This is a genomic window from Candidatus Binataceae bacterium (assembly GCA_035508495.1).
GTDB lineage: Bacteria > Desulfobacterota > Binatia > Binatales > Binataceae > JASHPB01.
In genome coordinates, this window is sequence record DATJMX010000063.1 from 1 (window position 1) to 56469 (window position 56469).

At 62.1% G+C, this 56469-nt stretch carries 57 protein-coding genes (1 of these 57 only partly in view); 25 read left to right on the forward strand and 32 right to left on the reverse strand.

Going from position 1 to position 56469, the window contains the following annotated elements; genetic code table 11:
- Positions 1–222: hypothetical protein (locus tag VMA09_18915; protein ID HUA35690.1), on the forward strand; the 222-nt coding region annotated here is incomplete at its 5' end.
- Here VMA09_18915 and VMA09_18920 read toward each other — a convergent pair.
- The gene (locus tag VMA09_18920) at positions 180–2951 is read right to left on the reverse strand and encodes a vitamin B12-dependent ribonucleotide reductase (protein HUA35691.1); all 2772 of its coding nucleotides are present in this window, start codon (positions 2949–2951) and stop codon (positions 180–182) included. The genes VMA09_18915 and VMA09_18920 overlap by 43 nt on opposite strands.
- A gap of 377 nt (positions 2952–3328) precedes the next feature.
- Between VMA09_18920 and VMA09_18925 the strand changes: the two genes are divergently transcribed.
- From VMA09_18925 to VMA09_18945, 5 genes are all read left to right on the forward strand, one after another.
- Entirely contained in the window at positions 3329–3775 is a 447-nt protein-coding gene (locus tag VMA09_18925; protein HUA35692.1) for a DUF721 domain-containing protein, read from the forward strand.
- A 180-nt stretch (positions 3776–3955) separates the two neighbouring features.
- Entirely contained in the window at positions 3956–4354 is a 399-nt protein-coding gene (locus tag VMA09_18930; protein ID HUA35693.1) for a nuclear transport factor 2 family protein, read from the forward strand.
- Positions 4355–4412: 58 nt separating this feature from the next.
- On the forward strand, positions 4413–4874 hold the full coding sequence (locus VMA09_18935; protein ID HUA35694.1) for a phosphatidylglycerophosphatase A: 462 nt from the start codon (positions 4413–4415) through the stop codon (positions 4872–4874).
- 37 nt (positions 4875–4911) lie between these two features.
- Positions 4912–6195 (forward strand): competence/damage-inducible protein A, encoded by a 1284-nt coding sequence (locus tag VMA09_18940; GenBank protein ID HUA35695.1) that lies wholly within the window; start codon positions 4912–4914, stop codon positions 6193–6195.
- Positions 6196–6497: 302 nt separating this feature from the next.
- Positions 6498–6899 (forward strand): DUF4168 domain-containing protein, encoded by a 402-nt coding sequence (locus VMA09_18945; protein ID HUA35696.1) that lies wholly within the window; start codon positions 6498–6500, stop codon positions 6897–6899.
- Between the two features lie 78 nt (positions 6900–6977).
- On the opposite strand, the gene VMA09_18950 is transcribed toward VMA09_18945, so the two are convergent.
- The 7 genes from VMA09_18950 to VMA09_18980 all read right to left on the reverse strand — a co-directional run bounded on the left by VMA09_18950 (position 6978) and on the right by VMA09_18980 (position 12384).
- Positions 6978–7367, reverse strand: coding sequence for a hypothetical protein (locus VMA09_18950; protein HUA35697.1), 390 nt, complete (start codon positions 7365–7367; stop codon positions 6978–6980).
- A gap of 65 nt (positions 7368–7432) precedes the next feature.
- Positions 7433–7876: a hypothetical protein gene (locus tag VMA09_18955; GenBank protein ID HUA35698.1), complete on the reverse strand. Its 444-nt coding sequence runs from the start codon at positions 7874–7876 to the stop codon at positions 7433–7435.
- 8 nt (positions 7877–7884) lie between these two features.
- A complete protein-coding gene (locus VMA09_18960) occupies positions 7885–8364 on the reverse strand; it encodes a hypothetical protein (GenBank protein ID HUA35699.1) in 480 nt (159 codons plus the stop codon).
- 24 nt (positions 8365–8388) lie between these two features.
- Entirely contained in the window at positions 8389–8754 is a 366-nt protein-coding gene (locus VMA09_18965) for a hypothetical protein (protein HUA35700.1), read from the reverse strand.
- 13 nt (positions 8755–8767) lie between these two features.
- Positions 8768–9508 carry a PspA/IM30 family protein gene (locus tag VMA09_18970; protein HUA35701.1) on the reverse strand — a complete coding sequence of 247 codons (741 nt, stop codon included), beginning with the start codon at positions 9506–9508 and terminating at the stop codon, positions 8768–8770.
- Between the two features lie 39 nt (positions 9509–9547).
- Positions 9548–10993, reverse strand: a complete 1446-nt coding sequence (locus VMA09_18975) for a sigma-54 dependent transcriptional regulator (GenBank protein ID HUA35702.1) — start codon at positions 10991–10993, stop codon at positions 9548–9550.
- Positions 10990–12384 carry an ATP-binding protein gene (locus tag VMA09_18980; protein HUA35703.1) on the reverse strand — a complete coding sequence of 465 codons (1395 nt, stop codon included), beginning with the start codon at positions 12382–12384 and terminating at the stop codon, positions 10990–10992. Before VMA09_18980 ends, VMA09_18975 begins: the two co-directional genes overlap by 4 nt.
- A 324-nt stretch (positions 12385–12708) precedes the next feature.
- On the opposite strand from VMA09_18980, the gene pyrF reads away from it, so the two are divergent.
- The 4 genes from pyrF to VMA09_19000 all read left to right on the forward strand — a co-directional run bounded on the left by pyrF (position 12709) and on the right by VMA09_19000 (position 15651).
- The gene (gene pyrF, locus VMA09_18985; GenBank protein ID HUA35704.1) at positions 12709–13506 is read left to right on the forward strand and encodes an orotidine-5'-phosphate decarboxylase; all 798 of its coding nucleotides are present in this window, start codon (positions 12709–12711) and stop codon (positions 13504–13506) included.
- Between the two features lie 113 nt (positions 13507–13619).
- Positions 13620–14447, forward strand: coding sequence for a sulfite exporter TauE/SafE family protein (locus VMA09_18990; GenBank protein ID HUA35705.1), 828 nt, complete (start codon positions 13620–13622; stop codon positions 14445–14447).
- A 3-nt stretch (positions 14448–14450) separates the two neighbouring features.
- Positions 14451–14840 (forward strand): DUF1634 domain-containing protein, encoded by a 390-nt coding sequence (locus tag VMA09_18995; protein ID HUA35706.1) that lies wholly within the window; start codon positions 14451–14453, stop codon positions 14838–14840.
- A 28-nt stretch (positions 14841–14868) separates the two neighbouring features.
- Entirely contained in the window at positions 14869–15651 is a 783-nt protein-coding gene (locus tag VMA09_19000; protein HUA35707.1) for an SDR family oxidoreductase, read from the forward strand.
- On the opposite strand, the gene VMA09_19005 is transcribed toward VMA09_19000, so the two are convergent.
- From VMA09_19005 to VMA09_19040, 8 genes are all read right to left on the reverse strand, one after another.
- The gene (locus tag VMA09_19005; GenBank protein ID HUA35708.1) at positions 15648–16139 is read right to left on the reverse strand and encodes a GNAT family N-acetyltransferase; all 492 of its coding nucleotides are present in this window, start codon (positions 16137–16139) and stop codon (positions 15648–15650) included. The genes VMA09_19000 and VMA09_19005 overlap by 4 nt on opposite strands.
- A 198-nt stretch (positions 16140–16337) precedes the next feature.
- Positions 16338–16997 carry a PspA/IM30 family protein gene (locus VMA09_19010; protein HUA35709.1) on the reverse strand — a complete coding sequence of 220 codons (660 nt, stop codon included), beginning with the start codon at positions 16995–16997 and terminating at the stop codon, positions 16338–16340.
- A 54-nt stretch (positions 16998–17051) separates the two neighbouring features.
- Positions 17052–18515 carry an SPFH domain-containing protein gene (locus VMA09_19015; protein HUA35710.1) on the reverse strand — a complete coding sequence of 488 codons (1464 nt, stop codon included), beginning with the start codon at positions 18513–18515 and terminating at the stop codon, positions 17052–17054.
- A gap of 62 nt (positions 18516–18577) precedes the next feature.
- On the reverse strand, positions 18578–19186 hold the full coding sequence (locus VMA09_19020) for a hypothetical protein (GenBank protein HUA35711.1): 609 nt from the start codon (positions 19184–19186) through the stop codon (positions 18578–18580).
- Entirely contained in the window at positions 19183–19707 is a 525-nt protein-coding gene (locus tag VMA09_19025) for a helix-turn-helix transcriptional regulator (GenBank protein ID HUA35712.1), read from the reverse strand. Before VMA09_19025 ends, VMA09_19020 begins: the two co-directional genes overlap by 4 nt.
- 105 nt (positions 19708–19812) lie before the next feature.
- Positions 19813–20463: an RNA 2',3'-cyclic phosphodiesterase gene (thpR, locus tag VMA09_19030; protein HUA35713.1), complete on the reverse strand. Its 651-nt coding sequence runs from the start codon at positions 20461–20463 to the stop codon at positions 19813–19815.
- Complete coding sequence (locus VMA09_19035; protein ID HUA35714.1) at positions 20460–21059, reverse strand: 2-hydroxychromene-2-carboxylate isomerase; 600 nt, start codon at positions 21057–21059, stop codon at positions 20460–20462. Before VMA09_19035 ends, thpR begins: the two co-directional genes overlap by 4 nt.
- A 68-nt stretch (positions 21060–21127) precedes the next feature.
- A complete protein-coding gene (locus VMA09_19040) occupies positions 21128–21874 on the reverse strand; it encodes a DUF3108 domain-containing protein (GenBank protein ID HUA35715.1) in 747 nt (248 codons plus the stop codon).
- A 230-nt stretch (positions 21875–22104) separates the two neighbouring features.
- On the opposite strand from VMA09_19040, the gene VMA09_19045 reads away from it, so the two are divergent.
- Complete coding sequence (locus VMA09_19045; GenBank protein ID HUA35716.1) at positions 22105–22908, forward strand: HEAT repeat domain-containing protein; 804 nt, start codon at positions 22105–22107, stop codon at positions 22906–22908.
- A 10-nt stretch (positions 22909–22918) separates the two neighbouring features.
- On the opposite strand, the gene VMA09_19050 is transcribed toward VMA09_19045, so the two are convergent.
- Positions 22919–24499, reverse strand: a complete 1581-nt coding sequence (locus tag VMA09_19050; GenBank protein ID HUA35717.1) for an alpha-amylase family glycosyl hydrolase — start codon at positions 24497–24499, stop codon at positions 22919–22921.
- A gap of 86 nt (positions 24500–24585) precedes the next feature.
- On the opposite strand from VMA09_19050, the gene VMA09_19055 reads away from it, so the two are divergent.
- Positions 24586–25275 carry a phosphoribosylanthranilate isomerase gene (locus tag VMA09_19055; protein ID HUA35718.1) on the forward strand — a complete coding sequence of 230 codons (690 nt, stop codon included), beginning with the start codon at positions 24586–24588 and terminating at the stop codon, positions 25273–25275.
- Positions 25276–25312: 37 nt separating this feature from the next.
- Here the strand turns inward: VMA09_19055 and VMA09_19060 are convergent, their stop codons facing one another.
- The gene (locus VMA09_19060; GenBank protein HUA35719.1) at positions 25313–25567 is read right to left on the reverse strand and encodes a DUF2007 domain-containing protein; all 255 of its coding nucleotides are present in this window, start codon (positions 25565–25567) and stop codon (positions 25313–25315) included.
- A gap of 13 nt (positions 25568–25580) precedes the next feature.
- Positions 25581–26219, reverse strand: a complete 639-nt coding sequence (locus VMA09_19065) for a DedA family protein (GenBank protein HUA35720.1) — start codon at positions 26217–26219, stop codon at positions 25581–25583.
- 248 nt (positions 26220–26467) lie between these two features.
- Between VMA09_19065 and VMA09_19070 the strand changes: the two genes are divergently transcribed.
- Both VMA09_19070 and VMA09_19075 read left to right on the forward strand, forming a co-directional pair.
- On the forward strand, positions 26468–27799 hold the full coding sequence (locus VMA09_19070) for a citrate synthase (protein HUA35721.1): 1332 nt from the start codon (positions 26468–26470) through the stop codon (positions 27797–27799).
- Between the two features lie 230 nt (positions 27800–28029).
- Positions 28030–29028, forward strand: coding sequence for a PDZ domain-containing protein (locus VMA09_19075; GenBank protein HUA35722.1), 999 nt, complete (start codon positions 28030–28032; stop codon positions 29026–29028).
- An 11-nt stretch (positions 29029–29039) separates the two neighbouring features.
- Here VMA09_19075 and VMA09_19080 read toward each other — a convergent pair whose 3' ends face one another.
- A complete protein-coding gene (locus VMA09_19080; GenBank protein ID HUA35723.1) occupies positions 29040–29846 on the reverse strand; it encodes an enoyl-CoA hydratase/isomerase family protein in 807 nt (268 codons plus the stop codon).
- Positions 29847–30103: 257 nt separating this feature from the next.
- Here VMA09_19080 and VMA09_19085 point away from each other — a divergent pair, with 257 nt between their 5' ends.
- Both VMA09_19085 and VMA09_19090 read left to right on the forward strand, forming a co-directional pair.
- The gene (locus tag VMA09_19085; protein ID HUA35724.1) at positions 30104–30352 is read left to right on the forward strand and encodes a helix-turn-helix domain-containing protein; all 249 of its coding nucleotides are present in this window, start codon (positions 30104–30106) and stop codon (positions 30350–30352) included.
- 80 nt (positions 30353–30432) lie between these two features.
- Positions 30433–31239, forward strand: a complete 807-nt coding sequence (locus VMA09_19090) for a class I SAM-dependent methyltransferase (GenBank protein ID HUA35725.1) — start codon at positions 30433–30435, stop codon at positions 31237–31239.
- A 4-nt stretch (positions 31240–31243) separates the two neighbouring features.
- Here the strand turns inward: VMA09_19090 and VMA09_19095 are convergent, their stop codons facing one another.
- From VMA09_19095 to VMA09_19105, 3 genes are all read right to left on the reverse strand, one after another.
- Positions 31244–32557, reverse strand: coding sequence for a DUF1501 domain-containing protein (locus VMA09_19095; protein HUA35726.1), 1314 nt, complete (start codon positions 32555–32557; stop codon positions 31244–31246).
- A 19-nt stretch (positions 32558–32576) separates the two neighbouring features.
- The gene (locus VMA09_19100) at positions 32577–34247 is read right to left on the reverse strand and encodes a DUF1800 domain-containing protein (protein HUA35727.1); all 1671 of its coding nucleotides are present in this window, start codon (positions 34245–34247) and stop codon (positions 32577–32579) included.
- A gap of 71 nt (positions 34248–34318) precedes the next feature.
- Positions 34319–35140 (reverse strand): cytidylate kinase-like family protein, encoded by an 822-nt coding sequence (locus tag VMA09_19105; protein HUA35728.1) that lies wholly within the window; start codon positions 35138–35140, stop codon positions 34319–34321.
- 151 nt (positions 35141–35291) lie between these two features.
- Here VMA09_19105 and speY point away from each other — a divergent pair, with 151 nt between their 5' ends.
- Both speY and VMA09_19115 read left to right on the forward strand, forming a co-directional pair.
- A complete protein-coding gene (gene speY / locus VMA09_19110) occupies positions 35292–36410 on the forward strand; it encodes a deoxyhypusine synthase (GenBank protein ID HUA35729.1) in 1119 nt (372 codons plus the stop codon).
- 13 nt (positions 36411–36423) lie between these two features.
- Positions 36424–37266 (forward strand): 3'(2'),5'-bisphosphate nucleotidase CysQ, encoded by an 843-nt coding sequence (locus VMA09_19115; GenBank protein HUA35730.1) that lies wholly within the window; start codon positions 36424–36426, stop codon positions 37264–37266.
- Positions 37267–37490: 224 nt separating this feature from the next.
- On the opposite strand, the gene VMA09_19120 is transcribed toward VMA09_19115, so the two are convergent.
- Genes VMA09_19120 through ileS form a run of 3 tightly spaced genes read right to left on the reverse strand, consistent with a single transcriptional unit; the run spans position 37491 to position 41743 of the window.
- Positions 37491–38306 (reverse strand): class I SAM-dependent methyltransferase, encoded by an 816-nt coding sequence (locus VMA09_19120; GenBank protein ID HUA35731.1) that lies wholly within the window; start codon positions 38304–38306, stop codon positions 37491–37493.
- 9 nt (positions 38307–38315) lie between these two features.
- Positions 38316–38855 carry a signal peptidase II gene (lspA, locus tag VMA09_19125; protein HUA35732.1) on the reverse strand — a complete coding sequence of 180 codons (540 nt, stop codon included), beginning with the start codon at positions 38853–38855 and terminating at the stop codon, positions 38316–38318.
- On the reverse strand, positions 38855–41743 hold the full coding sequence (gene ileS, locus VMA09_19130; protein ID HUA35733.1) for an isoleucine--tRNA ligase: 2889 nt from the start codon (positions 41741–41743) through the stop codon (positions 38855–38857). The genes lspA and ileS overlap by 1 nt, the downstream gene beginning before the upstream one ends.
- A 156-nt stretch (positions 41744–41899) precedes the next feature.
- Here ileS and VMA09_19135 point away from each other — a divergent pair, with 156 nt between their 5' ends.
- On the forward strand, positions 41900–42364 hold the full coding sequence (locus VMA09_19135) for an SRPBCC domain-containing protein (protein ID HUA35734.1): 465 nt from the start codon (positions 41900–41902) through the stop codon (positions 42362–42364).
- A gap of 107 nt (positions 42365–42471) precedes the next feature.
- Here VMA09_19135 and VMA09_19140 read toward each other — a convergent pair whose 3' ends face one another.
- The gene (locus VMA09_19140) at positions 42472–44241 is read right to left on the reverse strand and encodes an alkaline phosphatase family protein (GenBank protein HUA35735.1); all 1770 of its coding nucleotides are present in this window, start codon (positions 44239–44241) and stop codon (positions 42472–42474) included.
- A 221-nt stretch (positions 44242–44462) separates the two neighbouring features.
- On the opposite strand from VMA09_19140, the gene VMA09_19145 reads away from it, so the two are divergent.
- From VMA09_19145 to VMA09_19160, 4 genes are all read left to right on the forward strand, one after another.
- Entirely contained in the window at positions 44463–46088 is a 1626-nt protein-coding gene (locus tag VMA09_19145; GenBank protein ID HUA35736.1) for a D-aminoacylase, read from the forward strand.
- Positions 46089–46193: 105 nt separating this feature from the next.
- Positions 46194–46703 (forward strand): periplasmic heavy metal sensor, encoded by a 510-nt coding sequence (locus VMA09_19150; GenBank protein HUA35737.1) that lies wholly within the window; start codon positions 46194–46196, stop codon positions 46701–46703.
- Positions 46704–46721: 18 nt separating this feature from the next.
- Positions 46722–47306, forward strand: a complete 585-nt coding sequence (locus tag VMA09_19155; GenBank protein HUA35738.1) for a sigma-70 family RNA polymerase sigma factor — start codon at positions 46722–46724, stop codon at positions 47304–47306.
- A 1-nt stretch (position 47307) separates the two neighbouring features.
- Entirely contained in the window at positions 47308–47736 is a 429-nt protein-coding gene (locus tag VMA09_19160) for a hypothetical protein (protein ID HUA35739.1), read from the forward strand.
- A 10-nt stretch (positions 47737–47746) separates the two neighbouring features.
- Here VMA09_19160 and VMA09_19165 read toward each other — a convergent pair whose 3' ends face one another.
- The 3 genes from VMA09_19165 to VMA09_19175 form a co-directional block, all read right to left on the reverse strand.
- Positions 47747–49210: an FHA domain-containing protein gene (locus VMA09_19165; protein HUA35740.1), complete on the reverse strand. Its 1464-nt coding sequence runs from the start codon at positions 49208–49210 to the stop codon at positions 47747–47749.
- Between the two features lie 3 nt (positions 49211–49213).
- Positions 49214–49582: a hypothetical protein gene (locus VMA09_19170; GenBank protein HUA35741.1), complete on the reverse strand. Its 369-nt coding sequence runs from the start codon at positions 49580–49582 to the stop codon at positions 49214–49216.
- Positions 49583–49767: 185 nt separating this feature from the next.
- Positions 49768–50442: a TetR/AcrR family transcriptional regulator gene (locus tag VMA09_19175; protein ID HUA35742.1), complete on the reverse strand. Its 675-nt coding sequence runs from the start codon at positions 50440–50442 to the stop codon at positions 49768–49770.
- Between the two features lie 117 nt (positions 50443–50559).
- Between VMA09_19175 and VMA09_19180 the strand changes: the two genes are divergently transcribed.
- Together VMA09_19180 and VMA09_19185 are read left to right on the forward strand one after the other, a co-directional pair.
- Positions 50560–50970 (forward strand): DUF2147 domain-containing protein, encoded by a 411-nt coding sequence (locus tag VMA09_19180; GenBank protein HUA35743.1) that lies wholly within the window; start codon positions 50560–50562, stop codon positions 50968–50970.
- A gap of 78 nt (positions 50971–51048) precedes the next feature.
- A complete protein-coding gene (locus VMA09_19185) occupies positions 51049–52260 on the forward strand; it encodes a serine hydrolase domain-containing protein (GenBank protein ID HUA35744.1) in 1212 nt (403 codons plus the stop codon).
- Between the two features lie 222 nt (positions 52261–52482).
- Here the strand turns inward: VMA09_19185 and VMA09_19190 are convergent, their stop codons facing one another.
- Entirely contained in the window at positions 52483–55644 is a 3162-nt protein-coding gene (locus VMA09_19190) for a response regulator (GenBank protein HUA35745.1), read from the reverse strand.
- Between the two features lie 155 nt (positions 55645–55799).
- On the reverse strand, positions 55800–56469 hold the 3' portion of the coding sequence (locus VMA09_19195) for an AI-2E family transporter (GenBank protein HUA35746.1). It continues 1136 nt past the right edge of the window; 670 of the gene's 1806 nt are visible here — the last part of the coding sequence; its start codon lies off the right edge, out of view; its stop codon occupies positions 55800–55802.

Sequence of the window (56469 nt, forward strand, 5' to 3'; positions counted from 1 at the left end):
GCGAGTTTTACTGCCTCGCCGATCTTCAAAGTGGGCCCCGGTGAACGCGCCCGCCACCTTTCCGGTGATTACTACGCCTATCCGCCCTCGATCCTCCTCCGCCTCGCCGCCGCCCGCATCCGCATCCGGAAATTTTCACCGCACATCCCGTTCACCGGGACCCTCGAATACTCAGTTCCTCAACTGCACCCGCTGGTTGAGCCGCAATTCATGCATTTGTAGCAGGAGCCGTTTCTTACCATTATGCTGCCGCAGTCGGGACAGGGGGGGGCGTCGGCCTGGTTGATGAATGCCTGGCGCATTTCGCTGTCCTTGCCGTCGCTGATTCTTGCCACTGCCGGTTGCGGCGCGAGCGACAGCGTGACGCCGCTCGGCTTCTCTTCTTCGATCACGCCGACTTCGCGTCTGGCTTCGTCGTCGAGGAACTTCGACGCCATCCAGCGGAACAGGTAATCGACGATCGACTTCGCGTACGGGATCTGCGGATTCTTGGTGAAGCCCGACGGCTCGAACCGCATGTGCGCGAACTTGTCGACCAGGAATTGCAGCGGCACGCCGTATTGCAGCGCGTACGAAATCGCCGTCGCGAACGAATCCATCAAGCCCGAGATCGTCGAGCCCTGCTTCGACATCATCACGAAGATTTCGCCGGGCGAGCCGTCCTCGTACATGCCGACCGTGATGTAGCCTTCGTGGCCGGCGATATCGAACTTGTGCGTGATCGACTTGCGCTCGTCGGGCAGCTTGCGCCGATGCGCTCGCAGCTCGTCGCCCATCGCAAGCGCCGCGGCGATCGCAGCCGCATCGACCTTCTCTTCCTTCGTCTTGCCGGTGTTGAGCGGCTGCGTGCGCTTGGAGCCATCGCGATAAATCGCAACTGCCTTGATGCCGAGCTTCCAGGCCGTGACGTAGGCTTCCGCGACTTCATCGACCGTCGCCTCGGCCGGCATGTTGATGGTCTTGGAGATCGCGCCCGAGATAAACGGCTGCACCGCGCCCATCATCTTGATGTGGCCGTTGTAATGGATCGTGCGCGAGCCGGAGCGCGGCTTGAACGCGCAATCGAACACGGGCAGGTGCGCATTATTGATCTGCGGCGCACCTTCGATCGTCTCGTGCTCATCGAGGTACTCTACGATCTCCTGGATTTCTTTCGAATCGTAGCCGAGCCGCTTGAGCGCGCGGGGGACCGTGTTGTTGACGATCTTGAGCATCCCCCCACCGACCAGCTTCTTGTACTTGATGAGCGCGATGTCGGGCTCGACGCCGGTGGTGTCGCAATCCATCATGAACGCGATCGTTCCAGTGGGCGCGATCACGGTCGCCTGCGAATTGCGCACGCCCGCGATCTGGCCGAGCTTGAGCGCCTCGTCCCACGACTCGCGCGCCGCGCGCAAAAGGTCGAGCGGCACCATCGAAGCGTCGAGCTTGTAGGCCTCGCGCCGATGATGCTCGATCACTTTCAGCATCGGCTCGCGATTTCGCGCGTAGCCGGCAAACGGGCCCATGTGCTCGGAGATGCGCGCCGATTGCAGGTACGCCTCGCCCGTCATCAGAGCCGTGATCGCAGCGGCATAGCTTCGGCCCTGGTCGGAGTCGTAGGGCATCCCGAGCGCCATCAGCAGCGCGCCGAGGTTCGCGTAGCCAAGGCCCAGCTCACGGAAATCGTGCGCGTTCTGCTCAATCTCGGGCGTCGGGTACGAAGAATTATCGACGACGATGTCCTGCGCCGAGATCATCACATCGACGGCGTGGCGGAATGCGCGCACGTCGAACTCGCCGCGATCGTCGATAAACTTCATCAGGTTGAGCGACGCGAGATTGCACGCCGAGTTGTCGAGGTGCATGTACTCGCTGCAGGGATTCGATGCGTTGATGCGGCCGGTATTGGGGCAGGTGTGCCACTCGTTGATCGTGGTATCGAACTGCATCCCGGGATCGCCGCAGGCATGCGCCGCCTCGGCAATCTCGCGCAGCAACTCGCGCGCGCGATAGGTCTCATCGACCTCGCCCGAGCGCACGAAGCGCGTCTTCCAGTCGCCGTCGTCGAGCACGGCCTGCATGAAATCGTCGGTCACGCGCACGGAGTTATTGGCGTTCTGGAAAAACACCGAGCCGTAAGCCGGACCATCGAGCGAGCTGTCATAGCCGGCGTCGATTAGAGCCCAGGCCTTCTTCTCTTCCTCGACCTTGCACTTGATGAAGTCGCGGATATCGGGATGGCTGACATCGAGCACGACCATCTTGGCCGCGCGCCGGGTCTTGCCGCCCGACTTGATCACGCCCGCGGACGCATCGGCGGCTTTCATAAAGGAGAGCGGGCCCGAGGCCGTACCACCAGAAGAAAGCTTCTCGCGGCAGGAGCGCAACTGCGAGAGATTCACGCCCGCACCCGAACCGCCTTTGAAGATCATGCCCTCGTTGCGGTACCAGCCGAGGATCGATTCCATGCTGTCCTCGACCTTGAGGATGAAGCAGGCCGAGCATTGCGGCTTGGTTTCGATACCGACGTTGAAGTAGACCGGGCTGTTGAACGAGGCCTTCTGGTTGAGCAGCAGATGAGTGAGCTCGGCGTGGAACGTGTCGCGAGCATCGGCGCTGGTGAAGTAGCCCTGTGTCTCGCCCCATCCCGTGATGGTGTCGGCGACGCGACCGATAAGCTGGCGAACGCTGGTCTCACGCTTCGGCGTTCCAATCTGCCCGCGAAAATATTTGGAGACGACGACGTTGGTCGCCGTCTGCGACCACGCGCGCGGGACCTCGACATCCTTCTGCTCGAAGACGACGCGACCGTCCTCACCGGCGATCACGGCGCTGCGCAGATCCCATTCGACTTCCGAATAGGGATCGACGCCCGGCCGGGTGAAGAATCGCTCGAGCGCAACCCCGCGTCTCTGAGGCGCGGCGGCCCCGTTCAGGCGATCGCTCTGCTTGTTGACTTTGGCTTCCACTTCTCGATCAAAAGCTCCGCCTGCCATCCCCCTGCCCCTCCGCCTCGTTACTTACCGATTACGCCGTTGTTTTGCCTTCTTAAGAGCTCTCAAGCATTGTTGAGAGTTGTCATCCGGCGCTCTACCGTCTGGTTCGTTGTGGGGGCCAATATCGCGCCGTTGGTGGGGAATGTCAAGCGTCGTACCCCAACATGTTGTGGCGGACAACCTGTGCACAACCCATATATTAGGCTGTTGATAACATTTCGGTAAAGCTTCGCGATCGGAAGAATAATTATAACTGCGACGATCTCAGATTATCCACGCTTATGCAATTTGATGACTTCGAGCTCAGCGATTTTAATCAGCCGGCGTAGCCGCTATTGTCCTCCAAATCGATGAAGTCGCGGCGCTACAAGGCTCCTGAACGCATCGGCAGCGCGCTGCAGCCGCTGCTCGATCGCATCGATCGCGAGGGTGCGTTCGGCATCGTGCGGCTGGTCAAAGCGTGGCCCGAAGTGGTGGGCGAGACGATCGCGCGGCGCACCGAAGTGGTTTCGCTCAAATTCCACACCGCTGTGATCAAAGTGTCGGGCGCAATGTGGATACAGGAATTGAATTTGATGCGCGCTCAGATCCTGTCGCGAATCAGAGATCATGTCGGCGACGATATCGTGCGCGAGTTGCGTTTCGTGCGGGGAAATCTCTCGCGCAAAGAGCGCCCGCGATTGCGATCGGTGCCGCGCGCGACGCGTCATTCGATCGAACTGCCGGAGCTGAAAGATCCCGAGTTGCGCGCCGCCTTCGATCGCCTCATCGAAGCATGGGGCCGCGCCCCGCGTTGAACACTTATTCCCTTCATGGTGAACGAAGTGAGCATCGCGAACGAAGTCATCTCGGACAGCTGCGCGTGGGCGCAGCCGGTACCGGTTTCGTGATGCTGCCCCGTCTTTGACGCGTTTCCAGCGCGCGAGCTAGATTTCGCGGAGATTCAATCAATTTCAGAACTCGCCGCAGGTGAAATCATGGGAGCAGCGGAAAACAAGGAACTGATCCGCAACATGTTCGCGGAACTGTCCAAGGGCAATTTCGATATTTATCTGAACACGCTTGCCGACAACGTCCAGTACACGATTATCGGCACCGGCAAGTATTCGGGCCTTTACAACGGCAAGCAGGAAGTTATCGACCGCCTGCTAAGCCCGCTGGGATCGCAGATCGAAGGGCATCTCGAAATCATCCCATCGAACTTCATTGCCGACGGCGAGTACGTCGCGATGCAGGCGACCGGCAAGTCGCTGTCGAAGAACGGCGTCCGCTACGACAACACCTACTGCCACGTATTCCGAATCGTCGCCGGAAAGATCGTCGGGATCGTTGAATATCTCGACACCGAGCTGGTGACGCGCGCGTTCGGCAAGTAGGCGCAGGGGCGGCGCTGCCTTACTCGGTTGATCAGCGCGTGCTATCTTCCGCCGTCTGATGCGCGCGCTGATCATTTTTTTCGCCACCGGAATCTATACGGGCTACTCGCCGATCGCTTCGGGGACCGCGGGCTCGGTCGTGGGCGTGGCGCTCTCGTGGCTGGTGTTCGGGCCGATGTGGTCGCGATCGCGCGCGCTGTGCCTCGCGATCTTCGCCGTCGCATTCGCGATCTCGTGCTGGATCTCCAACGAGGCCGAGAAAATTTTCGAAGAGCACGACAGCGGTAAGATCGTCATCGACGAAGTGCTCGGCATGGTCTTGACGATGTTCGGCAATCCGATGACGTGGCCGTACATGCTCTTCGGCTTCCTGGTCTTTCGCCTGTTCGACATCCTGAAGCCCTTCCCCGCGGCGCAGATCGACGCGCGGATGCGCAACGGCGCGGGTGTGATGCTCGACGACTTGGCGGCCGCCGTCTATGCGAATATTGTCTTGCAGATTGTCGCGCGCGTGATCTGATTCAATCCAACGCGCGCCCTCGCCGAAGGAGCGTTCCATGATTCAGAAGGCTGTCGTCATGTCCACTGGCGACGAAATCACCACCGGCAAGATCGTCGATACCAACGCCAACTACCTGGCCGACAAGCTCGCCGAAATCGGAATCGATCTTGTCAGCGTGATCACAGTTGGCGACGTGCCGGATCGCCTCGAATGGGCGTGGCGCACGGCGATTGGACTCGGCGACATCGTGATTTCAACCGGCGGTATCGGACCGACGGCCGACGATCTCACGACCGAAACCGTAGCGCGTCTGGCCGGCAAAAAACTCTGGCGTGATGAGGCGAGCGTCGAGCACATGAAGCGGCTGTTCGCGACCATCAACCGCGTGATGCCGGAGAACAATCTCAAGCAGGCGCTGTTTCCCGAGGGTGCGGAGATCATCCAGAATCCGCTCGGCACGGCGCCGGGCTTTCGCCTGCCGATCACGGTCGGCGCCCATTCGTCGCAGCTGATCGTGCTGCCGGGCGTGCCGCGCGAGATGAAGCCGATGATGGAAAACACCGTCATCCCGTGGATTCGCGCCAATCGCGGCACTGACACCGTGTTTGCGGTCCGCATCTTCCAGACATTCGGCATCAGCGAGTCGGGCCTCGATGCGGCGGTCGAGGGGCTGATCAAACCGGAAGAGGCGCGCGTGTCGTTTCGCGCGAGCTTCCCGCAGATCTCGCTGCGCATCCTGGTCGAAGGCAAGCCGGGCGAGGCCGAGCGCAAGCTCGAAGAGCTCGCGGCGCGAGTGCGCGCAAAAGTCGCCGATCACATCTACGCTGAGGGCGAAACGACGATGGAAGAGGTCGTCGGTAACCTGCTCAGCGAAAAGAATTTGACACTCGCGGTTGCCGAGTCGTGCACCGGCGGCCTCATCGGTCATCGCATCACGAATATCCCCGGCAGCTCGAAATACCTGATCGCCGACCTCGTGACGTATTCGAACGAAATGAAGGAAGGACTGCTCGGCGTATCGCGCGACACTCTCGTGAAGTTCGGCGCCGTGAGCGAGGAATGCGTGCGCGAGATGGCCGCCGGTGCACGCAAGTGCGCGGGCGCGAGTATCGCCGTGGCGACCTCAGGCGTGGCGGGCCCCGACGGCGGCACGCCCGACAAGCCGGTCGGCACGGTATGTATCGGGTTCAGCGCCGACGGCATCAGCGAATCGCGCCGCTATCAACTGCGGGGCACCCGCGACTGGATAAAGCTGCTGACCTCGCAGGTCGCGCTCGACTGGATCCGCCGCTACGCGCTGGGCCTGCCGATCGCGGAATCCGCGCTGTTCCGGCGATAATCGGGCATCACTAACTTTTAGTTAGATCGCGGCAACCCAGTTTGTCATCCTGAACGGAGTGAAGAGAGTGGGGTGGGCGGCCCTGCCCCCGCCGTTGATTGCGCGAAGTATTCTTCGCACCACCTTATTTGCAGGCATTGAAGGCGCGCAGCGCACCGAAACAGAAATTTCTACTGGATTGCTCAAACGCATTCTCCCGCGGATGCCCACTCTCGCGCGCATCGTCGCCCTGATTTGATCTGGCCGCGTCTTTGCAGCTTCACAGTCCAAACCTTCATCCCTGAAAAGCGAGGTTCGGATCTATGCGAATATCCAGAAAATTGTTTGCGACCACCTGTGCGGGCTCGCTTGCGATCATGCTGGCGGTGCCGGCGGAGTTCTCGTTCGCCCAGGACAACTCGACATCCAATGCGCCGGCAGCCTCGGCGGCGCCGATGCAGAGCGGATCGGTCGATGATGTTACCCTACAGAAAGCGGCAAAAGCCTACGTGCAGGTGAAGAAGATCACCCACAATGAAAAGACCACCAACGATACCAGCGCCAACAAGGTCGCGCAGGCCGAGGCCGACAAATTGCAGGCGGTTCGCTCGCAGGGACTTGAGCCTGATCAATACAACCAAGTCATCCAACTGGTCGAAGCCGATACCAACCTGCAGCAGAAGTTCATGAACTACGTTAACCAGAACGGCGGCGACACCGACTAAAGTCGCACCCCTCCATCTCCCGAAGCCGGGCGCGCGCCCAGCCGCGCGCCCGGCTTCATTTTTGCGCGGTTCAACTCGCTAGTGCTCCGCGGACGGCGTTTCCTCTTCACCCTCGCACATGAGGCTGCCTTGGACCGTAAGGTCGCCATCAACGTCGAGTGAACCGTTTACTTCCAGCACGCCCTGGACCCACGTCGCGCCTTTGAATTCTTGCACTGTACTGCCGCCCGGCTCGCTATCCGGATGCGATTCAACCAGCGGACCGCTCATTTTTATCTTGCGCGCCCGAACGAATCCGGCAACGAGTGCGGCGCCTTGAATCGTCAACGGACCGTGCACAACGAGCGGCCCGTCAATAAGAGTGGCGCCGCGCAACGTTTTCCAATCGCCGGAAGGCTGTGGATTTGGATTGCACCCCCACCACATCAGCACCATGATCGCGATCACAATTGCGAAGGTGCGATACATCGATTTTCCCCTTATTGGCGACGCGGGTTGATGGGTTAGTTGAGCCGCCGCTAGGCGACAATCTGCTATTCGGTAACAGCCGATTGGTCGGTGGGTGGCGGAGGTTGCGAAAAATCCAGCGCCTGTTGCGTTTCCGTAGCCGCTTCGCAATGGAGCGGACCGCCGACGCGCAGCGTGCCATCGACCGCCAACATTCCATTGACGGTTAAAGGTCCTCCGACCGCCATCGCGTTGGGCACCATCTGGCCGGCCTGTCCCGGCGTTTCGCCCCTCGGCATCGTCGTTTCGAGCGGACCGCCGACCGCAATCTTGCGCGCCAGCACGGGACCATGGACGGTCAACGGACCGCCGACGGAGAGCGGCCCGTGCACCATCAGCGGACCATCGATCGATGCCGGTCCACCGATGCAGGTCGTGCCGTTCTCACATGACAGGGCGCATCCCGAGGCGAATGCGATTGCCAGCATCAACGCGGCGCTCTGACAAAGAATCCGTCCGGATCGTGACACGATGTTGATCACTTGAGCGGCAACCCCAGGAAGTGTTGGAGTTCGCTGAAGCCGAAGACGTGGCGCTCCGGCGTGGTCTGACTGGCGACAGTCTGCGGGCTAGCGAGGGCGACCTGGGGCGTCTCGTAGGATTTCTCGCAGATGAGCGGGCCGTTGACCATGAGATCGCCGTCCACGTCAAGCGAGCCGCGGACTTTGAGCACGCCGTGAATCGCGGTGGTGTTGGAGATTTGACGGCCGTTGTCGCCGACGCGCTCATTGGCCGGCAGCGTCCCCAGCATCGGGCCATTCACCTTGATGTTATGTGCGCGCACGATGCCGTGAATGATCGCGGGACCGTCAACCGTCAGTGAACCGTGCACAGCGAGCGGGCCGTTGATGATGGTCGGGCCGTTGATGTTGTGCCAATCGCCGAAGGCGCGGCCGCGCGGGCCGCATCCCCACAGAATTGTGGTCACTATCGCCGCGATTGTGATCTTCCTGATCATTGATCTCCCCCGATCGGTGCACGCTCATCGAATGCGCGCGTAATTGACGACGTCGATGCCGGTGCCGGTGATTTCGAGCTGACCCGGACCGGCGGCGCATCGCACTGGATTTGCCGCCGTCGAGTCAGTGCACACGACGACGTTGGTATCGCCCGTGAAGCACGAATCTTTCAGCGTCGCGACGCCCTGTGCGAGCTGCGCCCGGCCGGCGCATTCGTTGGTCATCGCGGTAATCCTGACCGCGCCAAACAAGCTGTTAGCTGAGATGTTACCCGATGCGTACACGTCGTGAGGTCCCTTGGCGGCGCCGGGCGGTACGGGCCGCGGATGATGTCCGCAGCCCGCGCCGGCGACGATCGCGATCATTGCTGCTGCAAGTTGGATCCGCATCGCAATCGCACCATCAGCTCGCGTGCTTGATCTCGCCGTTAGCCAGGTTGGCGGCCGAGGTGAAGATGTCCATCGGCGCGAGCGGCGGACGGCGGCGCTGCTTGAGCGAGTTGAGCTCCGCCTGGGCCTTGGCCTCTGCGTTGCGGCGGCGAATCTCCTCGAGCTTCTCGCCCAGCTCCGAGCCCGCGAGCTCGTGATTCACGCCCGCCTGCGCGAGCGTCTGCTGGATCGAGTCGCGCACTTCCTCAAGCGCGCGCACGTCTTCGTCATATGAGAGCTCTTCGAGCGCGTGCTGGATTCGCACGCGGGCTTGCGCGTTGCGCAGTCGCGCGATCATCTGCACTTTCTCGACCTTGAGCTTTTCGATCTCGCCCTTGAACGAAATGAGGTTGCGCTTCGCGTCCTCGGCCTCGCGCGTGAGCTGGCCGAGCTCGTCGCGCAGGCGGACGCACTCGTCTTCGAGCACGTGCTTGCGCTGGATCAGAATGAGCGCGCACTGGTCCTCGTTCATGTCGGCGGCCTGCGATGCTTCCTCGTCAACTTCCTTCATTTCGGCGAGCTTCGAGGTCAGCTCGCGCTCGAGCTTGCTGCGCATGTAGATAACGCCGGCCGCGGCGCTCTTGAGCTGCTGATAACGATTCACGCGATCGTTGATCGCGGACTCGTACACCGCCTCGGGATCGCGCGCCTCGCGCGTCTTAATCCAGCGGCTCAACTTGCCGCTCATCAACTTGAAGAATCGAGTGAAAATCATGGCACTGCCTCCAATTAATCCGATAGCTGCGACGGTCATTTAGTTGCCCTCGTTGCGCGTCGGCAGGCCGACATCGGCCAGCGTAATGCCGAGCTCGCGCATCTTCTGCTGAAAACTCTGCCGGTACATTCCGATGCGTTCCGCGGCGCGCGAGATATTGCCGCCGGTGGCGCGCAGCGCGCGGATAAAAAAGTCGCGCTCCCAATCGCCAACGAACTTCTCCTTGGCCTCGCGAAACGTCAGCGTGTCGGCGCCGTCGTCGGAGCCGACCGGAACGTGGTTGCTGATCGGCGCCGGCGCGTGATCGCCCTCGGGCTCCGAGCCGGCGAACAGATCGTCGGGCGTGATCTCATCATCAGCCGACAGGATCACCGCCTGTTCGATCGCGGCCTTGAGCGAACGCGCGTTGCCCTTCCATGGGCGCTCGATACACGCGCGCATCGACTCGGCGCTCAGCTTCTTTTCAGGCTTGCCGAAGCGCTTGCATGCGTCCTGGATAAAATGCTGGACCATTAGCGGAATGTCTTCGCGGCGCTCGCGCACGGGCGGGATTCGTACCTCAACCACCTTGATGCGGTAGTAAAGGTCCTCGCGAAAGCGCCCCTGCGAGACCATCGTTTCGAGGTCCTGGTTGGTCGCCGCGATGATCCGCGTATCGACGCTGAGCGGCTGATTGCCGCCGATACGCTCGAACTGCTTCTCCTGCAGCACGCGCAAGAGCTTGGCCTGGGTTTCGAGCGCCATGTCGCCGATCTCGTCGAGGAAGAGCGTGCCGCCGTCCGCGGCTTCGAACTTGCCCTCGCGGCGCTGCACTGCGCCCGTGAACGCGCCCTTCTCGTGGCCGAACAATTCGCTCTCAACGAGTTCACGCGAGAATGCCGCGCAGTTAACTGCAATGAACGGACGGCGGGCGCGCGGGCTGCGATAATGAATCGCGCGCGCGACGAGCTCCTTGCCGGTGCCCGATTCGCCGCGTACCAGCACGGTAACGTCGGTCGGCGCGACTTTTTCGATCGTCTCGAACACGCGCATCATCGCGCGCGAGCGGCCGATCATGTTTTCGAAGACTCCAGTGTCGAGGCGGACCTGCTCCAGCAGCTGCGAATGCGCACGCTTCAGGAGCTGGGTCTCCATCACCTTGCGCACCTTGAGCCGCAGCTCGTCGTTGTCGAACGGCTTGGGCAGGTAGTCCTCGGCTCCGGCCTTCATCGCTTCGACGGCGATCCGCTGCGTGCCGTAGGCGGTGATCATTAGCACCGCGCATTGCGGATCGAGGTCGCGCACATGGCGCAGCAGATCGAGCCCGCTCATGCCTTTCATGCTCAGGTCGGTGATGATCACGTGGAAGAGACCGGCCTTCACTTTGCCGAGCGCTTCTTCGCCCGACTCCGCAGTCTCGACCTCGTAGCCTTCCTTGCTGAACAGACCTTTGAGCGCGATGACAATGCCGCGCTCGTCATCGACGACTAGCAGTCTGCCTTTCAATTGCGTGCCCTCAATGCGTCGGTGGTGGAGGCGGCCGCCATGGGAATCGGCACCCCGTTGTGGTTTTCAGTGGTCAGCACGGGCTCAAACGCCTCGCTCTCGTGCGCTTCTTCGGCCGGCGATTCCTCGCGGACCGCGTCGGCGAGCGGCACCGAGATCTTGAACTCGGTGCCGGTGCCGACCGTGCTCGTGACTTCGATCGTCCCGCGATGCGCGTCGATCACTTTCTTGGCCACGCCGAGTCCGAGGCCGGTGCCCGTGGACTTCGACGTATAGAACGGGTTGAAGATCTTGCCGAGCTTGTCGGCCGCGATACCGCATCCGTTGTCGCGCAGGATGACGGTTGCGGTGCCGTTGCCCGTGTTCTGGATTGCGAGGTCGAGGCGGCGCCCGGTCTGCGTCGATTCCATCGCATCGATCGCGTTATCGATAATGTTCGAAAAGACCTGGCGCAGCTTGTCGGCATCGGCGCGGACAGTCGGCCCGCCGAGATAAGCGCGCGACACGACGACCTGCTTCGCTTCGAGCTTGGCGCGGAGCTGCGTCAGCGCTCCGTCGAGCACGCCAGCGAGATTGACGTTGCTGAACTTGTAGTCCTCTTCTTTGGCGTACTTCAGAAGATGCGACACGCTGCGTTCGACGCGCGCGAGTTCATCGAGCGCGACCTTGGCGTACTCGACGTTCTCGTGCGAAGTCGGATCCTCGCCCATCTGCTGCACGAGGCTCTTGGCCGCCGCGATCGGATTTCTGATCTCATGGGCGAAAGTCGCGGTTAGCTCGTCGAGCGAGGCCTGCTTCTCGGTGCGAAGCTGCTCCTTCTCCTGCAAAACCTCGCGATGAACTTCGCGCTGAATCGCGGGCTCGAAAACGCGCTGATGAACCCAGCGCCAGCCGTAGACTGCTGTGAAGTGACTCGCCAGGCCGAAGCCCCAGCCCATAGCGGGCCACAGGAACCAAGGATACGAAGTCGTGAGCAGGTTGATGAGGAACAGGAAGCCGATGACGACGCCGTACCACATCAGGTGGACGTAGAAGCCGGCCTCGGCCGAGGCGCGCTTGCGGGCGCGATCGTAGGCCTGGCGTTCCGCATCGTTCTTGAACGTGGGACGCGGATGCTCATCGACCGGATTCACCGGCGCGCCGCCATAGCGGCGGGTCTGATGGTCGAAGCGGCGGCGCATCCTGCGCTCGATGCGCTCGGCCTTAGCTTCAAACTTGCGCGCCCATTTGGATTCGAAATCGTTGTTGATTCGAGTCCTGAGATCCTGGGCGAATGCTTCCGCCTGCGTAGTCCGGCGCCGCCACCGCTCACCCTTCCAATCCACCCAACGATGCTTCCGGATTTTCAGCACGGCGAAGACGATCAAACCGATAAAGATTAAGCCGAGCATCTTGCCTCACAAGGGACCGCGAAGTTGGACCCTGACTGATGACCTATTATAGCGGCATACTGTCTTTCAAACTGGCCCATAAGTGCGATCCTACGTGCTTAGAGCAAGCCTGATGCCTGCCCGGTGAGTCATCAAATATCTTTGGAACATGCGGAGTTTTTAGCGACGCGAGACGCATTCGCATAGCGGGCGCAGGCGGCTTGCTGCAGTGAAATCACTGCGCTGCTGCCGCGCTGCTGTCAACGGTGGGAGTCGTCCCTTTTCTTGACTTAACAAGGAGCCGGGCTATCGTCAGCGCATCTCGGTTTGTCGCGAGGGGCAGCGATGACCCAGTACTGGCCGTTCTCTGGCATGGCTCGGCAAGGTGCGATTCGCGAGCGCCTGATCGTGTCGCTGGATATGACCGAGCGGCGCGAGGCGCTCCGACTCGTCGAGCGGCTGGGGCGACTCGTTGGGATGTTCAAAGTCGGGCGCAGCCTCTTCCTCGGCGGCGGGCCGGATCTGATTCGCGAGATTCGAAATCGCGGCGCTGAAGTCTTCCTCGATCTTAAGTTCCACGACAACTCGCGCAATGTGGTTCGCGCGGCCCTCGAAGCGACGCGCCTGGGTGTCAGGATGTTCGACATCCATCCGACATCTCCCGACACGATGTCGCGAACGGGGCTGGAAGTCGCGCGCGTATGCCGCGCCGAGGGTCTCAGGCGGCCGCTAATCCTGGCCATGACGATGCTCGCGGGGTTGCCTGCGCATAATGGCGACGCGGCGGTCTCGCCAACCTGTGCGGATCGGGTAGTCGATCAAGCGCGGAGCAGTGCGGGCGCCGGCCTCGATGGCGTCTTCACCTCGATGCCTGAAGTGCGCCGCGTGCGCGAGGCATGCGGGCACAAGTTCATGATCGTGACCTGCGGCGTGCGGATGCGGGGCGACGGTCAGAGCGGTCTCGGCGCGAGCGGCGCTGCCGACGCGATTCGCGCGGGCGCCAACTATATCGTCGTCGGCAGCCGCGTCGTGGGCGATAACGAACCCGCTCGCGCCGTGCGCGAATTGAGCGACAATATCGAGCGCGCGCTGCGCAGCGCGACGCCAGCCGCCGTGCACGAACCGATCATCCGGCCACTCTAGCTCGAATATCCTACCAAGCAGATCGTGTTCGTCGGGCGCAGCGCGGGCCTCGATTTGTGTCGGCTCTCCGATGCTGACTACGATGCAGCGATGATTGTTTGCGGAGACTTTTGGTGCTCGTAATCCTCGGGGGCCTGCTCGCGCTCTCAATAGCTGCAGGCTTCGTCGGCGCTATATCCGGCCTCGGCGGCGGCGTCTTTATCGTGCCCGCGCTCGTGATCGCCGCACACATGCCGATGCGCGTCGCGGTCGGCGCGAGCCTGATCTCCGTCGTCGCGACCAGCGCCGGCGCGAGCGTCGCTTTCGTCCGCGATGGCTGGACCAACCTCAAAGTGGCGATGCTGCTCGAGTGCGCGACGGTCACCGGCGCAGTTACCGGCGCCTATCTGGCCGGCGTCGTGCCCGTCGTTGTCCTCGAATTGCTGTTCGCCGCGATGATGCTGCAATCGGCGTACTTCTCGCTCCGAAAGAAAGGCGACGACATCCTGCCCAAGGGCGATCCGCTTGCCGAGCGGCTCGATCTCGCGGGCGAAATCCCCGATGAGAACGGCCAGCTCGCTCACTATGAGGTGGTGAAGGTTCCACAAGGTGCGATGTTGATGGTGGTCGCGGGGTTGATGTCGGGACTGCTCGGCATCGGCTCGGGCGCACTCAAGGTGATGGCGATGGACTACATCATGCACATCCCGCTCAAGGTCTCGAGCGCGACCAGCAACTTCATGATCGGCGTGACCGCCGGTGCGGGTGCGCTGGTTTTCCTCGGGCGCGGCGATATCGCGACGACGATCGCGGCACCCGTCGCGCTAGGCGTGACGGCCGGCGCGCTGACCGGGAGCCGCCTTTTGCCCGTGCTCAAGGTCGAAGCGCTCCGGATGGTCTTCGTCGTGATCCTGCTGCTGATCGCGGTCGAGATGGGCTGGCGTGCGCTGACGGGAATTTGATCGATGTCGAACGCCGAAGAAGACAAAGTCCTCCGCGTCTGGACGCCGATCCTGCTGCGCACGATTCTGATCGCGGCGGTGATCGTGCTCCTCGGCGGGCTGGTCCTGACCTATACCTACTCGCCCGATTACTACGTCGAGCGTTACAACGCTGTTCAACAGGGCCATCTGTTCGGCAAGGAAAAATTCCAGGGCCTGATGGATCGCATCGTCGCTGGGCAGCCTCACGCGGTGCTGACGCTCGGGCTCTTCGTCCTGACGCTGGTGCCGCTGGTGCGCGTCGCGTTCTGCTTCTTCTTCTTCATTAAAGAGCGTGACTATCCGTACGTCGCGTTCACCGCGTACGTGCTGATCGGACTGATTGTCGGCGTGATAGTTGGTCGAGTAGGCTAGCGGCACTCAGTCGGAGGTTCGGTGCGAGATGGAAATTCGCGGCAAAGTCGGTGTCATCACGGGCGGCGGATCGGGAATCGGACGCGCGGTTTCGGAGCGCCTGGCGCATGACGGCGCAGCGATCGTCGTCGCCGACCTCGACGCGGCGGGCGGCGCGGAAACGGTCAAACGCATCGAGGCCGCGGGCGGCAAAGCCGCATTCATCCGCGCCGATGTGACGAAGCTCGACGACGCGCGCAAGATGTTCGAGCTTGCCGTATCGAAGTTCGGCCGCCTCGACATCCTGCACAACAACGCCGGAATCGGAACCGGCACGCCGGGTTATCCCGACGCGCCGCCCGAGCGATGGCATCTCGTGATCGAAATCGATTTGCAGGCGGTTGTGCTCGGCACCGGTCTCGCCGCTCCCATCATGCAGAAGCAGGGCGGCGGCGTGATCATCAACACGGCCTCGATGGCAGGGCTGTACCCGCATCGGCAGGACGCCGTTTATGGCGCTGCGAAAGGCGGCGTCGTCAACTTCACGCATTCGCTCGCGCACTGGTCCGCCGAGCGCAACATCCGCGTGAACTGCGTATGCCCCGGAATCGTGGACACTCCGCTCGTGCGCCGCGGCCTCGAAGCGGCAACCAGGGCCGGCGTGAAAAGCTGGATGCCCTCGAAGATTATTCAGCCCGAAGAAATCGCCGACGCCGTAGCGCTCCTGGTCCGCGACGATTCCCTATTCGGCTGTACGCTGGAAGTGCGCCCGACGGGCCGCCAGATAGTCGATCCACGGCCCGCTCCCGGCTCGAAGCAGCGCACCAACTAGGCGTTAAGGTCGCGATAGAAGTAGGTCGTGCTGCAGAAGCCGCCTTGCGGCATCAGCGCGTAGTTCGGGATGTCGCCGACACGATGCCATCCGAGGCGCTCGTAGAGGCGGGCGCCGTCGCCGCCAGTAACGGCATCGAGGACCAACAACGTTCGGCCGCACTCGCGCGCCGTAGCTTCGGCCGCCCGCATCAGAGCGGCGCCGAGCCCTTGGCGCCGCGCGCGGCGACGCACCAGCATTTTTGATAGATCCGCGCGATGCGGCTGGTTTTCAGGCAGATCCAAAGTCAATTGGACAGTGCCGCAGATCCCCGAGTCATCTTCGGCGACCAGCAACGCCCGCTCACCGGCGGCGACTCCCACCGCGACGTTCCGCCAGAATGCCACCGCCCGCTCGCGCGACAGCGGATGCATGAAGCTCACGGAGGCTCCGCCTTCGACGCAGTCGATCAACAGATCGGCGAGTTGTTCGATTTGCGTGTCATCCATCGCATGAAGTCGTCTAATAGGCCAGTTCGATTCACTCATGATCCCGCCCACCTACCAACCAGATGCTGAAGCAGTGCGAACCGAATTGAACAACCTCGCCCGCAAAGCGGTAGAGGTCGCGCGGCGCGGCGCTTGCTGTCTTTCTTAGCAAGCGCCGTGACGCGCGGGTGAGGCTATTTCCAAATCACGGCGCGAGCTTTATGCGGTCAGGCCTTTTTTGGCTTTCAGCTCATTCAGTAGCGTGTTGATTTTTTGATTGCGCTCCAGGGCGTCCAGGCGCGCGTCGAGGCTGTCGTTGGTCAGCTCGCGATCGGCTGCGGCGAGGGCGCCTTCGCGGGCGATTTTTGAGCGCATACGCTCGAAGGTGCGGTTGTCGCCGTTGGGTAGTTGTTGCGAGTTGGCGGTGCGGCGCGCGGTGCGCGAACGGCGATGCTCGACGATCAGCAGATCGACTTTGGCGCGGGCTTCGGCGAGCTTGAGGTCGAGTTTCTTGAGCGCCGCTTTGAGCGCGTCGACCTGTGCCTCCTGATCGGCGATCTGCTCGTCGAAGTTGGCTGCCAGCTGCTCGAAGCTCATCGCGCGCTCGAGCGCGGCGCGCGCCAGCTCGTCGTCGTGTTTTTCGACCGCGAGCTCGGCCTTTTTCATCCATTCCAGATGCTTCGCGGCGCTCTCTTTTTTCTTCTTCTCCAGCAGATGCAGGTCGGTCAGCGCCATCGCGGTCTGCGTCTTGACCTGGATGAACTGGTTTTCCATGTCGATAATGACCTGCTTCAGCATCTTCTCCGGGTTCTCGGCCTGGTCGAGCAGGTCGTTGAGATTCGCTCGCAGCAACGTGGCAACTCTATCCAACAACGCCATGACTAAACTCCTTGACTGCGAGTGAGCGTAGGGAACGCTCGCTCTGAAAATTCCTCAGTTACCGCCGCCATTCGTCTTGGGGTCGACGCTTTCCTTCAGTTGCGATTCGCCATGCGTGGTGCCCTTGAGCGTCTTCACCTTGCCGAGCAGCTCGGACATCTGCATTCCGGAGAGCGCTTCGAACAGCGCCGGCACCTGCGCCGCCATCTGTGCGATGTCGCCCGTCACCTTGTGCAGCCCGACCGAATCGCCATTGCCTGTGGATACCACCGTGATGCGATCGACCTTCTGCAGCGGGCTCGCGAGCGCCCTCACGACCTCGGGCATGTTGGTGAGAAGTTTGTCGAGCACGGCGGCCTGGTTGTATTCCTGGTAGGCTTCGGCCTTGACGTTCATCGCGCGCGCTTCGGCGTCGCCCTTCTTGAAGATGATCTCGGCTTCCGCCTCGCCCTGGGCGCGAATCGCGCTCGCGTGGCCTTCCGCCTCGACCATGATCTTGGATTTCTCGGCCTCGGCGAGCGTTTGGATGCGCTGGCGCTCGATCTCAGCCCCTTTGAGCACGGTCGCAATGAGCTCCTTCTCGCGGCGCAGAATTTCGGCCTCCTGCACTTTGACTTGCTGTTCCTTTTCGACCTGCTGCACCTTGACCGCCTCGGCGATCACCTGCTGCTGCATCACGTTGGACTGGATCTCGTAGGCCTTGTCGGCCTGCGCCTGCTGACGCTTGATCAGCTCATTGTAAGTTGCGCGCTTAACGTCGAGATCGCGCTGCGCCTCGGCCTGCCGCGCCATCGAAGCTGTTTCCGCCGCGACGCGTTCCTGGTCAGCCTGCGCTTTGGCGATTGCCGACTCGCGCAGCGCGTTCGCGCGCTTGATCGCCGTATCGCGTTCCGCTTCGGCCGCGGCGACGTCGGCATCGCGCTTGATCCGCGCGATATCGGGGCGGCCCATGTTGGTGATGTATTCGTTCTTGTCGCGCACTTCCTTGATCGTGAACGAGATCACCTCGAGGCCCATCTTGTTCATGTCGTCGGCGCAGGTGGAGCGCATCCGATCGGCGACCATCTCGGGCTGCTTGACGATCTCCTCGACCGTGAGCTGGCCGATGATGCCGCGCAGATGGCCCTCCATCACGAGCCGGATGAGCGCCTCGCGATCGGGCGCAGGCTTGGTGAGGAACTGCTCGGCGGCGGTCAGGATCGATTCCGGATCGGATTTGACCTTGATTTGCGCGACGGCTTCGACCGTCACCGCGACGCCCTGCTTGGTGTAGAGATCCTGCTGCGGCGCCACGTCGAACGACATCAATTCGAGCGACAGGTCGCGGCAATTTTCGATCATCGGCAGGATCACCGTGCCGTGGCCCTTCACGACGCGGGTACCGCGAAAGCCATATACCACCAGCGCTTCATGCGGTCCGGCCTTGCGGTAGAGTTTCGCGAACACCGCCATTATCAACAGCATCGCGGCGACTGCGGTGATCACGATCACGAGAACGTCACTTGGTATGCTTGGCATATTCCACCCTTAACTTGACTCTCAGTCATATCGACCGGCTGAAGCCCGGGGCCTCAGCAGAGTTACTTTTCAGCGCGAGCGTCATCGTCGCGTGCGAAATCTTCCCAGCGCTGGACGTACGCAATTCCGTGCTCATAGCGCGTCACTACGACTTCGGTGTCGCGCGGCAGCGCGTGACCGTCCTCGCTGCGCGCGCCGCACGTATTTCGCGTGCCAGCCTGCGAGAAGATCATCTCGCCGGTGCCGCCTTCGCGGATCGGGCTGATGATCCGTCCGATCACACCGACGCGCTCGTAGTCGGCTGGATCGAGGGCGCGATCGTGCGGCAGCAAAAGTCTCACGATGAAGTTGAAGACGATCGCCGAGCCCACGAGTCCGATCGCGATCGCAAACAGCATCACGATCGCGACGACCAGCGTCGAATGGCGCGTCAGCAGGTAACCAGTGCCGCCGAACCACGCCAGGAACACCGTCACCGTCGCGAAATTGATAACCGGAAATTCCCCGCCGTGCCCCGCACCGCCGGCATGAGCGTGCGGGAGACCGGCATGCGCGCCGTGGGGCAGATGCAGATGAAGATGCGGGAGATGAATGCTGCCGCCGGCGAATGCCAGCAGGCTCAGCGACACACCGATCAGAAAGCAGGCGAGATAAAAGGCTGACCAGGTCATGACTTTGCTCTCGTTCGTTTTGGGTGCGCACCGTTGTGGCTATCCGCTGCTTTAGGCTCGGGCATCAGCACGTCGGCCAGGCGATCGAGCAGCTCGGGGGCCTCGAGGATCGCGCCCATCAGCACCAGGCACCTGCGGGTATCGCGATGCCTGGCGAGCGCGAGCAGCGCGCGGCTAACGTCGGCGTCGCCTGAAAACTGCTCCGCACCGCCAATCAACCACAGGTCAAGACGATCGTCTGTCGCGCGGAGGTCGCTGGTAAGTTCGGTGTGGTAGCCCTCGGGATCGTCGACGAGGTAGCCGGGGTGCACCTTGAAGAAGCGGGCCAGCATCATGCGCGAAGCGTTGGTCAGATGCGGCCGCGCGCCGCTTTCGATCTGCGAGAGATAGGACTGGCTGAGCCCGGCACCGAGCTCGCCCTTGAGCGCGCGGACCAGATCCTGCTGACTCATCTCGCGGCCAAGGCCGCGCAACGTGCCTTCGAGGAGGCGCAGATAGCGAAGTTTTTCGCCCAGCTTCATCGCTGCGGGTTCCTATTACTATTTGCAATTACTCTATTGCAATCCGTAATTCAAGAGGTCGGATTTCAGACCGGCGAAGAAGCCAGCGCCCTTCATCAGAAGTGGCTAGTCGCGATGTTTCAGGAGGAAGGTTGCAAGCGGTTCGTAGCGCGAGACTTGGTCGCCGAGATGGCTGCGGTAGAGCGTCAGCGATTCGATCTTCGAGATCCCGAATTCGCGATCGCGCATCGCAGTAGCGGCGGCGCGCAGACCGCCGACGTGGCGATCGTCACGCACGCGGCCGATGGTGAGATGGCCCGTCCAGCGTTTGCGCTCGCGCTCGAAGCCGCAGTCCGCGGCCGCACCTTCGACGCGGGAGGCGAGTGCGGCGAGCGTCCCCGGCTCGACGCCGTGCAGTCCGACCCACACCACGCGCGGGCGATCGAGATTTGGAAACCCGCCGGCGCCGCGCGCGAGAGTATCGAACTCGGTAGTGCTCGCCGCCACGTCGTGCAGTGCCTCGGCCAGCGGCTCGAGTTTGCGCGGATTCACCGCGGCGCCGAGAAACTTGAGCGTGACGTGCAGATTCTCGCGCCGCACCCACTTTACGCCCTCGGACGCGCGCGCGAGCTCCGAGATTGCGCCCGCGATCTCATCCTCGACGCGCGCGCTCATGCGAACCGCGATGAACGCGCGAACGCTCTCAGCGTCGTGCGGCGGAAAGTCGTCGCGCGAATGCATCCGCGCGCCGCCGCCCTCGCTCCAGCGCACGCTCACTTCGATAGTTCCCACTCGACGAGCGGCATGCGATCGTTGCCGAAGAACATCGAGCCCTCGACGAACATCGTGGGCGAGCCGAACCCGCCACGATTCATCACTTCGTCGGTGTTGGCCTTGAGCTTGTCCTTGTATTCGGGCGTCGCGATTTTCTCGAAATACTCTTTTTCGTCGAGGCCAACTTCGCGCACGATCGCGCGCAGCACGTCGTCCTTGCTGATGTCCTGGTCGTCGCCCCAGTAGCTCTCGAAGACGCGCCGCGAGTAGCGTGAAATGATCCCGTGCTCGTGCGCGACGAACGCCCCGCGCATCGCCTTCACCGAGTTGACCGGGAACACGCTCGGGTTGCCGATCTTGATTCCATAAAAGCGGGCCCAGTCCTGCAGATCCTTGACGTAGTATTTCGCCTTAACCGGAAGGGGCTTCTGGCGCGATTCATAGACCGAAGGATTAACGGTGTTGAAGAGACCACCGACGAGAATCGGCTTCCAGACTAGATTCGCGCCGTGGCGCGTGGCCACTTCCTCGATCTTCGTGAAGGCGAGATAGGTCCACGGACTCGAGCAGTCGTAAAAAAATTCGAGCTTCTTCGGCATCGCGGTTTTCTCCGTGCGGGCGTTCGATGTTCGCGAGCATGCCAGAGAGCGCGGGCGCTTATCCAGCGCTACTGCGCGCGCATCACGTGGCCGTCATCGACTTCGATCAGATCGGCGCGCACGACTCCGATAAAGGTCGCCGATTGAATCCTGAGCGGCAGACGGCGGCTGTCCGCCGAGACCCACAGGATCGTATCGCGGCCCTGGCCCTTTAAATTGCCGTCGCTCCAGTAGAGAACGTCGGGCACGATCCGCCACGCGTCGAACTCGCCGAGCGGCAGATGGACGTGCTCGCGCGCGGTCACGTCGAACGAAAACACGTAGCGCTCTGTCCCGCTGAAGACGTCGAAGTTATAGGTCTTGCCGGCCTCGAGCGGCTGCGACAGCGCCATCAGGCCGCCAGAGATCATGCCGAAGCCGTTGTCGGAGACGAACTCGCGCGAGAAGCTGCCCTTGTGATTGCGTTTTGTGATCGTAACGACACTCGACGGCCGGTTGAAATCGACGACGTATTCGTCGTGCCGCTGGTTCTCGCGTTGCAGGATGTACATCTGGTTGGGCGCGAGGCTTTGCTTGATGACATCCTCGCGGACATAGTCGCGCATCTTGAAGAAGATGTCGGCGAATTGATTGGTCTGGACCCAGCCCTCGGCGATCCAGTGCGAATCGTTGGCGCGGCTGGTGCGGATCTTAAAGCGCGCCTCGGCTGCGGGAATGCCGATCCATGAGGCCTGGAAAACGAACTGCTCGCCTTCATGGTAGGGCATCGTGCCAGGCGGATAGACGGGGACCTGCGCCTGAATTTTAGGTGGCAACGCATTGGGCGTCGCTGCAGACCGGGGCGATCTCGCATCGCGGCGAGCGCCTGAGGCGATCACACTCGCCACGCCAGCGCTGCCGAGAAACAGGTTCGCGGCCAAAAACATCAAGCAAATTGCGCATAAAATCCCAGTATGGCGCATGAATGCCGATATTAGGGCAGCAGGTTTTCTTGCAATCCCACAAATCATCGCGAATAATTTTACCGTTTGCGGAGGATCAGCAAATGATCAAGGGCAGCTATTGGTTGGGGTGCGCTGCGATTGCGGCCGCCGCTCTGGTCACACCTCGCGCGGCATTGGCTCAGTTTCAGTATGGCGGCCAGGGGCTAGGCAGCGCGATGTCGAGCAATGCGATGTCGCACCAGGGGCAAGTGCGCCCCGGTGTCGATGACATCGCGTCCCAAGCCGCGCAGGAGACACCGTTCAAGATCATCAAGGACGTAAAGCTCGGCCTTAAAGACGCCGACCCCAACGTGCGTGTTTCAGAGCTCATCAAGCTGCGCAATCTGCGCGATCCTGAAGTCGATCCGATCCTGATGCAATCGATGGCGGATCCGGACATCCGCGTGAAGATGAAAGCGATCGACATTCTCGGCGCGCGCGAGTGCAATGCATCAGTGACGCAGATGTCGCAGATGCTGTTCCTGCGCTCGACCGAACCGATCGTCAAGCTGCATCTGGTAGCGGCGCTGGGCAGAATCGGCGATAGCCAGGGCACCGTTCCGATCATGCAGTACATGGCCGAAGACCAGGATGAAAAAGCGCGCGGCACCGCGGTGTTTGCGTTGGGCGAGATCGGCAGCGATCAATGCGCGCCGCTGCTTCGCCGCGTGAGCGACGAGGATCAGAGCCAGATGGTGCGGCGGCTGGCCAACGAGGCGCTCAAGAAAGTTGACGGCGAATTGCCTACCGAGCGCGCCCGCGAAGTCGCGCAGACCGACAAGTCCAAGGATGCGCTCGAGCCTACCGATCAGAGGCTGGCGAAGATGCGCGAAGAAGCGCAGAAGATGTCGGACGCGGAACGCTAACGCTCGCCGCTCAATCCAACTCGACAATGACCGCTTCGTCGCCGGAGAGCTGACAGCCTCCGGCGATCTTTTCTCCGGCGCGACTCGCATCGGTGCTGAAAATGATCCTGCCGCTGGCTGAGATCGTCCGCGGCTCGGCAACAAAATTCAGCGCGATCAGCAGATGCTGGCCCGGCGCCTCGCGATGGAACACGAGGCACTCGTCGGGCGCGCTCGCTTCGAGCCGGAAGCCGCCTTCGTTCAGCGCGGGCAGCTCGCGCCGCATTCTGATGAGGCGGCGGTAGAGCGACAGCATCGAACGATCGTCGTTCATCTGCTGTTCGACATTCACGGTCCGATAGTCGCCGCTCGGCAACCACGTCTCAGCAGCAAAGCTGAAACCGCCATTGGCCGCATCAGACCATTGCATCGGCGAGCGGCAGCCGTCGCGTCCCACGGGATCGCGCTTGCGCTCCGCGGCCACCTTGGCGTCCGGCATACCGATCTCCTCGCCGTAGTAAATGAACGGCGTGCCGCGCAGCGTCATGAGCATCGTGACGGCGACGCGAGCCCGGGATTGCGCGTCGCCGCCGCGCGCATAGCGCGTGATGTGGCGCGGAAAATCGTGATTGGAAAGCGTCCAGGTCGGCCATGCCGCCGCGCCGAACGTGCGATGCGTGGTTGCGATCGCGTCGCGGAAGCGGCTTGCCATATAGCGGGCGAGCACGAAGCGAAAATTGAAGGCGAGATGCAATTCGTCGGCGCGCAGGTAATCGGCCAGCCCAGTTTGCTCGATCGGCCATGTCTCGCCGACAAGCACGCGATCCTCGAAGCTGTCGGAGACGCGGCGGAAGCCGCGGATAACGTCGTGAACCTCGGGCTGGTCGGTGCTGTGCAGCGGAATCTGCGTGCCGGCGGCATACCAGGGGATGTCGGGATCGGGCTCGGTGCGCATCGGATTGTCGCGGAACTGCGCGTCCTTGACCATCTGCGCAACGACGTCGATTCGAAATCCGTCGGCGCCGCGATCGAGCCAGAACTTGAGCACGTCGTGCATCGCCGCGACGACTTCGCGATTGCGGTAGTTGAGATCGGGCTGCTGGTCGAGAAACAGATGCAGATAATACTCGCGCGTGCGTTCATCGAACTTCCACGCCGGGCCGCCGAACGAGCTTTGCCAGTTGTTGGGGGCGCGATCGGGCGTGCCGTCCTTCCAGATGTACCAGTCGTGCTGCGGATTCGAGCGCGATGCGCGCGCTTGGACGAACCACGGATGCTGATCCGAAGTGTGGTTCGGCACCAGATCGACGATCACGCGGATGCCGCGGCGATGGGCCTCGCGCAGCAGGCGATCGAAGCTCGCCATATCTCCGAGATCGGGATGGATGCCGCAGTAGTCGCTGACATCGTAGCCCCAATCGCGCAGCGGCGAGGGGTTGATCGGATTCAACCAGATCGCGTCGATACCGAGCGAGCGCGGCGTGCCGTCATTGAGGTAGTCGAGCCGCGCCGTGATGCCGTCGAGATCGCCGATGCCGTCGCCGTTCGAATCCGCAAACGAGCGTGGATAGATCTGATAGAAGACCGCCCGCTGCCACCATTTGAGAGCCATCGCGAAGCCACTCCGCGCCACCTGTGAGTCTGCTCGAAAGATAGTGAAGCGGCAGTTTGGCTTCCAGTAGGGGCCATACGCTATCGTTGAAAGCGCACGCGGAGCATGCGCGCCGCATCGTGAAAGTTCAAATCTACAGCCTCACATCAGTGGCCGACGCTGTCGCGGTGGCCGACGCGGGCGCGGATCTGATTGGGGTGGTGGTGGCGGATTCCGCGGCGGTGCCAGAAGGTATCGACGCGCGAACGGCGCGCGAGGTGCTGCGCGCCGTATCGCCGCGCGCGATCGGAGTTGCGCTCACGACGCGTACCGATCCGGACGAGATCTGCGCGATGGCGGAAGCGGTGCAGCCGCAGATCCTGCATATCGCGGCGGCCGTGGTCTCGCCCGAAGAATGCGACGAAATCCGTGAGCAGATCGCGCCGATCAAGGTGATGCGCACGATCGGCGTCAAAGGTCCCGAGGCGATCCGCTGGGCTGACATTTATCAGCAAGCGACCGACTATATCTTGCTCGATACTTACGCGGGCGCGGCGTCATCGGGAGGAACCGGCAAGCCGCACGACTGGACCATCAGCAAACGCGTCGTCGAGCGCTCACGCATTCCGGTCGTGCTGGCGGGCGGCCTGGCAGCCGAGAACGTGGAAGACGCAATCCGCGCCGTACATCCGTGGGCCGTCGATTCGTTCACCAAGACCGATCTTCCAAGTCAAAGAGGCCGCAAAGACATCGCAGCGGTAAAGGCATTCATCCAGGCAGTCCGCGCCGCGCAGTGACAGCCAGTTAACTCATCAATATCAGCGGCGGGGGGTTCTACTGCTCTTCTTTTTCGATGAAACCCAGATCGGTCAGGATGCGGCGGGCTTCCTCGATGTCGTCGGCGTGGACCATCAGGCGCGACGGTATTGCGGCCGTCGTTCCCAGCATCCGCGAGGATTCTTCGTCGGTCACGAACACTTCGATGCCTTCGGCGACCAGGTAGTCGCGCGCCATCCCCGCCTGCATCGGATCGATAGCGGTGAACACTTCTTCGAGCTCGTCCGGATTCGGATGCTGCTGATCTGCCATCTGCGCCTCGGTTTCAGTCACGCGCGATCTTCGGCGCCGACATCACGCCTTTGATTCGATTATAGAGCACGGCCGCGGCGCCCGCGACCAACAGCGCCGCGATCACGCCGTCAAAGCGATGGAAGTATGGCGCGAGTGATTGCCAGTTCTGCCCGAGCTTCATCCCTGCGAACGCGAGCAAGAGGCACCATAGATATGAGCCGAGCAGCGTGTAAATCGTGAACGGCACGAGGCTCATCCGCGATACTCCCGCGGGAAACGCGATGAAGGTGCGAACTACCGGGAGGAGGCGGCTCGTGAACACCGCGTGCGGGCCCCATCGCTCGAAAAAACGGTCGGCGATTTCCAGCTCATGCGGCGCGATCAGCAGCCATTTGCCGTAACGCTCGAGAAACCATCGCCCGCCGCTCGCGCCGACGTAGTACGCGACATACGAGCCGAGCAGGCATCCGAATGCGCCTGCGATCGCGACGCCCTGAAGCCCGAAGCGCCCGGTCGATACGAGGTAGCCGGAGAACGGCATGATCACCTCGCTCGGCAGCGGGATGCATGCGCTTTCGATCGCCATCATCAGCACGACGCCGCCGTAACCAAGTGTCGCGATGGTCGCGATTATAAAGGCCGAAAGGCCGGTCATGATTTTATCGATCATCTGATTTTGACTGCGAGGAGCCGCCGTCGCGGGGGGCGCGACTCAGCCTGCCATGGCGCATGGTTGTACGCGAGCGACAGGATGCGGACAACCTGCGCCGTACCCTTGGACATGAAATCGAGTCTACTGTATTTATGTTGAACGGCATGGGTGTTCGCTTGCGTGGAGTTGTGGGGACGTGGCGCGAAGCGGCAGCGGCGGCATCTGTAGGTCCCGACTCAACAATTTTTTGGACGTAGGAAACGACGATGGCAAAGAACACGTTGACGATCACCGACAATCGCACGGGCAAACAATACGAGATTCAAGTCGAGGAAGGCGACGTGATCCGCGCCAACGACCTGCGCCAGATCCGGGTCAAGGACGATGACTTCGGCCTGATGGCCTATGACCCGGCTTTCACCAACACCGCCTCGTGCCGCAGCCGTATCACGTTTATCGACGGCGACAAGGGCATCCTGCGCTACCGCGGCTATCCGATCGAGGAGCTCGCGGAGAAGAGCAGTTACCTCGAAACCGCGTATCTGATCGTCAAGGGCGAACTGCCCGACAAGGAGCACTTCGCGCGCTGGGAGCGCAACATCAAGATCCACACGATGGTCCACGAGAACATCAAGGGCTTCCTGGAAGGCTTCCGCTATGACGCACATCCGATGGGGATGCTCGTTTCGACTGTCGGTGCGATGTCAACGTTCTATCCTGATGCAGCACAGATCCACGATCTGGAATCGCGCCGCCTTCAGACTCGGCGCTTGATCGGCAAGATGCCGACCCTCGCCGCATGGGCGTATCGGCACGTGAAGGGCCTGCCCTACGTCTATCCGGACAACGACCTCAGCTACACGGGCAACTTCCTGTCGATGCTGTTCAAGATGACAGAGGTGCAGTACAAGCCGAACCCGACGCTCGAGCACGCCCTCGATGTGCTATTCATCCTGCATGCCGATCACGAGCAGAATTGCTCGGCGAACGCGATGCGCTCGGTCGGCAGCTCGCAGCCCGATCCATACTCGGCGACGGCCGCGGCGACGGCCGCGCTCTATGGTCCGCTGCACGGCGGAGCGAACGAGGCGGCGATCCGGATGCTCACCTCGATCGGATCCAAGGACAAGATTCCCGCGATGATCAAGGCGGTCAAAAACGGCGAGCGCAAGCTCGACGGCTTCGGCCATCGCGTCTACAAGAATTACGACCCGCGCGCCAAGATAATCAAAAAGCTCGCCTACGAAGTTTTCGAAGTCACCGGCAAGAGCCCGCTTATCGATCTCGCGCTCGAGCTGGAGCGAATCGCGCTCGAGGACGACTATTTCATCAAGCGCCGGCTCTATCCCAATGTCGATTTCTATTCGGGGATCATCTACCAGGCGATGGGATTCCCGATGGAGATGTTCCCGGTGCTTTTCGCGATCGCGCGCACTTCGGGATGGCTCGCGCAGTGGGCCGAGATGGTTCGCGATCCGGAGCAGAAGATCGCGCGTCCGCGGCAGGTCTATATCGGCGAGGGATTACGTCACTACACACCGATGAGTGTGCGACCTGCACCCACACAGCGCGAAGACGCGGTAAGCGAGGCAATATAGAGCTCTCGCTGTTTACGGCTGGCAATCCCAGCCCGACCGTAATTTTCTGCGCTCGAATGTTAGCGACCACTTCGCGTTCCTGCTAAATGGAATGGTGAGGCGTCTCCTCGGCCAGATCTTCGACGCCCGAGTTTCCAACGATGTCTGGCAAAGGCGGCAAATCTGACGATCGTGGAACTGTAATCCGCGAGCTACCTCGCGACGGTTCCGCGCGCACCGGAGGAAAGGGCGTGGCGCGAAGCAACCCTACCGGCAAACTTACCCTGTATCGCGGCGGCCTCTCAGGCAGCGCCAGCCACGCGCTGACGCGCGCACTCGATCCGGCGGAGCTGGCTCGCGAGCAGGAAATGTACGCGCTCGAGGCCGCACAAGACTCCAAGGACATCGTCGCCTACCTCCACGGCAAGCCGCTTTCGTGGGAAGAAATCGAACGCCTCGCGGCCGATGAAGATGCAGCCGCGCGCGGCGAAGTTCCCCTCACGCGGCGCCACCGATGGCCGTATCGCGCAATCGCGGCTTCGATTCTTGCCGTGGGGATCGTTGGCTATGGCATAGCCGGGTTCCGTGCTCATTCACATGCAATGATCGAAAGCGCGCGGCGCGACCTCGATACGCGCACGGAACGTTCGGTCGAATTGACTGATACGATCGCGCTCCAGGCGCAGAACGACTCCGACGCGATCGCGATGTTCGTCGTGGTTCCGCCCAGGGAAATCGAGCCCGTTTCCTACAACGTCGAGCCTGCGGTCATCGAAGGCGACGTGAAGGATGCGCTGCGGATGCACGCCTTCCCGGACATCGGCGTGTCAGCCGGCTCGAGCGGTAGAGTTTACCTCGCCGGCGACGTTTACAGTCTCGATGAAGTGGCGAAGATCAAAAAGATCGCGCGCCATGTCGAAGGCGTGCGCGAAGTCCACTTCATGCATCCGAATCTGCTTCAGGCCAGTGGACCCGCGTATCTCGGCGCGATCGCGACCAACAATCCCAATATCTGGGGCGCCGTGGTTACGAACGTAATCCCGGGATCGCCCGCCGACAAGGCCGGCATCAAGCGCGGCGATATCATCCGCGAGTTCAATGGCCAGACGATTGCGGACGGCCGCACGCTCGACAGCGGTATCTCGCACTGCACGCCTGGCGATCGCGTCGAAGTCCGCGTCTATCGCGATGGCGAGGACGAGATCGTCGGCGCGCGTTTGTCGACCCGGACCCTGGTCGCCTCCCGCTAACTGTTCATTGGCTACGCCCGTTCGGCGTAGCGCGGCTTGCGCTTTTCCAGAAACGCTCGCGCTCCCTCGGTGATATAACCGGCGCGCACGCATAGCGTCTGATTGCGATCTTCGATCGCGATCGCCTGCTCGAGGCTGCCCGCATCGATCGCCATCGCGAGGCAATCCTTCGTCAGGCGGAGTCCCAGCGGCGACGTTTCGCACATCTCCTGGGCGAGCTTGCCCGCGGCTTCATCGAGCTGATCGTCGGGCACCAGTTCCGATACCAGCCCGGTCGCAAGCGCGCGCTGCGCGTTGATGAATCTGCCAGTCAGCATCAGCTCGTAGGCTACAGAGCTGCCGACCGCGCGCGGCAGGTGATAGCTCACGCCCATGTCGCAGGCGGTGAGACCTATCCTGATAAACGCGGCGTTGAACCGCGCCGACTCGCCGGCAATTCTCACGTCGCACGCGAGCGACAGCGCAAATCCTCCGCCGGCCGCGGGTCCACGCACTGCCGCGATAAACGGCTGCGGCAAGCGCCGAATCGCAACGACCAGGTCGCTCATCCGGCGCTGAGTCTCGATCGTGCCGGTCGTCGAGGATCCGAGCTCGGTGCCGCCTCGATTCTGTTCTTTCAAATCAAGACCGGCGCAGAACCCGCGGCCTGCGCCGCGCATGATCACGACGCGGGCCTTGGGGTCGGAATGCATCTGGCGCAGGAACTGCTCGAGGTCGGTGACCATTTGTGCGCTGAGCGCATTCAGATTGTGAGGGCGGTTAAGGGTGAGCCATACGATGGCGCCGTCGGATTTCACGTCGAGCGTTTCAAAGGCCATTTAGGACATCCTCCGTTGATTTTGTCATCACAGAACAACTTTCTGAGTGCGCGAGTCCAAGCGGGACAAGATTGTTTTCCACAAACCCTCGCTTATAGACGCTCGCGCGCGCTTAGACTATTTAATAATGCAGGGTTGACTTGTGCACGTATTGACATCCGGTCGAATGCCATGAAGTCTGGATGTTGGTTTTAGCATCAGCATTCAATCTGTTGTTGGGATTGGCTGAAGATTTACCGTCGCGGGGGAGAATTGCGATGGAGTCGAATGGGGAAATCCTGACGATTGCGGAGCTTGCGACGCATTTGCGCGTCCATCCTACCACGATCTACCGTTTACTGCGTGAGGGGCGCATTCCTGGCTTCAGAGTCGGAAGCGCATGGCGGTTCAGTCGTGGCGCGATCGAAAAATGGGAACGAGGGCAGCTTGGCGCGCTCGATTTCGAGCCGATGCCGGTTGCGATGCCGAAACCGCGCGGCAAGCGGGCCCGCAAGTCGCGCAGGTAGTCGACGTCGGCTTGCTGCTCAGCCCTGCCCTGGGTCCAATTCCAATCTAACGTTCAATCGCCCGACGTTAAGGGGTGGCGATGGCCGATGACGCTCCATCTTCGCCGGTGCGGGGCGATCGTCGGCGCACTGCGGAGTACTTCACACGCCTGGCCGGAACGTATGGCGATGGACGCTACTACGAGGCGCGCCGCCGCGCGGTCGTCGATGCGATCGCCGCTGAGATCCGCGATGCGGGCGCAGTCCTCGACCTCGGATGCGGCAACGGCAACTACCTCGCCGAGTTTGCCAGGATTCGCGGCGCGCACGGGCTCGCCGGCGCCGATCTCACATTCGACATGTTGCTCGAAGCTCGCGAGCGCGCGCCCTCCGTCAACGCTTTCGTACGCGCTGACGTGACCGCGCTGCCACTCGACGACGAGAGCTTCGATATCGTGTTCTGCAGCCACGTCCTGCCGTTTATCCCCGAGCTCGATAGTGCTGTCGGCGAGATATCCCGCTGCCTGCGCGCGAACGGAATGCTCATCGCCACGCTGCCCGGCGACAGTATCGCGCGCCGCGAAATCGAACGGCTGCTTGGCGCCGAGCGCTACGAGCAGTTCGCGCAGCTCGTGTTCCGCCGCGTGCGCCGCGGCGTCGAGACCCAGAGCGAGAACGATCGCTATCGAGCGACGTTCGCGCGCGTCGGTCTACGCTTCGAGCAGCGCGACGCACCGTTTACGATCACGTGGCAGGATGTCGATGAATGGATTCGCATCCGATGGTTCCCCGTGATGGAACCGTCGGACCATCCGATCGTTGACAAGATACTGGCTGAAATCGCGGCCAGCGCGCGAGATCGAAGGCTAACGCTCGTCGAGCCGCTCGTTATCGGTAGAAAATCGTAGCCCCTTACGCCCTGAGCAATCCCGAAACGTTACCCTGCGTGCGCGGCGCATCCGGGAACACCGCGGCAAGTTGCGGCGGCTGCAAGCCCATATGCTCGCGCAGCACGACGCTCAGCGGTTCGCGAAAATCCGTCGTCACCGCGAGGTCCCGCTCCTGGTATAAACTGCCAGTGGACAAACCCGGCCAGCGACCGTAAACCTTGCCGCCGCGCACCGGTCCGCCCATCACCCACATCACGTTGCCGTGCCCGTGATCGGTCCCGCCATTGCCGTTCTCATGCATCGTGCGGCCGAACTCCGAGATCACGACGATAACGGTCTCTTGGTAGGCGGGCCCGAGCGCCTTGGCGAAGCTCGAAAGCCCGTCGCCTAAAGGCTTGAGATGCCCGGCGAGCTGGCCGTTGCCCGCGCCTTCGCTGACGTGCGTGTCCCATCCGCCGAGCGCCATGAATGCGACGCGGATCGTCGGGTCGCGTTGAATCAGCCGCGCGAGGCGATCCGTGTCATCGGAAAATCCCTGCGGCGAGGGCGCGCCGTTGTTGGCCTCAGCCATGTCCTGCGCGAGCTCAGCCGTCAAGCGCTGCCGAGCTTCGCGCCCCTCGCGATAGGCGCGGCTCAAAGGATCGCTGCCGATATAGAGCCGATCGAAAGCGCTCTCGACCACCGGCCGATCGAGCGGCATCGGACGCATCGCCGCACGTCCGCTCTGGATATTGGCGACCGCCACGCGGCCTTCGAGAATTCGCGGCACAGTAGGCCCCAGGCTGATCGCATCGGTCGGCGCGTGCGCACCCGGCATCTGGCCGAGGGCGCGATTGAGCCACCCATCCTGCGTCGATTTGATGCCAGGCGTGCCGCTTTCCATGTAATCCTGAGCGTCGAAGTGCGATCGCGTCGGATCCGGCGACCCGCACGCATGCACGAACGCGAGCGTGCCGTCCTTCCACGGACCTTCCATCGCGGCGAGCGCAGGGTGAAGCCCGAAGTAGCCGTCGAGATCGACGACACCGCCCTGCCCTCCAGTGCGGCCCACCGCGATCGTCGGGCGCGCGTCGTAATAAGCGGATTCGCCGTGAGGAACGACGACGTTGAGCCCATCGACGGCACCGCGCAGGAAAACGACGACCAGCCGGCGCCGCGGTCCCGACGAATCGAGAGTGCGCGCGGCCCACGCGGATCTGCTCAGCAGCACGATTCCCGATGCCGAGAGAATCGCGGTACGGCGCAAGAAGGCGCGGCGGCTGAGCGGCTGCTCGACGCGCGGCGCGCACCCACCGCATCCGATTTCTTCGAGTTCCTTTTCGTCGATTGGTTCCATGGCTCAGGCGCCTCGAAAACTAGCGCTTCATAAATTCCGGACTGCCGAGTACGAGCGCCGCGCGCAGCTGTGGCGGCGCGGTCTCGACCGCATTCGCAGTGTTTGGCGAGAGCCCGCCGCCCATCGCGGAGGTAACCGCCGCGGGATCGACCGGATCCATCTTCACGTGGTTCGCGCCACCGAAGTTAACCCCCTTGTAGCGCCCATTCTTCGACACGACGCTCGGCCCCGACGCGCCGTCCTCCTCTTCGAAGGGAGGATTGAGCAGCGGCAAGTTGCCATTGGCGAGCGCGGTCGCAAAGCTGAGCCGCGTCATCATCGCATCGGGATTGAGCCACGCTTCCTGCGTCATGTCGTAGCCGTTCGGCGTCTGGCATCCGTAAAGCGGCATCCCAAGAAGCTGAATCGTGCCGTAGAGCGGACGAAAATTGATAACCGGAACGGCTGTCGCCCGCACTGACGAAACCACGTACTCATACGGCGTCTTGAACTTCGCCGCATAGTAGCGCGGATCCCAGAATTCACTGCTGGTGAACATCAACTCGAGCACGGCCCGGATGTCGCCGTCGGTCGCGAGGTAGCGCTGCGACATCCTATGCACGAGAGCCGGCGGAGGATTATCGGCGACAAAATATTGCGCGAGCTGAAAACTCAGATGCTTGGCCGTCTGCGGGCTGCGCGCCAGGATGTCGAGCGCTTCTTCGCCCTCATGCTCGCCTGCGCCCTCGATCGTCTGCCCGAGGAAATACTTGGGGCCCGGATCGTGTCGCGATGCGTCGAAGTGAAAGCCGCTTGGATCAACACGCGCAGGCATCTGCCCCTCGCGCGCCATCTGCCGGCGCCGGAATAAGAAGCCGAAGCCGCGCGGCATCAAGCCCGGCGGAAACATCTGCTGATCCGTCTGCGCGCGCCGCATGCCACCGCCACCGCCTCCGCCGCCACGTCCCGGAGGCAGCCCCCATCCCGTGAGGATATGCGCGAGCGCGATAACGTCCTGCTGCGAGTAGCCGCCATTGACGCCGAGCGTATGCAGCTCCATCAGCTCGCGCGCGTAGTTTTCATTGATACCGTCGAACTTGCCCTTGGCGCCCGGACTGTTGGGCGCGGTGTTCTGCCAGTTGTCGAGGTAGAAGAGCATCGCCGGATGATGCGCAGTCGCGCCAAGCAAATCGCGAAACCGGCCCATCGTATGCGGGCGAATCGCCTGCTCCTCGAAAGCACCCGTCCAGACCATGTCGAGGCCTTTGCCGGCAAAGATATTAAAGTGATTGAACCAGAACGCGGTCATCACTTCCTGGAGCTGGCGCGGGCCGAAAATCGCGCGATAGAGCCGCGCCTCGACCGCCTCGCGCATCACGACCCGCTCCTTTAAGCGCTCGTCCTTGGTCGCGCCCTTGAGATCGGCCTTGTCGCCGCCCGCCTGCTTCGCCTCGCGCCGCGCCTGCATCAGGGGCTTCTGATATTCGACGAACAGATCGACCGGGCTCATGTGTAGTGTCGAGTAGGTGCGGATCTGGTCGATGAAAACCTGAGGAATCTCGATGGATTCGGGATGCAGTTGCTGCTGAACCCACCTGTCGGCGCCGACCGAGTCGACGCGCTCCAGATCGCCCGGCCGTGGCCCGAAGGCAAGCCGGTTCAGGACGTGAAGCGAGCGGTCCTGCCGCGGAATTGTGCTGGCTTCGAGCACGAGACTTCGTCCATTGAATATGTACGATGGAACGGCGCGAGGGATTCAGTCTTTGGGCTTTCAGGCCTGAATCAGCCCGGCGGGTCTGGAATGACCGCGGCTTCTGCCCCGACCTCGACCGCAGCGACGCCCTCGACTGAGCGGGCAACTGCGATTACGAGCTCGTCCCACGGCGGTACGAGGCCCGGACCGCTGATGTTGACGCGCCCTTCGGAGCATCCCACGACGATCTGCGCGTCCTGGATCTTGGGATGCGCAAAGAGCGCGGCATGGACCTGGGCCGCGATCGCGGCGTCATGCAAACGCCGGGGCGCGGCAGTGTCGCCGGCCGCATCGATCGCTGCTGCCGCAGCCGCAATCGTATCGGCTATCACTGAAATTGGATGCTGCGCATTCTTGAGCACGAGGTCGTAATTCGCGGAGTCATCGATGTCGAGGTTGTAGAGGCTCTGGATTCGCGCTTTGACCTCGCCATCGTAGTGCAGCGTTTTCTTTTCGGCTGCGCTTTGGGTGAGCTGTTCTTCCGCCATCACTCGCGCGACCCGCGATTGCAGCGGCGCAATCACGCGCGCGCGCAGCGTGCAGGGCGATTGCGGCAGCATGAACGCGACCGAGCGGCCGACGACGACGGCGGGAGCGCCGCACAGCTCCTTCAAGAGCACTGCCCTGAAGAAGGCAAGATAGCGCGGCGTCTCGGACTTGCCGCGCTCCCAGAAGTGGGGAGTATGAATATCGAAGATGCGCATCTGGTCGGCGCTGACATCGAACCGCTCTGCAGTCGCCGCAATTAGCTGGTCGCCGGTGACGAATCGGCAGCCCAGCTTCGCCGCGGCGGCTTCGCCCACCTGGATACCGGCGCTTCCGAGTTGCTGATTGATTGCGATAACGGCCATGGCAATAGCGCTCCAATTGCGGCCATCTTAGGTTCGCGATCACTGAACGGCAAACGCATCAACATGGAATCGTCACCTTTAGGTCGCTAGGATTTCGCCCGCTGCGCCCAGGGCGTGACACCAGTTCCGCACCTCGTCGCGGGAGGAGAAGATGGCTAAGAAGCAATCCGGCTTGTCCGGGGCACTGATCAATCCAAATCCTGTAACCGGCAAGATGACGGCTGCCGAGCTCGTCGACACCGCCTTCCTCGCTTACAACGGCCGCCGCCTGCGCGACGCATGCCGCCTGTTCGCGGAAAGAATGCTCGAGGACGACGTGACGGTCGGCATGAGTGTGACGGGCGCGCTCACGCCCGCGGGCCTCGGCATGTCGTGCCTCATACCTCTCATCGAAAACGGCTTCGTCGATTGGATGGTCTCGACCGGCGCGAATCTCTATCACGACACGCACTTCGGCATCGGTCTCAAGATGTTCCAGGGCTCTGCCGACGCCGACGACGTCGCACTGCGCAAGGAAGGCGTCGTGCGGATCTACGACATCTTCTTCGACTATCGCGTGCTGCTCTCGACCGATTCGTTTTTCCGCGAGATGGCGCGGGCCGAGGAATTTCAGCACCCGATGAGCAGCGCCGAGTTCCACTATCGCGCCGGCCGCTACGTCGCCGAGCGCGAAAAAGTCCTCAAGCTCGATCGCCGCTCGCTGCTCGCGGCGGCCTATCGCCATGGGATGCCGATCTACACATCGTCGCCGGGAGATTCGTCGATCGGAATGAACCTGGCGTTGCTCGAAGTCGAAGGCTACGGCCTGCGCCTCGATCCGCTCGCCGACGTAAATGAGACGGCATCGATCGTCTATGCGGCGAAGAAGATGGGCGGCAAGAGCGCGGTGTTTATCCTGGGCGGCGGCTCGCCTAAAAATTTCATGCTCCAGACCGAGCCGCAGATCCAGGAAGTGATGGGCGTGGCGGAGAAAGGTCACGATTTCTTCTTGCAGGTAACCGACGCTCGCCCTGACACGGGCGGCCTCTCAGGTGCGACCCCCAACGAAGCAGTGAGCTGGGGCAAGATCGATCCCAACAAGCTGCCCGATACGGTGGTATGCTACGTCGACAGCACCGTCGCGCTGCCATTGATCACGGCGTATTCGCTCGCGCGCCGCAAGCCGCGCAAGCCGCGCCGCCTTTATGATCGGCGCGAGGAGCTGATGAAGGTCCTGACCGATTCGTACAACAAGGTGCGCAAGCGTCGCGAAAAACGCGGCGAGGCGTAACCAGGGAGCCCAGATGGAAGAAACGTCCGCGCCACGCGCGTCGCGCAAGCTCGCAGCCTCGAAGGCAGCCGGCGATTTGAAACGGGAACTCGACCTCGCCAAGAAAGCGGCGCGCGCCGCGGGCGACATCCTGCGCGGCCATTGGCACAAGGGCGGCTACGAGATCGGATCGAAGGGCAAGGACAATCCCGTCACGCAGGCCGACCTCGAAGCCGATCGCGCGCTGAAGAAATTCCTGCACGATCCGTTTCCTCACTACGGATGGCTGTCGGAAGAGACCGCCGACACCAAAGACCGCCGCAAGTGCTCGCGGGTATGGATCGTCGATCCGCTCGACGGCACCAAGGAGTTTATCCGGGGCGTGCCCGAGTTCGTGGTCGCGATCGCACTCGTCGAAGACGGCGTGCCGGTGCTCGGCGTGACCTACAATCCTATCAAGCGCGAGATGGTCTGGGGCGCCCGCGGCCTCGGATGCCATTTCAACACCAAGCCCGTTCGCGTCACGCGCAAGCGGACGATCAAGAACGCATTGGTGCTCGCAAGCCGCAGCGAAACTGCTCGCGGCGAATGGGAACCATTCAAGGACATCCTGAAAATCAGCCCGACCGGCAGCGTAGCCTACAAGCTTGCGATGGTCGCGGCAGGAAAAGCCGACGCGACGTTCACCAGGTCGCCAAAAAGCGAATGGGACGTAGCCTCCGGCGCCGCCCTGATCATGTTAGCCGGCGGCAAAGTAACCGACATCGACGGCAACGCACTGAAGTTCAACCGCCGCAACGTAATCCTCAAAGGCATGGTCGCCGACAACGGCGCAATCCACGACGAGCTGATGAAGCTCGCCCCATTCGCGAAGTAAGCACTCGCGACAAAGGTCGAGTGCGCTCTAAGACATAGTGGCGCTGGCGTTCCTGCCTGCCCTACTACTTCTCAGGCATCGGCCAACAATCAGTCATCGCGAAATCAGAATTCTGTCATCCCGAGCGAAGTCGAGGGATCTTGGAGGCCGCCAAAGGGGCCGGTGCCAGACATCGCGCGCAGCGCCTTCCTTTAATGCCCGCGCGATCGCACGCCACTTTCAGATTAACGCGGGCGCCGGGCGCGGAAGTACAGAAACAGTGGCGCATGCTCGCGCCATCTCGCGAGCCGCGGATGCTCGCGGCAGGCTTCCTCGATCGGGCGCGGCTCATGAATCTCACGCAACTCCATTCCCGCCTTCACGATCCCATTGACGTAATCCGACAGGATGTAGTCGAAGCGCGGAACCGCGAACGGCGGGATGTCATCGGGGTCCGCGGCGTTTTCCTTTGGAAACTTCCATTGCGCGACCCACGGAGTCTTGTCGAAGTAGGCAGCCTGGCGCAGCGCGACCTCGTGGCCGTTCTCGTCCCGTATCCAGCCGAAGCCCTTGGTGCCGAAGCATGGATGAATCACGCTGAAGCACAGATCCGCGCCCGGCTTGAGCACGCGCCTGAGCGCGCGGAACGCGGCGTCGAGGTCGGGGCCGTCCATCAGCGCCATCGTCGAGATGACGGCATCGAAGCTCGCGTCAACGAACGGTGCGAGATCGGTGAAGCTCGCGACTTCGTAGCGGACACCGAGCGGCTCGCGGGCTTCTTCCTCGCGCGCAAGCGCGATAATACCGGGCGAGAGATCGGCGCCTGTCATCCGCGCTCCGCTGCGCGCGAAGATGCGCGTGTTGCGCCCTTCGCCGCATCCCGCATCGAGCACATCCCTGCCAGAAAGGTCGCCGACGAATTTCAGGAACGCCGGAGTATTGTAGAACTCGCGATACGCGTCGCGGCCCGCGCGCACCTGCGACGTCCACGAGAACGCGTTGTCATCCCAGTGGCGTGCGACGTCGTCCAGGCCGCTCACGCTGGAGTCGTACTTGGGCATCGATGAGTCCTATGACTTCGTTTCGGCTTCGCGGAAGAACAGCGTTGCGATGACGATGAGTGCGACGCCGATCGTGATCGCGCTGTCGGCGACATTAAACACCGGCCAGTTGTAGTCGTAGTAGTGCGCGCGGATGAAATCGATGACCTCGAAGCCGCGCAGCGCGCGATCGATCAAATTGCCCGCCGCTCCCGCGAGAATCAGCGAGTATGCGAATGAAGTCACGTTGATGCGATCGCACTGCGCGAGCATCACGAGCAACACGACGACCGCGACTGAGATCAGCGAAATCAAAAGCCCGATCCGCAACGACGGCGTCATCGTCGCGAACATGCTGAACGCCGCGCCGGGATTCTTGGTGAACGTGATGTCGAGGTAGTTCGGAATCAGCGTGATGTTGTCGTAGAGCAGCATGTGGCCGCTCACGTAGATCTTGCTCACCTGATCGAGAACGATAAGCGGGATCGTGACGAAGCCGAGCAGGAACCAGAAAGGCCGCCGCACGCGTTGCACACTCGCCGCCGAAGATGCCGTCAACTCAGCGTCCATCAGGCTCTCACCACCGCGCGGCATCGCTCATCGAGCTCCGGGTCACCGCCATCGTCGAAGTACCGCCAGCATCTTTGGCACTTGATCCCTGGCGCATGCTTTCCTTCGATCGCGAGCTTGGGCGATTCCGGATTGCCCGCGATTCTGAAGAAGTGCCCATCTCTGGCGAAGTCATCGCCTTGCGCCGATCCGCGCGCGTCAGCGATCTGACGCAATTCGCCAGCGCCAAGAATCGAGATCTTGGAAACGATCAGAAGTTCCTTGATCTCTTCCAATACCTGGTCGAGAGGGACAAGCGGCGACACGAGATGAAGTCCGATTGCCGCGTCCAGCGGCGCGCCGATCACTTTTTCCTGCCGCATCCGCTCGAGCACCTTCAGCGCCTCGTCGCGGATGCCGAGCAGCCATTTCCATTTCTCTTCGAACTGCTCGTTGCGCCATTCGGGATGCGCAGGGTGCATCGTCAGCAGATGCACGCTCTCGAGGCGCTGGCCGGGCAGGTATGAATACACCTCGTCAGCGGTGTACGGAATTATCGGCGCGAGCATTCTCAGCAACGTGTCGATGATGATAAAGAGCGCGGTCTGTGCGGAGCGCCGCTCGCGCGACTTCTCGCCCGAGCAGTAGAGACGATCGCGCGCGACATCGATATAAAGCGAGCTTAGATCGACGACGATGAAAGTTTGCATCGCCTGGTAGGCGGCCTGAAACTCGAACGCTTCGTAGGCGCGGCGCACGTCGTCCTTGACCTTTTCGAGGCGGGCCAGGATGTAGCGATCGAACTCGAGCATCGCGGCATGCTCGATCATGTCGCGCTCGGGATCGAAGTCCGCGATGTTGCCGAGGATATAGCGGCAGGTATTACGAATCTTGCGATACGACTCGGAGACCGCGTTGTAGATCGTGTCGCCGAGCGCAATCTCGGTCGTGTAGTCGAGCGACGCGTAGACCAGGCGCAGTACGTCGGCGCCGATGCGATTGACGACATCAGCCGCGTCGGGCGAATTGCCGAGCGACTTCGACATCTTGCGGCCCTTCTCATCGACAGTCAGTCCATGGCTGATGACGCTGCGAAAGGGAGCGCCGCCGCGCTCCGCCACGGCGCATACGAGCGAGGAGCCGAACCATCCGCGTGCCTGCTCCACCGCCTCGAGGTATGCGTCCGCAGGCCACGCGAGCTCGCCGCGCTCAGAGAGCACGGCGTTTTGCGACGATCCCGAGTCGAACCAGACATCGAGGACGTCTTCTTCCTTCTCGAAATTTGTGCCCCCGCACTTCGCGCACTTGAGTTCGGGCGCGGCGAAATCAGCCGCGGGACGCTCGAACCATGCGTCGGAGCCTTCGCGACGAAAGATCTCCTCGGTGCGTTCCATCGTCGCGAGATCGAGCACCACCTCGCGGCAGCTCGTGCATCGGAGCGCCGGAATCGGCACGCCCCATGCGCGCTGGCGCGACAGGCACCAGTCGGGGCGAGTCTCGGTCATGTTGCGGATTCTATCGCGCGACCATCCCGGCACCCAATTGACGCCGTCGATCGCATCGACGATCCGCCCACGCAGATTTTCGTGATCGATATTGAGAAACCACTGCTCCGCGGCGCGGAAGATGAGCGGATTCTTGCATCGCCAGCAATGCGGGTAACTGTGCGTGTACTTATGCGTATGCAGCAGCGCGCCGACTTTGCGCAGATGCTCGACGATCGAGTCGTTGGCCTTGAACACATTCTGCCCGGCCCATTCACCCGCATCCGCAGTGAAAAGGCCCGAGCTGTCGACGGGAGTGTAGGGCTCGAGGCCGTAGCGCGCGCCGATGACGAAGTCCTCGTAGCCGTGGCCGGGCGCGGTATGCACGAGGCCGGTACCGGCCTCGGCGGTGACGTGATCGCCGTACATCAGCTTCACATCGCGCGCGATAAACGGATGCCGGAAAATATCCTTGCCGTCGAGCGCGCGCAGCGCCTCGCGATCGAGATCGACGCGGCCGTCCACCTTGAGATCGCATTCCTTGACGACTGACTCGGCGAGCTTGTCCGCGACGACGTAATAATTGTCGCCAACTTTTAGCGCGACGTATTCGAAAGTCGGATTGAGCGAGATGCCGAGATTTGCGGGCAGCGTCCATGGCGTCGTCGTCCAGATAACGCCGAACAGCTTTCCCGCTTTGTGCGCATCCGCGAGCGCGGTGCCTTCCGATTTGTTCGCGGCGAGCGTCGCGGCGTCAGTCAGATTCGAGTTGAAGGGAAACGCGACGTAGATCGATGGCGACACGTGGTCGCCGTACTCGACCTCGGCCTCGGCGAGCGCCGTGCGATCGCTGAAGCACCAGTGGACAGGCCGCAGACCGCGATACACGTAGCCCAGCTCGACCATCTTGCGCAGCACGCTCACTTCGGCCGCGTCGTACTCGGGCTTCATCGTGAGATACGGATCGAACCAATCGCCGATAGCTCCCAGGCGGCGAAAATCGGAGCGCTGAATATCGATCCACTTGTCCGCTTCTGCTTTGCACAGTCGCCGCAGCTCGACCTTGGAGATTGTGCGCGCCTTCGCGCCAAGATCGCGCGAGACTTTGAACTCGATCGGCATCCCGTGGCAGTCCCATCCGGGAACGAACGGTGTCCTGAATCCGAGCACCGAGCGCGAGCGCACGACGAAGTCCTTCAGAATCTTGTTGAGCGCGGTGCCCATGTGCACGCGGCCGTTGGCGTAGGGCGGGCCGTCGTGGAGGATCCAGATGGGCGCGTCCTTGCGCACCTCGAGCATCCGCTCGTAGAGCTTTAGCTCGTCCCAGTGCTTGAGCATTTCCGGCTCCCGCTTGGGCAGGTTCGCCTTCATCGGGAAGTCGGTTTTGGGCAGCTTCAGTGTAGATTTGTAATCGGTATCAGCCACGGGCAGTGAAGCCGGCGCGCGCGCCGAGGCGACTCCTTGACGTGAAAGTAAGTTGAGCAGAGGGCATCGGATAAGCCTAACGCACCAGGCATCGCCGCGCGAGTGTCGTACTTTGTGCGGTTTGCGTGACCGCTGGTCGTGCTATAAGCGGCTTCGATGAAATGGCCTAGAGGATTCGAGCCTGATCGCTCATTGGTCTTTGCCCACAATGAAATCGCCATCGCTGCGCCACCTGATCGCGTTTGGCGATGGCTGATTCGAGCGGCGCGATGGCCCGAATGGTACAGCAACAGCGCCAACATCCGCTTTCTCGAATCTGCCGGCCCCGACCTTTCACTCGGTACCGAATTCAAGTGGAAGACCTTCGGCGCCAACGTATCGAGCAAGGTGCTGACCTTCGATCCGCCGCATGAGCTCGGATGGGACGCGCACGGCGTGCTCGACGCCTACCACGGCTGGATCATCGAGTCGGACGGCGCGGGCTGCCGCGTTATCACCGAGGAATGCCAGAACGGTATCCTGCCCAAGCTCGCGTGGTGGTACCTGCGCCCGATGCTCGAGCGGGGCCACCAGAACTGGGTCGAAAGCCTGAAGCGGATGGCCGAGCGCGATGATCCCTAAACTCGCGAGTTAGAAAAAGAGGGCGGGCGCGTCCGGGGTTGAACGCGCCGCCACTGGCACGGCTCCGATTCGTGGTGGGGATTGGAGCTGGCAAGGTTAATCAGTTCTTAGAAGCCGCCATTGAGCGGAACGCCGGGCAGCACCTCCGTGCCTTCGAGGCGGACGCCATCGAGGCTGTCGGGATTCAGCCCCAGCGCCTGCAGGATCGTCGGCGCCACCTGCGCAGTCTGAACCGCAGCAGTGATCGTCGCGGGTTTGAAGCTCGGATTCGAGACCAGCATGATCACGTTAGTGTCGTCATGCGCGAAGCCGCCGTGCTCCGCGAGCTTCTTCGAGCTGCCGGTATAGGTCACGCCGACGTTGGGCGTCACGATGATGTCGGGAGTGCGCGGATCGTTGCTGGTCGGTATCTGCGCGGTGCTGGTGCCGGGCGTGTTGTAGTTAATCGCAAGCGCCGGCCCATCGAAAAGCATTCCGAGCCCGATATCAGTAGCCTGCGCCTCCAGATCGGCGACAGCAGTCGCCAGCTCGCTTGAATTGGCGAGCCAGATCAGCGACACGTCGTCTTCGGTTGGTCCGATACCGTTGAAGTTCGCAGACGTCTCCGCCAGCAGCCCGTCGTTCTCAAGGATCGTCGCGGGCGTGGTGCCGCCAGGATTGTTCAGGATCGCGTCGTAGCGAGCCGGATCGATCGGCGACTGGCCGTGCTTGGCGGTCAGGATTATCAGGGTCGAGCTCAGCAGTCCTTTCTTGTTGAGCTCAGAGGTGAACTCGCCAATCGATTTGTCAACAAATTGTATCTCGGTGAGGAGCTCAGCGCTCGGCGTGCCGATCGAATCGACGTAGCCGCCCGTGCCGACGCTCTTCTCGATGAGCTTCTGGCCTACGCTCATCGCCTGGAAGTTCATCCCGAAAATGGCAGGGACTTTTGCCCTCGACTTACCGTTATGGGTCAGGCCGTCGATCTCATTGACGATCGCGTTGACTTTGAGTGTGTCGTAGCACTGGATCGCCTGGAAATCGTCGGTATACGCATCATCCGCAGGTACGTTGAGGTTGTTGCAGTTGAACCCAAGAGGAGTGGTCACAGGCAATGGGCCCGCGTTCGAATTGATCTCCGGCGCGTAGTAATCGTCGAGGTTGACCGGACCGTTGCCGGGACCCGATACCGCCGAGTACGCGGGATGCTTGTCCGACCACGCGGTATAGCCGCCGGCCTTGTGAATCACGCCGAAAATCGTGTTGGTGCGAATGAAGTTCCACGGGTAAACGGGCGCGCAGTTGTTGTACGGATCGCGGATGAGCTTGGCCGGATCGAGCGAAGCGACACCGCCATCGGTGCCGGCCGGTGCACCGCCATTTAGCTGCGTCTGATCAATATCGTCGCCCTCTTCATATTCCGTGGTCGTGCCGTTGGGCGTGTTGGGCGTGCAGCTTCCGGCTTGCGAGCCGTTGCCCGTGGTTTTCGTGGGAGGAGCGAGCACGCGATCGTATGCGACGTCATAATACGCGCCGTAGGTGCGCGGCGATCCGCCGGTCACCAGAGCCATCAGGCCAGGAAACGAATCCGAGGGCTTTGAAGTGCTGGCCGCAGTGTAGTTGATCGCCGTTGCGCCGACTGCCGCGATATTCGGGCAGAACGGCGCGCCGCCGTTGAAACCCGGGATACCGTTGGCGCAGTTGGCGTAATCGACGGCGTGCATGCCGTCGATACTGATCAGCAGGACGTGACGGATTTTGCCGCCGCCTGGAAAACCACCGCCAAGATCGCCGAGAATCGAGCCCCCGGCGAGCGCGGTCGAGGCCGTCATCAGCACCATCGCGCCAATCGCGGCACCCGACCGTAATTTAGCCTTCAGGAATTTTCTTCCTTTCATATGCTCCTCCAAATATCGTTCGAGAACGTGAAGCGGACGGAGCGTTTAAGTAGCCCGCGAATAGCGTCGCACGGATCACGATCGCGTTAGTGGCCGATTAAACTGGTCGTACTTAAACCTGCATAAATAGGCGCGAACTACACGGCAACGTCGCGAAAATATTTGCGTCACGAAAATCCGGAGCATTGAATGCCGGATAGCGCGCGCAAATAATCGCGAAGATGGAATTCGACCTGATCATCCGCAATGGCACTATCGTCGATGGCTCCGGCGCTCCGCGCTTTCATGGCGACGTCGCGATTAAGGACGGCAGGATTTCCGCGCTCATCGATCCGGCCGACGCCGCGCAATCGACGGCGGCAAAAACGATCGACGCGACCGATCGCATCATCGCGCCGGGCTTTATCGATCTGCATTCGCATTCGGATTGGGTCGTGCCCATCCCCGAGCACGCTCGCACGCTGCGGCCGTTCCTGATGCAGGGGGTGACGACGTTGGTCGGCGGCAATTGCGGATTCTCGGTGGCGCCGATTCGACGCGAGCGCGTGTCGATGCTGAATCAGTCGGGCCGGCTCTGTGCCGATCGCGAGTTCGAATGGGAATGGGACGATGTGGCCGGCTACGGCGCGCATCTGAAGCGGCAAGGCATCGCGCTCAACGTCGCGCATCTCGCCGGACATGGCAGTATCCGCCTCAGCGTGATGGGCGCGAGCAACGCCGATCCGAGTGACCTGCAGTTGCGCGAGATGCAGGCGATGGTCGGGCGGGCGATGGCTGATGGCGCGCTCGGGCTTTCATGCGGCCTCGGCTATTTCCCCGGCATGATCGCCAAGCCCGCCGAACTTACGGCGCTCGCGCGTGTCGCGGGCGAGGCGGGAGGAATTTTCACGTCGCATCTGCGCGCCTACTCCACGCGCTCGCTCTTTTTCGACAGCCGTGAGCCGCACAATATTCTCGCGATACGCGAGATGGCCGAAGTCGCGCGCACCGCGGGCGTGCCGCTGCAGGCATCGCATATGATCTTTGTCGGGCGCCGCACCTGGAGCGTTGCCGATGAAACCCTCGCCGAGATCGATCGCCTCCGCAACGACGGCGTCGATATCGCCTTCGATACGTTTCCATACACCTGCGGCAACACCACGATTCGAATCATCTTCCCGTCGTGGTCGCAGACCGGACTCGAGGAGCTGCTCGACAGCACTGACGGATGGGCCAGGTTGCGCGCGGGTTTCGCACCGCTCGCGCCGTTTATCGCCGAATCGATCCAGTTGATGTGGGCCGTGAAGCCCGAGCTGCAATATCTCGAAGGAAAATACTTCGGACAGATCGCGGAAGCGCTCGGCGTCGATCCGATCGACGCGTACCTGACGATCGCGCGCGAGAGCGGCACGCGCGGCCGCGTCCTCATTCATCTTTATAGCGGCGACGACAACGACGAGCATGCGCTGCGCGCCGCGATGAGCCATCCGCTCAACCTGTTCGAGATGGACACTATCCTCACCAGCACCGGCCATCACAATCCCGCGAGCTACGGAACCTATCCGCGGATTCTCGGCCACTACGTGCGCGAGCTCGGCTTGCTCACGCTCGAAGCTGCCGTGCACAAGGCGACGGGGATGGCGGCGGAGCGGATGCGGCTCAAGGATCGCGGCTTGATCAAAGCAGGATGCGCCGCCGATATCGTCATCTTCGATCCCGCGACGATCGCGTGCGGAGCCAACGCGGATGTTCCGACGCTCGAGCCGGTCGGAATCGACCATGTGCTGGTGAACGGCAGCGCGGTCGTGAAAGACGCGCGATGGTGCGGCGATGGCATTCTCGCCGGCCAGTGGCTGGCTCGAGGATAAGCACCGAAACCGCTTTTCTCGCCCGTCAGAGTGCGCGAAACTTTCCATCGGCACCTCCGTCTTTCGATACAGAGGGCCGAAAGGGCCCGGAGGTGGAGACGAGAAATGGTCGGTAAAAAGACACTCTTCGCTGCGGGCTTGGCCTTGCTAGTCGCGGCACCCGTGACAGCTGCTCGTGCGTTCGGCGGTTTCGGCGGACATGGCGGACCGGGCGGTGGGCCGCCGCCGATGATGATGCTGCTGCGGTCGGCGAACCTCACCTCCGATCAGCAAACGCAGGTGCATCAGATTCTGTCCGCCAATCGCACTCAGATTCATTCACTGTTCCAGCAGATGCACGGGCTCGATGAGCAGATCGCGACCAAGCTGCTCGGACCGGGCACTGTAAGCGCGGCGGATTTCAGCTCGCTGGAAACGCAAAAGGCCGCGATTCAGCAGCAGCTCGACGCGCTCATGATCAGCACCGCAATCCAGGTTCGCAACGTGTTGACGCCCACGCAGATAAGCACGATGGCGCAGACCAATCAGAAGCTCGAGAGCCTTCATCAGCAGATCGAAGCTCTGATGGGTCCGGGCCCCGGCGGCGATCAACCGCCGCCACCGCCACAGGATTAATCAGGTTCGCCCTGCCTGATGCCTAACCACAGCAGCAACGGTGCCGGCCCCGGCGTGCGTGAAGCGGCGACTCCCCCCGTCGAAATGATCCTCCGCGCGCGCGCCGGGGACCCGGCCGCTACCGAAGACCTGATCCGCGTCTATCAGCGGCGCATTGTCGGCTTCGTCATCACCCACACCGGCGAGCACGACGACTACGAAGACCTGTGTCAGAAGATTTTTGTGAAGATGGTTCTCGCCCTGCCACGGCTCAACTCGACTGAAACATTCGAAGCGTGGCTTTTCACGATCGCGCGCAACGTATGCACCGATCATCTACGCGCGCGGCGCGGATGGCGCGCGTTGTTCGTGAGCTTCGAGCCCGAACACGAATCGGTCCCGTCACCGCGACAGCCGGTTAACGGGGTAAGCGGCGAGGCGCTGAATCGCGCGATGGCCCGGATGCCGCCGGAACAGCGCGAGCTGCTAACGCTCGCCGTCGTGGAAGATCGCAGCTACGAGGAGATGGCTCGTGTTTCGAAGATCAGCCTGCCTGCGCTCAAATCGCGCTTGTTCCGCGCGCGCAAGGCGCTCAGGCAACTGCTGAGCGAAGGAGAAACCTGAAATGAATACTCCAGATCCCGCCAACGATTTCGCTTCATCCTTCGAGCCTGAGCTCAGCCCTGATTTTGCCGCGCGCGTGATGCGCGAAGCCGGGCGCATCCGCACCCGCCGCACGATACTCCGCCGCAGCGGCGCAGCGCTCGCGGTAGGCGCGATGGTCGCAGGCTTCTACCTGACGCCGGCTCTTCGCGCGCCGTCGCAGCAAGCCTCGACGCCAACGGTTTATGCGTCAAACAGCACTACCGATTTGGAAGATTTGTCCAACGGCAATGCCGCGGCGGATGACTATTCAAATACCGACGTGTCAAGCGGCAGCGCGGCGAATTACATGTTTCCCGATGCGCAGTCGCTCCAGGAATTCTCCGACGAATACTCCGACGAATCGTCCGCCGCGCCTGACTATCCGACTTTCAACAGCGGGAGCATCTGACGGACTCTCGTCATTGCGCGGGTTCGCCGCCGGGCATGTCGCCCTGGCGAAATGACCAATCGTAAGTCCGGTTCTGTGTCGTGATCGAAACCGCGTACAGCGCACCGGCGACCAGCGGCAGACGCGGAACGATTATCACCCCGCCCGAGTTGCGCAACGACCACCTGCCCCATTCCTGTTCCGCACCAATTGGATTCGTATAGGTGTGCGAATCGAACGCGCAATGCGAGACCGGCTGGCCGTTTTCGAGCAGCGATTCCTTGACCAGCCTGGTATTGGCGAGACGCCCCAGTTGCAGCGTGATTGGAAAGCCGACCGGGCGGCCATAGCCCCGACAACTGGCAAGCGGATCAGGCGACTCAACACCGATCCAGCGCAGCGCCAAGACCGAGCCATCGGTCGGAAATTCAACCGCAGTCGCATATGGTTTGAGCGCATCGGAAGCGACATTGAGGCGAAGGGCGGCGGCCCAGCATCCGTCGCGCATCGCCTCGCCAAAGCCCGCGCTGGCAAGATTGGGGTCGAGCAAATCCAGGCGATGAAACGGTCCCGCTATCCAGTTGTCAATCTGGAGGCCGACCTCACCAGTGTTGCAACCCCATCCGAGCTGGCTATTCGCTGCGATTGCGGCGCCCGCCTTCGTGAAGCCGGGAAGCTGCGGATCTTCCCGATGTGCATCATTGCTGAGCGCGTCGGCCTTGCGAATCGGCTCGAGGAAATTGAGCAGCAGATACCTGGAGTGCGCGCCAGCCGCGCTCGAGGTCGAAACGTCCTCGGCAAGCGGCGTCAGCTTTGTCTGAGTTCGGTAGGAATTTATCTTCGCCAGTGCAGCCTTGGCCTCACCGATGCGAACTGTCGCCTCCGCCGAGGGCGCCGCGGCGACCGCTTTGGCCTTCGCTGAGGGTGCTGGCGAAGCTTTCGCCACCGCCAGTGATGCTGGCGGAGTGGCTATCGAGGCGGCGCGCGACGGGACGGCACTCGGTGCAGCACGCGGCATCGCCGCGACGGAATTGATGGCGGCTGGAGTCGCAGGAGCGGACCCAGGTCCGAGCGCGCCAGCGTCCCACCTCTCGTAGTGCGCAAACAACCCGGCGAGCAGCACCAGCACGACGCCGGCCGCAGTATTGAAGCGAATGCGATTCGCGCGCCGCCGCGAACCGTCTGGATCGATGAAACGATAGGCGATAGCCGGTCCGAAGCGAATCTGATCGCCTTGCTTGAGGGCTCGCGAGTGCCTGAGCCGCGATCCGTTCACGAAAGTGCCACCCTGTGAGCCGAGGTCCGCCAGGTGGTACCGGCCGCGCGCGTAAACAATCAGTGCGTGGCGCTCGGCGAGGTTTGAATCCGAAATGGCGAGCGTGTTGCCGGCGCCGCATCCAACCGTCGTGTCACCGCGGCCGAGGATAACAAGCCGCGGCCCGGAGCCGTCCTTATCCGTCGAAAGCAACCGCGCGGCCTGCGTCTTCCTTGGCATGGCTCAGAGGATCAGCGCATGCCCCTTGATGGGCGCCTGTCTCGGATGGAGCGTGCAGTAGGGCATCGTGTCGGCCGCAGAGTTCGCCGGTCGCGCCGCAAGCAGCTTCTTCAGGTCATCGTCACAATGATTCTGATCAGCCTGGTAGAAGCGGTAACGCCACGCGCCGTTGCTGTTCGGCTCGACCAGCACGGGACCACCCAGCTTGGCGGCTTCGTCGGGCAGGAATCCCATCGAAGCCGGCGTCACCTCAGGCGGCGGCGCTTTGGACTGCCAGACTGGGACCCCCGGCAATCCGACGGACTGCAGGTTCCCGTTCTGATCTTCAGTCCACGAAAAGCATCCCGCAGCCAGCAAAAGGATGGCGAACAACAAACCAAACCCAACAGCTCTCAATCGGGCGCATTCCCCCTTCGGTGCTTAACAAAAAGTGCTCAGCGACAATTCGTGCCAGGAACTAAGCACAAAGTATAAATCGCGTCAACTTATTGTCAGTCGTTGGATCATCCGCGGAGCGGGAGAGTTGTTCAGAGGGTGCGCGGCAGACCTGGCGATTTTCAGGCAGAGGCCTCCGCCTTTTTCGCGAGACTGTCGGTGAACAGCTTGAATACTGCGTGGAAGGCTTTCGGTTCTTCGCCGGGCTTCACGCCCCATTGGGGGAAGTGGCCGTCCACGTACATGCGCGCCATGCCGTAGGCGAGCGCTCTTGCCGCGAGCGGGATTGTCTCGACGCGGCTCTGTTGCAGTTCTCCGCTGCGGACGGCTTCGGCCAGCAGGCTGCCCATGATCGATTTGATCTCGTCGTTGTCGCGGCGCAACGATTCGGAGCCGTCGAAGTCAATCGCCTGGCGATTTGAAACCACCTGGAAGTGCGTCGGGTTGCGCAATATCCATCGCATATAGGCGGCGCCCAACGCATTGAAGCGCTGAAGCGGCGTGCGCCTGGATGTTTTCGCGAGTTCGTCGACAATCGCGTCGCGCAGGCGGCGCGTGGCTTCCTCGGCCACCGCCGTCATCAGGGCTTTGCGATCCGGAAAGTGACGAAACGGAGCGCCCGGCGATACTCCGGCGCGCTTGGCAGCCTCGCGCACGCTCACGTTCTCGATGCCGCCTTCCTCGACGAGTCTGAGCGTCGCCTCGATTAGCACTTCGCGCAGGTTGCCATGATGGTAGCGCGCGCGGCGCGGCGTTCGCCCGGGTTTGATCCTGCGTTTTGGAATTGCCGACTTCATCGCAACCGAAGCTAGCACGACGCACCGCTCCAATGTAAGCACTGCTTATTTCGATTGACTTTCAACACGCCTCGCGTGTAATCGGTGATTACATCGCGACTGTACCCGGAGGTCATCATGAAATGGCTGATGCTTTGTCTCGTGGCATGTCTCTTCGCAACGCCGGCGTTCGCCCAGAACGGGAGATGGGTGACGGCCAGCGGCAATCTCGTGATCGACATCGCGCCGTGTGGCGACGCGCTGTGCGGCACTGCGGTCCGTGAACTCGCAAATCACTCGATGAGCGATACCAACGCGACTATCTCGGGACCCTCGCCGATTGGACTCAAGATCCTGCGCGACTTCACGCCGTCCAGCGACAAGACCTGGTATGGGCAAATCTATAATCGCGAGAACGGCAAGACTTACCGCTGCAAGATGACCGTGCTGAGCGCGGACGAACTCGAGATTCATCCCTACGTTGGTATCCCGCTGTTCGGGCAGACGCAGGTCTGGCATCGCGCGACCGACACCGCCGATTCGAAGTAGCGGCGCGCGCTCACCTTCCCGCTTTCTCGCTGCGATGCGCCGGTAGTACTATCGCCGTGTCACAGCGGAGGAAGTGTTATGGAACTGGCACCGCAGCGGGCGGGATTCTCGGCAGAGCGGCTCAATCGCATCACCGATCACCTGAGTCGCAACTATATCGAGCCGGGCAAGATCGCCGGATGCCAGGTCGCGGTCGCGCGCCGCGGTATTAACGCCTACTTCAAGTCGTTCGGTTTGATGGATCGCGAGCGGCGCCGGCCGATGGCCGACGACGCGATCTTTCGCATTTACTCAATGACCAAGCCGATTACTTCGATCGCGCTGATGACGCTTTTCGAGCAGGGCCACTTTCAGCTCAACGATCCGGTATCGCGATTCATTCCTGAATGGCGCGATCACAAGGTATGGATTTCCGGCGAAGGCGCGAACATGGAGGTCGCCGCGCCGGCGCGTCCGATGACGATGCGGCACGTGCTGAGCCACACGGGCGGGCTCACTTACGGCGCGACCAATCATCCCGTCGATCGCGTTTATCGCGAGCAGATGGTGCAGCGCGAACGCGGCGAGACCCTCGCGGCCTTCGTGCGCAAGCTCGCGCATGTGCCGCTTCGGTATCACCCGGGTGAGCGCTGGATGTACTCGCTTTCGACCGACGTCTGCGGCTACCTGGTCGAGGCGATTTCAGGAAAGCGCTTCGACCGCTACCTGCAGGAAACGATCTTCGGCCCGCTCGAAATGCGCGACACGGCGTTTTTCGTATCGCGCGCCAACGCCTCGCGGTTCGCCGCCAACTACGAGCGCCAGCCTGACAAGACGCTCAAGCTGATCGACGACCCTGCTGCCAGCACGTATCTCAGCGAGCCGACCTTCTTTTCCGGCGGCGGCGGTCTCACGGGCACGACGGCAGACTACCTGCGGTTCTCCGAGATGCTACGGCGCGGTGGCGAGCTCGACGGTAATCGCATCATCGGTTCGCGAACGCTCGCACTGATGCATAAGAACCACCTGGCCGGCGGCAAGGATCTCACGCAGATGGCGATCGGTGCCTTTTCGGAAACTGCATACGAGGGCGTCGGCTTTGGTCTCGGCTTCGCAACCACGCTCGGGGAAGTTGAAGCGGGCACGATCGGCGCGGGCGATTACTATTGGGGCGGCGCCGCTTCGACGATTTTTTGGGTCGATCCGAAAGAGGATCTGGTCGTCGTTTTCATGACGCAGCTCATGCCGTCGGCAACCTTCAACTTCCGCGGCCAGCTCAAGAACATCATTTATTCGGCAATCGTGGACTAGCTTGCGCCCATAGCGCAGGCAGCGCTTGCGTGCGGCATCCGCCTGAGAACGCGAAGAGCATGTCGATCATGATCTGGATTCGGTGACTGCGCCATCGATCCAATGGCTATTCGCAGAGGAACCCGACACCAACACCCCCATGACGGCGCTCTATCATGTTCGAGTACATGCTGTTCTACGCGGACTCGTGCGGACCGTGATGGTATTGGCGGTGACAGCGAGTCATACAGAACTGGCCTGCTTCAAAACCTCGGGCAACAAGCGCGCGTAGCGCATCAGGTTCGAGACCGAGGTTCTCGTGTCGGCGGCATTGCCGGCTCGGGCGAGGTCCTCGGCGCTCGCACACAGGTTCGCGAATTGTTTCGCACCGATCGTTCCCGAGGCTCCGCGCAGCGCGTGCGCTTCGGAGGCAAAGGTTTTGAGATCGCCGCGCTCAATTGCGGTTTCGAGCGCGGCGAGCCGTCCAGGTAAATCGGCGAGAAACGTCCGCGCCAGCTTGGCCAGGATGTTCTGGCCCGAAGCCTTGGACAACTCTTCGATTTCCGCCAGGCGATCCTTGTCGAACTCGCGGCTCAACGCCGCGGCGCTGTCGGCGTCGGTCATCGTCGGAGCGGGTTTGCTGCTCGGCGCCGGCTGCGCCCAGGTATCGAGCACCTGTGCGAGTTCGCTGAGCGTCACGGGCTTGGCGAGAAAATCGTCCATCCCCGCGCTGGCGCATCGCCTGACGATCGCGCCCGCGCTGTGCGCGGTATGCGCGATCACCACGGTGTGTCGATTGTTGCCTTCGCGGCGTCTGATCTCGGCGGTCGCCTCGTAGCCGTCCATGCCCGGCAGTTCCAAATCCATCAACACTGCGTCGTAGGTTCGATGCTCAAGCATTTCGAGCGCTTCGTCGGCGCGCCTGGCGAGATCGTATGCGAAGCCAAGCGCCGCGAGCTGCTCGCCGAGCATCGCGCGCGTCACGCCGTCATCTTCAACGACCAATATCCGCGCCGAGGCGCGAAAGTCGTGCGCAAGAGTGGGATCGGCGGTCGCGTGATGCTCCCGGGTTCGCGCGGCGAGCGATGGCGACACGAGAGAATTAAGGGCATCGGCCAACTGCGACGGCATCAGCGGCATTCGGATCCAGTGATCGACCGCGGCGGAGCCTTCGCGTCCCGGCTCTGCAGAAGCGACGAAAACTCGAATGGGCCTGAGTTCCGGCACGGCTTTGATGGCCTCGGCGATTTGCGAACCGCTTTGACCGGCGGCCTGCTCGGCGACGATCACGCCCCAGAACTTTTCGCCCGCTGCGGACGCCCGCTTCAACTGCTCCAGCGCTTCTGCGCCGCTCTCCGCCGGTGAGGGCGTCAATCCCCACGCTGCCAGGTAACGGGCGGCCGCCTCGCGCATCAGCGACGGAGGTCCTACGAGCAGGATTTTCGCGCCCGCGATTTTCGACATCGAGAAATCAAACCGCGCACTCAGGCGCTCGTCGGAAACCTTGTCGAGGCTCACGCGAAAGCGAAAATTCGAGCCCTTGCCCACTTCGCTCTCGAGTCCGATCTCGCCGTTCATGCGCTGGATAAGCTGCGCGGCGATCGCGAGGCCGAGCCCCGTTTCGCCGCCCGCCGAATCGCCGTCGGCGTGGACGTAGGGATCGAACAAGCGCGCGCGCAGTTCCGAGGCGATACCGCTGCCGGTGTCGCTCACCTGGAAGTTCACGACGACCGCAGAGCTGCTCTCATCCGCGCGGTTAAGGTTGATCTCGATCCGTCCGGTCTGCGTCGCACGAACCGCGTTCGAGATGATGTTGTAAAGAATTTGCCGCAGCCGATTCGGATCGCCGCGCAACCTTCCCGGCAATCCCGAGTCAACCATGAGTCCGAGCTCGACGCCGCGCGCGAGGGTCTCAGGCCCGAACGACTCAACGACTTCCTCGACGGTATCGAGCAAATCGAAATCGACGCGGCGCAGCGTCAGCCTGCCGGTATTGAGCAGCGAGTAGTCGTAAACGTCATTAACGATGGTCGCGAGCAGGTCGGCGCTCGACTTGATCACCTCGACGTGGCGGCGCGGCTCGCCGCGCAAGTCGGACAGCAGCAACAGGTCGGCGCGGCCGATAATCGTGCTCAGCGGCGTGCGAACCTGGAACCCGGTGCGCATGACAAACTCGGAGCGGCGCTGAAGTTCGGCGAGCGCCTCGTCGCGGGTACGCTGCAATTGCTCGCGCGCGAGCTCGCGGTCGGTCACATCGCGCAGGACCATAACCGCGCCGCCAAGCGATCCCCATACGCCGGCGACCGGACGCGCCGAACATTCGAACCATCGCAGCTCACCCTTGTTCGGGTCGCGCTTACGCAGTGTCAGCTCGGGCGTCTGCCCGCCTTCGAGCACAGTGCGCAGGGGCGATCGCGACGCTGTCATCGGCATCGCGTGTTCGCCCTCGACCGATTCGAAGCCGGCGAGCAGATTATCTTCGTCGGCCAAATTGCGGCCGAGAAGCAGTTCCGATGCGGAGTTTCTGACCCCGAGCTCGCCTTGAGCACTGACTGCCACGACCGCTTCGGACATCGCGTCGAGAATCGACTCGAGCAGGTTGTGCTGCTCGGCGAGTGCCGCGGTGCGGCTTTTGACGCGCGCCTCGAGCGCCTCGTTGACCTGGCGCAGCGCGGACTCGCCAGCCAGCACCTGCCGCGCCTTGTAGTCGAGCCGACTGACCATCCGCGCGCCCCATCCCACGACTACCAGCAGCCACCCGATGATAAGCGCGCATCCGACGCCGGCCATGACCTGGCTTTGGGCGGCGCGCGAGCGTGCCTGCGAAGTGCTGGTGGTCAGCGCGCGAAACTCCTCGGCGGAGATTCCGGCAAGCTCGATCCGCAGCGCGTCGAGCAATTGCGCCGCCGCGGTGAATTGCAATGGCCGCGAGGCCTGACGCGGTTGGATACTCGGGCCGAGCTTCAAGATCTCCGCGTTGAGGAGGTTGAGCTCTTCGATTTGTTCCTCGATTTGTGCGAGGCGATGCTGTTGGCCGGGATTCGCGAGGGTCAGAGCGCGAATGCGAGCGACGTCGCTTTTGACCCGCACGCCCACTGGCGCCAGTGCGGCGAGGCTTGTGCGGTCACCGCCTAACTCGTACTTGGTGAACTCGGTCGAGAGCAGAGTGCGATCGGCGCGGGCCGCATCGAGGGCCAGGATCACCTGGTAGGCGTCAGTCATGCGGTCGAAGGCATCGGAATAGGCCACGGCGCTTCGATAGATATTCCAGCTGACTGCGAGCGCGACTATGATCGCGGTTGCGACGCCGATCCAGATTGTCCGCAGCGACGATGCGGCCGAAGACTCATCAAGCGACGCGGATTCAGTGACGGACGTGGATAAGCCATCAGAAGCTTCAGCCATATTAAAGAAATCATCACGAAATCGAGCAGACGGTTCTACAAAAGAGGAAGGAAAGGCATCGAGCGCGCGAGCGACGCCACCTTGTAGTTATCTTCGCTGAGCCGCAGCGGTCGTTCGCGCGCTACTTTCGCGCCGATTCGTGGAAGTCGCCAGCGCTAGTTTGTCGCGCTTGCTTCGGATTGGCTGACGAGTTCGCGATCGATCTTGGTGCGCGTGAGTTGACGGATTGCGCGCAGCGCCTGGCTGCGTGTTCCCGCGACCTGCGTGCATCCCGCGCGAATCAGATCGGCGGGATAGGAGAGCGCGGCGACGCCGCCAGCCAGAATCAGCAGATGGGGAAAGCCCCTCTTCAGCGTCATCGCGAGCTCGGCCGCATCCGGAAGGCGTTCAGTCAGCGTGCACGAAATACAAACGATGTCCGGGTCGAAGATATGGACCATATCGACGACTTCGGGTACTGCGCGATCCTCGCCGACGAATTTGACGACCGCGCCCGCGTAGCGGAACGACTCGAGCACCATCAGCATCCCGAGGTTGTGCATCTCGCCGGCCGGGCATACGCCGAGCACCCGGGGACGAAAAGCGCCGCGCGGCTCGGAGAAACGGCTGCCGAGGCCGGGGACCAATTCGCGAACGAACTCGAAAATGAACTGCGCGCTCTCATCGCTGATATTACGTTCAGCACGCTCTTCACCGGCCAGCTTCAGAACCGGCGCGATGATATCCTCGAAGATCTCTTCGAGACCGTTCTCATCGCAATAGCGTACCGCGAGACTGGTGGCCTTATCGGCGTCTCGCTCCAGCAGCATCCGATAGAAGTCGTGA

What these genes read in the sequence shown, in the direction of transcription:
- VMA09_18925 (HUA35692.1), top strand. Translation starts at nt 3,329, where the DNA reads ATGAAGTCGCGGCGCTACAAGGCTCCTGAACGCATCGGCAGCGCGCTG.
- VMA09_18930 (HUA35693.1), top strand. Translation starts at nt 3,956, where the DNA reads ATGGGAGCAGCGGAAAACAAGGAACTGATCCGCAACATGTTCGCGGAA.
- VMA09_18935 (HUA35694.1), top strand. Translation starts at nt 4,413, where the DNA reads ATGCGCGCGCTGATCATTTTTTTCGCCACCGGAATCTATACGGGCTAC.
- VMA09_18940 (HUA35695.1), top strand. Translation starts at nt 4,912, where the DNA reads ATGATTCAGAAGGCTGTCGTCATGTCCACTGGCGACGAAATCACCACC.
- VMA09_18945 (HUA35696.1), top strand. Translation starts at nt 6,498, where the DNA reads ATGCGAATATCCAGAAAATTGTTTGCGACCACCTGTGCGGGCTCGCTT.
- VMA09_18950 (HUA35697.1), bottom strand. Translation starts at nt 7,367, where the DNA reads ATGTATCGCACCTTCGCAATTGTGATCGCGATCATGGTGCTGATGTGG.
- VMA09_18960 (HUA35699.1), bottom strand. Translation starts at nt 8,364, where the DNA reads ATGATCAGGAAGATCACAATCGCGGCGATAGTGACCACAATTCTGTGG.
- VMA09_18965 (HUA35700.1), bottom strand. Translation starts at nt 8,754, where the DNA reads ATGCGGATCCAACTTGCAGCAGCAATGATCGCGATCGTCGCCGGCGCG.
- VMA09_18970 (HUA35701.1), bottom strand. Translation starts at nt 9,508, where the DNA reads ATGATTTTCACTCGATTCTTCAAGTTGATGAGCGGCAAGTTGAGCCGC.
- VMA09_18980 (HUA35703.1), bottom strand. Translation starts at nt 12,384, where the DNA reads ATGCTCGGCTTAATCTTTATCGGTTTGATCGTCTTCGCCGTGCTGAAA.
- pyrF (HUA35704.1), top strand. Translation starts at nt 12,709, where the DNA reads ATGACCCAGTACTGGCCGTTCTCTGGCATGGCTCGGCAAGGTGCGATT.
- VMA09_18995 (HUA35706.1), top strand. Translation starts at nt 14,451, where the DNA reads ATGTCGAACGCCGAAGAAGACAAAGTCCTCCGCGTCTGGACGCCGATC.
- VMA09_19000 (HUA35707.1), top strand. Translation starts at nt 14,869, where the DNA reads ATGGAAATTCGCGGCAAAGTCGGTGTCATCACGGGCGGCGGATCGGGA.
- VMA09_19005 (HUA35708.1), bottom strand. Translation starts at nt 16,139, where the DNA reads ATGGATGACACGCAAATCGAACAACTCGCCGATCTGTTGATCGACTGC.
- VMA09_19010 (HUA35709.1), bottom strand. Translation starts at nt 16,997, where the DNA reads ATGGCGTTGTTGGATAGAGTTGCCACGTTGCTGCGAGCGAATCTCAAC.
- VMA09_19015 (HUA35710.1), bottom strand. Translation starts at nt 18,515, where the DNA reads ATGCCAAGCATACCAAGTGACGTTCTCGTGATCGTGATCACCGCAGTC.
- VMA09_19020 (HUA35711.1), bottom strand. Translation starts at nt 19,186, where the DNA reads ATGACCTGGTCAGCCTTTTATCTCGCCTGCTTTCTGATCGGTGTGTCG.
- VMA09_19025 (HUA35712.1), bottom strand. Translation starts at nt 19,707, where the DNA reads ATGAAGCTGGGCGAAAAACTTCGCTATCTGCGCCTCCTCGAAGGCACG.
- VMA09_19035 (HUA35714.1), bottom strand. Translation starts at nt 21,059, where the DNA reads ATGCCGAAGAAGCTCGAATTTTTTTACGACTGCTCGAGTCCGTGGACC.
- VMA09_19045 (HUA35716.1), top strand. Translation starts at nt 22,105, where the DNA reads ATGATCAAGGGCAGCTATTGGTTGGGGTGCGCTGCGATTGCGGCCGCC.
- VMA09_19050 (HUA35717.1), bottom strand. Translation starts at nt 24,499, where the DNA reads ATGGCTCTCAAATGGTGGCAGCGGGCGGTCTTCTATCAGATCTATCCA.
- VMA09_19060 (HUA35719.1), bottom strand. Translation starts at nt 25,567, where the DNA reads ATGGCAGATCAGCAGCATCCGAATCCGGACGAGCTCGAAGAAGTGTTC.
- VMA09_19065 (HUA35720.1), bottom strand. Translation starts at nt 26,219, where the DNA reads ATGATCGATAAAATCATGACCGGCCTTTCGGCCTTTATAATCGCGACC.
- VMA09_19070 (HUA35721.1), top strand. Translation starts at nt 26,468, where the DNA reads ATGGCAAAGAACACGTTGACGATCACCGACAATCGCACGGGCAAACAA.
- VMA09_19080 (HUA35723.1), bottom strand. Translation starts at nt 29,846, where the DNA reads ATGGCCTTTGAAACGCTCGACGTGAAATCCGACGGCGCCATCGTATGG.
- VMA09_19085 (HUA35724.1), top strand. Translation starts at nt 30,104, where the DNA reads ATGGAGTCGAATGGGGAAATCCTGACGATTGCGGAGCTTGCGACGCAT.
- VMA09_19090 (HUA35725.1), top strand. Translation starts at nt 30,433, where the DNA reads ATGGCCGATGACGCTCCATCTTCGCCGGTGCGGGGCGATCGTCGGCGC.
- VMA09_19095 (HUA35726.1), bottom strand. Translation starts at nt 32,557, where the DNA reads ATGGAACCAATCGACGAAAAGGAACTCGAAGAAATCGGATGCGGTGGG.
- VMA09_19105 (HUA35728.1), bottom strand. Translation starts at nt 35,140, where the DNA reads ATGGCCGTTATCGCAATCAATCAGCAACTCGGAAGCGCCGGTATCCAG.
- speY (HUA35729.1), top strand. Translation starts at nt 35,292, where the DNA reads ATGGCTAAGAAGCAATCCGGCTTGTCCGGGGCACTGATCAATCCAAAT.
- VMA09_19115 (HUA35730.1), top strand. Translation starts at nt 36,424, where the DNA reads ATGGAAGAAACGTCCGCGCCACGCGCGTCGCGCAAGCTCGCAGCCTCG.
- VMA09_19120 (HUA35731.1), bottom strand. Translation starts at nt 38,306, where the DNA reads ATGCCCAAGTACGACTCCAGCGTGAGCGGCCTGGACGACGTCGCACGC.
- lspA (HUA35732.1), bottom strand. Translation starts at nt 38,855, where the DNA reads ATGGACGCTGAGTTGACGGCATCTTCGGCGGCGAGTGTGCAACGCGTG.
- VMA09_19135 (HUA35734.1), top strand. Translation starts at nt 41,900, where the DNA reads ATGAAATGGCCTAGAGGATTCGAGCCTGATCGCTCATTGGTCTTTGCC.
- VMA09_19140 (HUA35735.1), bottom strand. Translation starts at nt 44,241, where the DNA reads ATGAAAGGAAGAAAATTCCTGAAGGCTAAATTACGGTCGGGTGCCGCG.
- VMA09_19145 (HUA35736.1), top strand. Translation starts at nt 44,463, where the DNA reads ATGGAATTCGACCTGATCATCCGCAATGGCACTATCGTCGATGGCTCC.
- VMA09_19150 (HUA35737.1), top strand. Translation starts at nt 46,194, where the DNA reads ATGGTCGGTAAAAAGACACTCTTCGCTGCGGGCTTGGCCTTGCTAGTC.
- VMA09_19155 (HUA35738.1), top strand. Translation starts at nt 46,722, where the DNA reads ATGCCTAACCACAGCAGCAACGGTGCCGGCCCCGGCGTGCGTGAAGCG.
- VMA09_19160 (HUA35739.1), top strand. Translation starts at nt 47,308, where the DNA reads ATGAATACTCCAGATCCCGCCAACGATTTCGCTTCATCCTTCGAGCCT.
- VMA09_19165 (HUA35740.1), bottom strand. Translation starts at nt 49,210, where the DNA reads ATGCCAAGGAAGACGCAGGCCGCGCGGTTGCTTTCGACGGATAAGGAC.
- VMA09_19175 (HUA35742.1), bottom strand. Translation starts at nt 50,442, where the DNA reads ATGAAGTCGGCAATTCCAAAACGCAGGATCAAACCCGGGCGAACGCCG.
- VMA09_19180 (HUA35743.1), top strand. Translation starts at nt 50,560, where the DNA reads ATGAAATGGCTGATGCTTTGTCTCGTGGCATGTCTCTTCGCAACGCCG.
- VMA09_19185 (HUA35744.1), top strand. Translation starts at nt 51,049, where the DNA reads ATGGAACTGGCACCGCAGCGGGCGGGATTCTCGGCAGAGCGGCTCAAT.
- VMA09_19190 (HUA35745.1), bottom strand. Translation starts at nt 55,644, where the DNA reads ATGGCTGAAGCTTCTGATGGCTTATCCACGTCCGTCACTGAATCCGCG.